Source organism: Burkholderia puraquae, from assembly GCF_002099195.1.
Lineage (GTDB): Bacteria > Pseudomonadota > Gammaproteobacteria > Burkholderiales > Burkholderiaceae > Burkholderia > Burkholderia puraquae.
Genome location: NZ_NBYX01000033.1, coordinates 1 through 55,345, shown reverse-complemented (window position 1 = coordinate 55,345; position 55,345 = coordinate 1). Strand labels below are relative to the sequence as shown.

The 55,345-nt window shown below is 68.3% G+C and carries 58 protein-coding genes and 1 pseudogene (1 of these 59 cut by a window edge); 20 read left to right on the top strand and 39 right to left on the bottom strand.

From position 1 onward, the window contains the following. From B7G54_RS35270 to B7G54_RS35240, 7 genes are all read right to left on the bottom strand, one after another. A protein-coding gene (locus B7G54_RS35270) for a CbrC family protein (protein ID WP_085043308.1) crosses the window boundary here: on the bottom strand, positions 1-531 show its 5' portion. Its footprint begins 12 nt before the window's first position; 531 of the gene's 543 nt are visible here — the first part of the coding sequence; its start codon is at positions 529-531; the stop codon falls past the left edge of the window. A gap of 78 nt (positions 532-609) precedes the next feature. Next, on the bottom strand, positions 610-1,221 hold the full coding sequence (locus tag B7G54_RS35265) for a hypothetical protein (protein ID WP_133059257.1): 612 nt from the start codon (positions 1,219-1,221) through the stop codon (positions 610-612). Positions 1,222-1,345: 124 nt separating this feature from the next. Beyond that, positions 1,346-2,116: a hypothetical protein gene (locus B7G54_RS35260; protein WP_085043306.1), complete on the bottom strand. Its 771-nt coding sequence runs from the start codon at positions 2,114-2,116 to the stop codon at positions 1,346-1,348. Positions 2,117-2,491: 375 nt separating this feature from the next. Then, positions 2,492-3,034 (bottom strand): hypothetical protein, encoded by a 543-nt coding sequence (locus tag B7G54_RS35255; protein ID WP_085043305.1) that lies wholly within the window; start codon positions 3,032-3,034, stop codon positions 2,492-2,494. Between the two features lie 309 nt (positions 3,035-3,343). Then, the gene (locus B7G54_RS35250; RefSeq protein WP_085043304.1) at positions 3,344-3,712 is read right to left on the bottom strand and encodes a hypothetical protein; all 369 of its coding nucleotides are present in this window, start codon (positions 3,710-3,712) and stop codon (positions 3,344-3,346) included. A gap of 79 nt (positions 3,713-3,791) precedes the next feature. Beyond that, on the bottom strand, positions 3,792-5,777 hold the full coding sequence (locus B7G54_RS35245; RefSeq protein ID WP_085043303.1) for a gamma-glutamyltransferase family protein: 1,986 nt from the start codon (positions 5,775-5,777) through the stop codon (positions 3,792-3,794). A 239-nt stretch (positions 5,778-6,016) separates the two neighbouring features. After that, positions 6,017-6,973 carry a LysR family transcriptional regulator gene (locus tag B7G54_RS35240; protein WP_085043302.1) on the bottom strand — a complete coding sequence of 319 codons (957 nt, stop codon included), beginning with the start codon at positions 6,971-6,973 and terminating at the stop codon, positions 6,017-6,019. Between the two features lie 102 nt (positions 6,974-7,075). Here B7G54_RS35240 and B7G54_RS35235 point away from each other — a divergent pair, with 102 nt between their 5' ends. Genes B7G54_RS35235 through B7G54_RS35220 form a run of 4 tightly spaced genes read left to right on the top strand, consistent with a single transcriptional unit; the run spans position 7,076 to position 10,906 of the window. Continuing rightward, positions 7,076-8,200 carry an aryl-sulfate sulfotransferase gene (locus tag B7G54_RS35235; RefSeq protein ID WP_085043301.1) on the top strand — a complete coding sequence of 375 codons (1,125 nt, stop codon included), beginning with the start codon at positions 7,076-7,078 and terminating at the stop codon, positions 8,198-8,200. A 58-nt stretch (positions 8,201-8,258) separates the two neighbouring features. Continuing rightward, positions 8,259-9,620 carry a uracil-xanthine permease family protein gene (locus B7G54_RS35230; RefSeq protein ID WP_085043300.1) on the top strand — a complete coding sequence of 454 codons (1,362 nt, stop codon included), beginning with the start codon at positions 8,259-8,261 and terminating at the stop codon, positions 9,618-9,620. Between the two features lie 25 nt (positions 9,621-9,645). Beyond that, positions 9,646-9,927: a hypothetical protein gene (locus B7G54_RS35225; RefSeq protein ID WP_085043299.1), complete on the top strand. Its 282-nt coding sequence runs from the start codon at positions 9,646-9,648 to the stop codon at positions 9,925-9,927. A 40-nt stretch (positions 9,928-9,967) separates the two neighbouring features. Next, positions 9,968-10,906, top strand: a complete 939-nt coding sequence (locus B7G54_RS35220) for a site-specific integrase (RefSeq protein ID WP_085043298.1) — start codon at positions 9,968-9,970, stop codon at positions 10,904-10,906. Positions 10,907-10,942: 36 nt separating this feature from the next. Here the strand turns inward: B7G54_RS35220 and B7G54_RS35215 are convergent, their stop codons facing one another. The 12 genes from B7G54_RS35215 to B7G54_RS35160 form a co-directional block, all read right to left on the bottom strand. After that, positions 10,943-11,422, bottom strand: coding sequence for an RES family NAD+ phosphorylase (locus B7G54_RS35215; RefSeq protein ID WP_085043297.1), 480 nt, complete (start codon positions 11,420-11,422; stop codon positions 10,943-10,945). Then, positions 11,419-11,874 (bottom strand): type II RES/Xre toxin-antitoxin system antitoxin, encoded by a 456-nt coding sequence (gene parS, locus B7G54_RS35210; protein ID WP_085043296.1) that lies wholly within the window; start codon positions 11,872-11,874, stop codon positions 11,419-11,421. Before parS ends, B7G54_RS35215 begins: the two co-directional genes overlap by 4 nt. Before the next feature lie 765 nt (positions 11,875-12,639). Beyond that, positions 12,640-14,460 (bottom strand): type III secretion system outer membrane ring subunit SctC, encoded by a 1,821-nt coding sequence (sctC, locus tag B7G54_RS35205; RefSeq protein WP_085043295.1) that lies wholly within the window; start codon positions 14,458-14,460, stop codon positions 12,640-12,642. Positions 14,461-14,577: 117 nt separating this feature from the next. Further along, positions 14,578-16,260, bottom strand: a complete 1,683-nt coding sequence (locus B7G54_RS35200) for a type II secretion system protein (RefSeq protein WP_085043294.1) — start codon at positions 16,258-16,260, stop codon at positions 14,578-14,580. Beyond that, positions 16,260-16,739, bottom strand: a complete 480-nt coding sequence (gene pilM / locus B7G54_RS35195; protein WP_085043293.1) for a type IV pilus biogenesis protein PilM — start codon at positions 16,737-16,739, stop codon at positions 16,260-16,262. The genes B7G54_RS35200 and pilM overlap by 1 nt, the downstream gene beginning before the upstream one ends. 36 nt (positions 16,740-16,775) lie before the next feature. Next, complete coding sequence (locus B7G54_RS35190) at positions 16,776-17,327, bottom strand: type 4 pilus major pilin (RefSeq protein ID WP_175130529.1); 552 nt, start codon at positions 17,325-17,327, stop codon at positions 16,776-16,778. 32 nt (positions 17,328-17,359) lie between these two features. Beyond that, a complete protein-coding gene (locus B7G54_RS35185) occupies positions 17,360-18,436 on the bottom strand; it encodes a type II secretion system F family protein (protein WP_085043291.1) in 1,077 nt (358 codons plus the stop codon). Further along, positions 18,426-20,024, bottom strand: a complete 1,599-nt coding sequence (locus B7G54_RS35180) for a GspE/PulE family protein (RefSeq protein ID WP_085043290.1) — start codon at positions 20,022-20,024, stop codon at positions 18,426-18,428. The genes B7G54_RS35185 and B7G54_RS35180 overlap by 11 nt, the downstream gene beginning before the upstream one ends. Further along, the gene (gene pilP / locus B7G54_RS35175) at positions 20,021-20,509 is read right to left on the bottom strand and encodes a type IV pilus biogenesis protein PilP (protein WP_085043289.1); all 489 of its coding nucleotides are present in this window, start codon (positions 20,507-20,509) and stop codon (positions 20,021-20,023) included. Before pilP ends, B7G54_RS35180 begins: the two co-directional genes overlap by 4 nt. A gap of 13 nt (positions 20,510-20,522) precedes the next feature. Beyond that, entirely contained in the window at positions 20,523-21,812 is a 1,290-nt protein-coding gene (gene pilO2 / locus B7G54_RS35170) for a type 4b pilus protein PilO2 (RefSeq protein WP_085043288.1), read from the bottom strand. An 11-nt stretch (positions 21,813-21,823) separates the two neighbouring features. Then, positions 21,824-23,569 carry a PilN family type IVB pilus formation outer membrane protein gene (pilN, locus tag B7G54_RS35165; RefSeq protein WP_085043287.1) on the bottom strand — a complete coding sequence of 582 codons (1,746 nt, stop codon included), beginning with the start codon at positions 23,567-23,569 and terminating at the stop codon, positions 21,824-21,826. After that, complete coding sequence (locus tag B7G54_RS35160) at positions 23,569-24,072, bottom strand: toxin co-regulated pilus biosynthesis Q family protein (protein WP_085043286.1); 504 nt, start codon at positions 24,070-24,072, stop codon at positions 23,569-23,571. The genes pilN and B7G54_RS35160 overlap by 1 nt, the downstream gene beginning before the upstream one ends. A gap of 311 nt (positions 24,073-24,383) precedes the next feature. On the opposite strand from B7G54_RS35160, the gene B7G54_RS35155 reads away from it, so the two are divergent. Further along, positions 24,384-25,487, top strand: a complete 1,104-nt coding sequence (locus B7G54_RS35155) for a type IV pilus twitching motility protein PilT (protein ID WP_085043285.1) — start codon at positions 24,384-24,386, stop codon at positions 25,485-25,487. Between the two features lie 167 nt (positions 25,488-25,654). Here the strand turns inward: B7G54_RS35155 and B7G54_RS35150 are convergent, their stop codons facing one another. The 4 genes from B7G54_RS35150 to B7G54_RS35135 form a co-directional block, all read right to left on the bottom strand. Next, on the bottom strand, positions 25,655-27,202 hold the full coding sequence (locus B7G54_RS35150; protein WP_085043284.1) for a secretion protein: 1,548 nt from the start codon (positions 27,200-27,202) through the stop codon (positions 25,655-25,657). Next, positions 27,199-27,948, bottom strand: a complete 750-nt coding sequence (locus B7G54_RS35145; RefSeq protein ID WP_085043283.1) for a response regulator transcription factor — start codon at positions 27,946-27,948, stop codon at positions 27,199-27,201. Before B7G54_RS35145 ends, B7G54_RS35150 begins: the two co-directional genes overlap by 4 nt. A gap of 45 nt (positions 27,949-27,993) precedes the next feature. Next, the gene (locus B7G54_RS35140) at positions 27,994-29,070 is read right to left on the bottom strand and encodes a sensor histidine kinase (RefSeq protein ID WP_085043315.1); all 1,077 of its coding nucleotides are present in this window, start codon (positions 29,068-29,070) and stop codon (positions 27,994-27,996) included. 133 nt (positions 29,071-29,203) lie between these two features. Continuing rightward, the gene (locus B7G54_RS35135; RefSeq protein WP_085043282.1) at positions 29,204-29,809 is read right to left on the bottom strand and encodes a hypothetical protein; all 606 of its coding nucleotides are present in this window, start codon (positions 29,807-29,809) and stop codon (positions 29,204-29,206) included. Between the two features lie 228 nt (positions 29,810-30,037). Here B7G54_RS35135 and B7G54_RS35130 point away from each other — a divergent pair, with 228 nt between their 5' ends. Beyond that, positions 30,038-30,523: an HrpB1 family type III secretion system apparatus protein gene (locus tag B7G54_RS35130; RefSeq protein WP_085043281.1), complete on the top strand. Its 486-nt coding sequence runs from the start codon at positions 30,038-30,040 to the stop codon at positions 30,521-30,523. A 303-nt stretch (positions 30,524-30,826) separates the two neighbouring features. Here B7G54_RS35130 and B7G54_RS35125 read toward each other — a convergent pair whose 3' ends face one another. Next, the gene (locus B7G54_RS35125) at positions 30,827-31,438 is read right to left on the bottom strand and encodes a GNAT family N-acetyltransferase (protein WP_085043280.1); all 612 of its coding nucleotides are present in this window, start codon (positions 31,436-31,438) and stop codon (positions 30,827-30,829) included. A gap of 263 nt (positions 31,439-31,701) precedes the next feature. On the opposite strand from B7G54_RS35125, the gene B7G54_RS39905 reads away from it, so the two are divergent. Then, on the top strand, positions 31,702-32,526 hold the full coding sequence (locus B7G54_RS39905) for a hypothetical protein (RefSeq protein WP_244289476.1): 825 nt from the start codon (positions 31,702-31,704) through the stop codon (positions 32,524-32,526). Positions 32,527-32,665: 139 nt separating this feature from the next. On the opposite strand, the gene B7G54_RS35115 is transcribed toward B7G54_RS39905, so the two are convergent. The 12 genes from B7G54_RS35115 to sctU form a co-directional block, all read right to left on the bottom strand. Then, positions 32,666-34,102: a helix-turn-helix transcriptional regulator gene (locus B7G54_RS35115; protein ID WP_085043279.1), complete on the bottom strand. Its 1,437-nt coding sequence runs from the start codon at positions 34,100-34,102 to the stop codon at positions 32,666-32,668. Between the two features lie 191 nt (positions 34,103-34,293). Further along, positions 34,294-34,749 (bottom strand): CesT family type III secretion system chaperone, encoded by a 456-nt coding sequence (locus tag B7G54_RS35110; RefSeq protein WP_085043278.1) that lies wholly within the window; start codon positions 34,747-34,749, stop codon positions 34,294-34,296. Between the two features lie 91 nt (positions 34,750-34,840). Further along, the gene (locus tag B7G54_RS39245; protein ID WP_006762820.1) at positions 34,841-35,017 is read right to left on the bottom strand and encodes a hypothetical protein; all 177 of its coding nucleotides are present in this window, start codon (positions 35,015-35,017) and stop codon (positions 34,841-34,843) included. Between the two features lie 167 nt (positions 35,018-35,184). After that, a complete protein-coding gene (locus tag B7G54_RS35100; protein ID WP_085043276.1) occupies positions 35,185-35,436 on the bottom strand; it encodes a type III secretion protein in 252 nt (83 codons plus the stop codon). A gap of 13 nt (positions 35,437-35,449) precedes the next feature. Beyond that, positions 35,450-36,448: an HrpD5 family protein gene (hrpD5, locus tag B7G54_RS35095; protein ID WP_085043275.1), complete on the bottom strand. Its 999-nt coding sequence runs from the start codon at positions 36,446-36,448 to the stop codon at positions 35,450-35,452. A gap of 186 nt (positions 36,449-36,634) precedes the next feature. Beyond that, complete coding sequence (locus tag B7G54_RS35085) at positions 36,635-37,507, bottom strand: type III secretion system protein (protein ID WP_085043273.1); 873 nt, start codon at positions 37,505-37,507, stop codon at positions 36,635-36,637. Then, positions 37,504-37,767 (bottom strand): type III secretion system export apparatus subunit SctS, encoded by a 264-nt coding sequence (sctS, locus tag B7G54_RS35080; RefSeq protein ID WP_038743708.1) that lies wholly within the window; start codon positions 37,765-37,767, stop codon positions 37,504-37,506. Before sctS ends, B7G54_RS35085 begins: the two co-directional genes overlap by 4 nt. A 44-nt stretch (positions 37,768-37,811) precedes the next feature. Further along, entirely contained in the window at positions 37,812-38,462 is a 651-nt protein-coding gene (gene sctR, locus B7G54_RS35075) for a type III secretion system export apparatus subunit SctR (protein WP_010109702.1), read from the bottom strand. After that, complete coding sequence (gene sctQ / locus B7G54_RS35070) at positions 38,449-39,591, bottom strand: type III secretion system cytoplasmic ring protein SctQ (RefSeq protein ID WP_085043272.1); 1,143 nt, start codon at positions 39,589-39,591, stop codon at positions 38,449-38,451. Before sctQ ends, sctR begins: the two co-directional genes overlap by 14 nt. A 34-nt stretch (positions 39,592-39,625) precedes the next feature. Continuing rightward, positions 39,626-40,234, bottom strand: coding sequence for a type III secretion system protein SctP (sctP, locus tag B7G54_RS35065; protein ID WP_085043271.1), 609 nt, complete (start codon positions 40,232-40,234; stop codon positions 39,626-39,628). Then, a complete protein-coding gene (sctV, locus tag B7G54_RS35060; RefSeq protein WP_085043270.1) occupies positions 40,231-42,303 on the bottom strand; it encodes a type III secretion system export apparatus subunit SctV in 2,073 nt (690 codons plus the stop codon). The genes sctP and sctV overlap by 4 nt, the downstream gene beginning before the upstream one ends. Continuing rightward, positions 42,300-43,382 (bottom strand): type III secretion system export apparatus subunit SctU, encoded by a 1,083-nt coding sequence (gene sctU / locus B7G54_RS35055; protein WP_085043269.1) that lies wholly within the window; start codon positions 43,380-43,382, stop codon positions 42,300-42,302. The genes sctV and sctU overlap by 4 nt, the downstream gene beginning before the upstream one ends. Positions 43,383-43,617: 235 nt before the next feature. On the opposite strand from sctU, the gene B7G54_RS35050 reads away from it, so the two are divergent. From B7G54_RS35050 to sctT, 8 genes and pseudogenes are all read left to right on the top strand, one after another. Beyond that, entirely contained in the window at positions 43,618-44,187 is a 570-nt protein-coding gene (locus B7G54_RS35050; protein WP_085043268.1) for an HrpB1 family type III secretion system apparatus protein, read from the top strand. 13 nt (positions 44,188-44,200) lie between these two features. Then, the gene (locus B7G54_RS35045) at positions 44,201-44,617 is read left to right on the top strand and encodes a type III secretion protein HrpB2 (RefSeq protein WP_072436863.1); all 417 of its coding nucleotides are present in this window, start codon (positions 44,201-44,203) and stop codon (positions 44,615-44,617) included. Positions 44,618-44,619: 2 nt separating this feature from the next. After that, positions 44,620-45,465 (top strand): type III secretion system inner membrane ring lipoprotein SctJ, encoded by an 846-nt coding sequence (gene sctJ, locus B7G54_RS35040; protein ID WP_085043267.1) that lies wholly within the window; start codon positions 44,620-44,622, stop codon positions 45,463-45,465. Further along, positions 45,462-46,136: a type III secretion protein HrpB4 gene (locus B7G54_RS35035; protein ID WP_085043266.1), complete on the top strand. Its 675-nt coding sequence runs from the start codon at positions 45,462-45,464 to the stop codon at positions 46,134-46,136. Before sctJ ends, B7G54_RS35035 begins: the two co-directional genes overlap by 4 nt. After that, positions 46,121-46,837 (top strand): type III secretion system stator protein SctL, encoded by a 717-nt coding sequence (gene sctL / locus B7G54_RS35030; protein WP_085043265.1) that lies wholly within the window; start codon positions 46,121-46,123, stop codon positions 46,835-46,837. The genes B7G54_RS35035 and sctL overlap by 16 nt, the downstream gene beginning before the upstream one ends. Then, positions 46,834-48,162, top strand: coding sequence for a type III secretion system ATPase SctN (sctN, locus tag B7G54_RS35025; RefSeq protein ID WP_085043264.1), 1,329 nt, complete (start codon positions 46,834-46,836; stop codon positions 48,160-48,162). Before sctL ends, sctN begins: the two co-directional genes overlap by 4 nt. After that, positions 48,159-48,665 carry a type III secretion protein HrpB7 gene (locus B7G54_RS35020; RefSeq protein WP_085043263.1) on the top strand — a complete coding sequence of 169 codons (507 nt, stop codon included), beginning with the start codon at positions 48,159-48,161 and terminating at the stop codon, positions 48,663-48,665. Before sctN ends, B7G54_RS35020 begins: the two co-directional genes overlap by 4 nt. 75 nt (positions 48,666-48,740) lie before the next feature. Beyond that, positions 48,741-49,538, top strand: a pseudogene (gene sctT, locus B7G54_RS35015) (type III secretion system export apparatus subunit SctT); the annotation flags it as partial. Positions 49,539-49,618: 80 nt separating this feature from the next. Here the strand turns inward: sctT and B7G54_RS35010 are convergent. Further along, positions 49,619-49,921 (bottom strand): hypothetical protein, encoded by a 303-nt coding sequence (locus tag B7G54_RS35010; protein WP_133059256.1) that lies wholly within the window; start codon positions 49,919-49,921, stop codon positions 49,619-49,621. Between the two features lie 163 nt (positions 49,922-50,084). On the opposite strand from B7G54_RS35010, the gene B7G54_RS35005 reads away from it, so the two are divergent. Together B7G54_RS35005 and B7G54_RS39435 are read left to right on the top strand one after the other, a co-directional pair. Continuing rightward, complete coding sequence (locus B7G54_RS35005; protein ID WP_244289474.1) at positions 50,085-50,489, top strand: hypothetical protein; 405 nt, start codon at positions 50,085-50,087, stop codon at positions 50,487-50,489. Further along, on the top strand, positions 50,486-50,812 hold the full coding sequence (locus B7G54_RS39435) for a type 2 periplasmic-binding domain-containing protein (RefSeq protein WP_208864979.1): 327 nt from the start codon (positions 50,486-50,488) through the stop codon (positions 50,810-50,812). The genes B7G54_RS35005 and B7G54_RS39435 overlap by 4 nt, the downstream gene beginning before the upstream one ends. 179 nt (positions 50,813-50,991) lie before the next feature. Here B7G54_RS39435 and B7G54_RS34995 read toward each other — a convergent pair whose 3' ends face one another. Further along, entirely contained in the window at positions 50,992-51,633 is a 642-nt protein-coding gene (locus tag B7G54_RS34995) for an HD domain-containing protein (protein WP_085043260.1), read from the bottom strand. A 214-nt stretch (positions 51,634-51,847) separates the two neighbouring features. On the opposite strand from B7G54_RS34995, the gene B7G54_RS34990 reads away from it, so the two are divergent. From B7G54_RS34990 to B7G54_RS34980, 3 genes are all read left to right on the top strand, one after another. Beyond that, positions 51,848-52,813: a GlxA family transcriptional regulator gene (locus B7G54_RS34990; RefSeq protein WP_085043259.1), complete on the top strand. Its 966-nt coding sequence runs from the start codon at positions 51,848-51,850 to the stop codon at positions 52,811-52,813. Between the two features lie 322 nt (positions 52,814-53,135). Next, positions 53,136-53,447: a DUF4148 domain-containing protein gene (locus tag B7G54_RS34985; protein ID WP_043185856.1), complete on the top strand. Its 312-nt coding sequence runs from the start codon at positions 53,136-53,138 to the stop codon at positions 53,445-53,447. 322 nt (positions 53,448-53,769) lie between these two features. After that, on the top strand, positions 53,770-54,483 hold the full coding sequence (locus tag B7G54_RS34980) for a dienelactone hydrolase family protein (RefSeq protein WP_085043312.1): 714 nt from the start codon (positions 53,770-53,772) through the stop codon (positions 54,481-54,483). Positions 54,484-54,615: 132 nt separating this feature from the next. Here the strand turns inward: B7G54_RS34980 and B7G54_RS34975 are convergent. Continuing rightward, the coding region (locus B7G54_RS34975) for an efflux transporter outer membrane subunit (protein ID WP_133059255.1) at positions 54,616-55,345 on the bottom strand (730 nt) is incomplete at its 5' end.

Genomic DNA, 55,345 nt, shown 5'->3' with positions numbered 1-55,345 from the left:
CTGGTAGCCGCCGAGTTCGCCGCAATGGATGCAGCGAAACATATACGCTGTCGGCGAGCTGTCCTTGTCGAGCGCGGCGAAGAAATGCTCCCACTCACCGCCCTCGTCGAGTCCGGTCGATTCCCGAATCGACGCGACGGCCTGCGGGCCGAGCGCGATCAGTTCACCGGCACCCGCACGGCCGATGAACTGCGCGCCATCGCCGCAATGCGTCCACCACCGTTCCTGTTGCCAACCCCGAAAGCCCGGCGTGCGGCAGGCGATTTCGTCGGCGACCGCGTCGGGCACTTCGTCCCATTCGCAGCCGCCGATGCCGTACGTATCGGTAAAGACTGCATCGAGCCGCGCGTGCGCCGAGCCGCCGGCGATGCACCACGGGCAGATGCATTGCTCATACTCGTCGAGCGCATACACGGGGCCGGCGTACACGTAACCGCGTGCATCGCCGCAACACACACAGCGCGCGTCCGAGCGGATCACGCTGCCCGTCGCCAGCGGGTCGGGATGGTACCTGAAAGCGGGTAACGACATGAGGCTCTCCGTCGATCCGGATGGTGGGGACGCACGCGATGCGATTTCGAACAGCCATCGTACCGCGGCGTGACCGTGTTACTGCGGAACCTCGGCCTCGACAAACGTGCCGTTCACGAAACGATAGACGCGATGCGTTGCACCGCCGCGTGCGAGATATTCCCATCGAATGTCGATGCCGGCCGGGTCGTCGCACCACGCGATCGCCAGGTAAGGCGATTGCGCTCCGCCATCGGTTTCGAGCGAGACGGAGTCGACGCAGCTTTGAACCGGCAGCATGAAACGCGGCACCGCGCGGGTGCCGTGCAGTTCCAGTACGTACAGCGTGCCCTCTTCGCCCGCGCCGCAATATCCGGTTGGACGGCTGTTCGACGCGCGGTTGACGACGACCAGCAGATAGTCGTTGCCGTCGATCTGCTTCGAACGGTTCGACGGAAACGCGACGCTCGAAGCATCGGCCAATGCACGGCGCAGTGCAGCCGGCACGTTCACTGCCGATTTCCTGTGGCGGGCGGCATCGACCTCGAACAACCTCGGGCTCGCCCATTCGATCTCGTGGCCGTTGGCGAGCCGCACTGATTCGGGCGTCGGCGTTTCAGCGAAGACAACCGCGGCATTCGACGCCAGCAGCGCCAGCGCCGCGAGCTTCAACGCAATCGATGATTTCGTCGGGTTGGTCCGTATCCGCATGAATCGCGCAGGAGGGTCGTGAAGTTCATCGTATACACAGGCATGCCGTTCGGGCAGCGCTGATTCAGGATCGCCCCGCGTGCATGGTTCGCTGCGACGCATGCGGCCGATCCACGACGTGCCGTCACTCGCCGCGCGGTACCGGCGGCGGTGCGTAGCCATTGTCATTGCCGGGGAACGGATTCGCGTTGCGGCGCAGCGCTTCCTCGTCGTTCCCCTTCTGCACGAACAGCGCGACGCCGATCACGCCCACGTTCGCGGCATCGCCGTACTTCGAGTTCGCGACATAGCTGTCGGGTACCGCCGCGAAGCGGAACGCGGCGACTTCGTCGCGGCTCTTGCGGAAGCCCTCGATCGTCAGCGTGCGGCCCGGGTACAGCACGTAGCCGCCGTTCGTATAGCTGCCCGGCCGCCCCGACAGCACGTCGAGCCCGTCGACACTCGACACGACCTCGAACGTGCGGCGCCCCTGGTTGCGCAGCACGATCATGTAGCGCGAACCTTCGACGCCCGCCATGTGCCAGCGGCCGTCGCTGCGCGCGAGACGCAGCGGCACGCCCTTTTCGTCCGTGAACGACAGCGCGATGTCGCCGTTGGCGAGCGCGACGCGGGTCGGCAACCGGCGAACCTGGGACACGGGCGGGTGCCCGGGCAACGCATCGTTGTAGTAGACCGACGCGAGATCCGTCGGCTTCGCCGGATCCGCGCGTTCGAAATCGACCTGGCGGGTTTCGGATCGCACCGACTCGCCCCATGCGGTGCCAAGCCCGCGGCGCTCGCTGGCGTCCGGCGCGGCGGCGGACGCGGCGGTGCTGGCGGACGGCGGGGGCGGCGCTGCACAGGCGGCCAGCCAGAGCGCGCAGGCGAGCGCGAGAAGACGGAACAGGATGGTCATGACGTGAGGCCTCGGAATGTTATCGGGCCGCGCCGGGCCGGCCGGAACGGCGTTTTGGTGTCGTCTGTCGTCACGATGTCGATCGGACATGCTGGCCCGTATCGGCCGGCGCCGCAATCGCGGCGGCTCGGCAACCGGGAGCCCCGCTATTTAAGCATGGCAGGCGGGCAATGGGCAGGGGGCGCGCACGCTGCCCGTTGCGGGCCCGTGCCGGTGGACATCAGGCAACGCGCCTGTGCGTGTCGCGTCGCTGGATCGGTGACGAACACCGACGCATCCCTGTATCCGGGACGGGATGAACGACGCGCCGCGCGCCGATAAAAAAAAGCCCGGCCCGCATCGAAGCGGGCCGGGCCGTGACGGGAAGCGTGACGCTTACAGCGCGCCGCCTTGCGCCGACGCCGAACCCTTCACGCCGACCGATGCGCCGCCCTGCACCGAGTTCGTCGCGCCTTCGAGCGCCTCACCAGCCTTCGCCTTTGCGCCGCCTGCGACGTCGCCTGCCGTCGACACCGCGCCCTGTGCGTGGCTCTTTGCCGTGCCCGCGACGTGCTTCACGTGCGATTTCGTCGAGTGGACGGCCGATGCGGCCGCGTCCTTCGCCGTGCCGGCTGCCGAACCGACCGCATGCGTCGCACCGCCGACCGCGTTGCCGGCCGCCGAGCCCACGCCGCCGACCGTCTTGCCGACACCGTTCAGCGCGCCGCCGACGACGTTGCCCGCACCCGAACCCGAGCCTGCCGCATTCGCGCCGGCGCCGGCCTGCACGCCCACGCCGCCGCCGAGCAGCGGCGTCTGAACCTGCGCGCCGACACCTGCGGAACCCTCGGCACCGGTCTGGGCCGTCTGTGCGAACGCAGCCGAAGTCGCCATCGCCGTCAGTGCAGCACCCACCAGAATCGTACGAATCTTGTTCATGGTCATTCTCCCCAAAGACGTTGTTGCTGCGGGCCGCGTTCGTGCGGCTGTCGCATGCCTTGCCGCGACGTGCGGCAGGTGGAGCTAATGTAGCGGCGCCGACGGGCAAAACGGTCGATTTGCGGGGACTGTTACTTCCGTTGCAAATGCTGACGATTGACTCACACTGTTTGACAATCGGGAGCGTGCAGCGGGATCGGGACGGTATGTGCCGACGGACGGAGTGAGCCTGGTGGCGTGCCGCGCGGAGCATTCCGCGACGGCGGCACGGCCGATCGCCACGGATCGGGAACCCGGCAGGCGAAACGGCTAGCAGGGAAGCCGGCCGTTTCCATAAGCATTCCAAAGGACGTGTGTCGGCCGGTCGTCGGTGCGGCCCGACAACCGGCTCCTCGCCATCAGTTCGATGTCGTCAGACACGCACGCTGCCAAGCCGGCGTTCCCCGATGCGCCGAACGCGAGCTTGAACGCCTTTTCCCTCGGTGCATCCATGGCCGGCCGGTCGACCGCGGTGCCCGGATCGCCGTCGATTTCGTCGAACGACGCCATCCACTGCGCATCGAACGGCTCCGCGTCGAGACTGTCCTGCGCGCGGTCGCAATCCAGGTCTCCAAGGAAAGCGAAAAAGCCCGGCAACGACAGGATTGCGTCCATTTCAGGCAGATGCGCGTTCGTCATTGCAATTGCTTCACGATGCACCGCCCCGACCGCCCGTGGGTAAATACTGGCAGATCGGGGCCGCGTGCGTTCCGCCCGGTTACGGCCGGAACGTATCGCCGAGCACGACGCCTTCGCGGCGCGGATCGGTGCCGCCCTGCAACGCGGGCGACTGGCCGACCGTCACGCGCATCACCGTGTTGACGCCGCTCGCCTGCGCGGACGTCGACACCTTGTGCCCGAGCGCGAGCAGCCCGGAGATCAGCGGATCGTTTGCCCCGTTGTTCGCCGTGTTGACGTTCGGATGCTCGCCGCCGATCGTGGTCGTCGGGCTGTTGCTCGCGCCGAAGTCGACGAGCCCCGCGGACTGTTGCGCATCGAGGCCCCAGTCGAGCGCGCCGACGAGCGTCTTGACCACGTATTGCGGAATCGTGCCGCCACCCGGCGAACCGGTCGCCATCACGAAATCGCCGCGCGAACCGTCCGCGGCCTGCCCGAACACGATCGTCGGCGCCATCGAGCTGCGCGGCCGCTTGCCTGGCTGCAGGCGGTTGGCCACCGGATTGCCCGCGCTGTCGACCGGGTTCGCGGAAAAATCGGTCAACTGGTTGTTCAGCAGGAAGCCGTTGGTCATGTGGAACGAGCCCATGCTCGACTCGACCGTCGTCGTCGCGCTCAGCACGTTGCCGTCGCCGTCGACGATCGTGAACTGGTTCGTGCCGTGCTCGATCAACGTCGTATCGACGCCAAGCGGCACCGCGCCGAGATTACCGGGCTGTGCGGTGCCCATGCTCTTGGTCGGGTCGATCAGCGCCGCGCGCGATTTCAGGTACGGCTTGTTCAGCAGCGTGTTCCACGTACCGCCCGGCAGCGGCACGAAATCCGTATCGGCCACGTACTTGTCGCGGTCGGCATACGCAAGCCGTTCGGCCTCGGTGATGAGGTGCACGCCCGCGACGGTCGGCTTGCCGCCTTCGAGATCGATCGCCGTCGGCTTCAGCGACTTCAGGTCGTAATTCTCGAGAATGCCGAGCGCCGACGCGACCGCGATGCCGCCCGACGACGGCGGCGGCATCCCGCATACCCAGTAGCTGCGATAGGTCGTGCACACGGGTTCGCGGCGCTTCGCCTGGTACGCGGCCAGATCCGCGACGGTCGTCTTGCCCGGCGTGAGCGTCGAGCCGTCCGCGCCCTTCGTCGTCGCGATCTTCGCGACGATGTCCTGCGCGATCTGCCCCGTGTACAGCGCGTTCGCGCCCGACTGCGCCATCAGCGTCAGCGTGTGTGCGTACGCGGGATTCTTCAGGACGGTGCCGAGCGTCTTCGGCGAACCGTCGGCGTTCAGGAAATACGCGGCGGCCTCAGGGTCGCGCTTCAGGTTCGCGGCGTTCGCCGCGATCGCGTCGGCAAGCCGGCCACCGATCGGGAAGCCGTTGGTCGCGAGCGTGATCGCATCGCCGAACAGGTTCTGCCACGGCAGCCGGCCGTGATCCTGCTGCAGCGCCTCGATGAGCCGCGGCACGCCGATCGTGCCGATCGAGCGGCCGCTCGCACGTGCGTTCGGCAACGGCGCGGACTGGTTGGTCGCGTCGTCGACGTAGCGCAGGTAGTTCTCCGTCGCGGCGGCCGGCGCGGTTTCCCGGCCGTCGTACGCCTGCAGCGTCTTGCCGCGTGCATCGTAGTAGAGCAGCACGCCGCCCGACCCGAGGCCCGTCGCTTCGGGCACGGTCAGGCCGAGCACGGCCTGCACGGCAACCGCCGCGTCGGCGGCGGTGCCGCCTTTCTTCAGCACCGCGCAACCGGCCGCGCTCGCGTACGCGTTCGACGTGGCCACCAGGTAGGTCTTCGCATAGACCGGCTTCATCCCGGTGCGATAGCCCGACGACGCTTCCGGCAGCGACGGGTCGCCCGGCTGGTTCGAGCCCACCACGACCGTCGCACCGCTGTTGTCGACCGCGAGGCAGCTCGCATCGGTTGAAGGTGTCGGCGTGCGGCTCGCGTCGTTCTCGACGTCGCCGCCGCATGCCGCCAACAGGGCGGCCGCGAGCAACGCGGACGCATACGGAAAAATCGCTGTTCTGTTCATTGTCTGCCGAGGTTCTTGTAGGTCGTTGCGATGGACATCACACTGCCTGCGACCCCCTCGGTGCGCCGGCAACGCGTTCGATAGTCCCATGAACAAAATTTTTTCCGCAACAAGGAAGTGACGTAATGCGACCGATCGTTGCGGGCGTACCGTCACCGATCTCGCATGCGGGCCTGCATGTTGCACTGCATCGGAGTGCGATGTGCTCGCGCGGCCGATGTCGTTACGTCGCGCCGCCGTTACCTTGCTGCCCGACGGCGCTTGCCGGCGGCCCGGCCGTCGCGCGCGAAATCGCTCTCCATCGCTTCGATCGCCTCGGAGAAGAATTCGAGGAACATCGTCATCGCGACGGTCGCGCTCATGTCCGCCCGCTGGTAGATGCAGCTGAACGAGCGCGCGCCCGCATCGGCAAGCGGCGTCCACGCGAGCCGGCCGGCGGCCACGTCGTCCGCGACGTTCTCGGCGATCAGGAAGCCGACGCCCGCGCCTTCGGCCGCAAGGCGCCGCACCATCGCCACCGAGCCCGTCTCGACCAGCGGCCGCACGTTGCGCGGCTGCCGCGCATCGATCTGGTCGAACATCGCCCGCAGTTCCGTGTCGGGTGTCATCAGGATCAGCGGATGCGCGAAGCAGTCGCGCATCCGCACCTTGCCGCCGGACGCCGCGAGCGGATGGCCCGGCGCCGTGACAACACCCAGCGGCTGAGCGAACGCGCGCACCTCGACGATGGCCGCCGACGTGCGCCGGCGCAGCGCATAGCCGATGTCGGCCTCGCCCGTCTCGACCCAGCGCACGATGCTCTCGCCGTTTCCCGACCGCACGCTGTACGTGACGCCCGGATAGCGCTGCATCGCGGCGAGGATCGCGTCGGGCACGAGCTTTTCCGCGGTCGAGGCGGGCACCGCCAGGTTCACGTGCCCGCGCCGCAGCGCGCGCAGGTCCTCGACCTGCGTGAGCGCGTTGTCGAAGTCGCGCTGGCCGCGCCGCACGGCCGCGATCACGATCTCGCCGGCCAGCGTCAACTGCATGCCGCGCGGCAGCCGGTCGAACAGCGGCACGCCGACCTGCTCCTCGAGATTGCGGATCTGCTGGTGCACCGCCGCAGCGGTCAGGTGCAGCGCGTCGGCTGCCTTGCGAATCGAGCCGCGTCTCGCGACTTCGTCGAAACAGCGGAATGTCTGCGAAATCGAACGCATGAAAGGTCCGTTAGATTTTTCCGAACAGGCCGTCAAGAATAATCCGATTTTACTGACCATCCGGATCGTCTAGATTCCGCTGCATCCCCGTGCCCGATTCGAATGGAGACCGCAGTGACAACCGTCGACCAGATTACCCAGCGCCGCCGTGGCGTCGGCCTCATCGCCCACGATCCGGCACTGTCCGCGGGCGGCTATACGCTCATCGCGCCGCAGACAGCCGACGGCAACGTCTATCTCGTCGGCATCGACGGCGAAGTCGCCCATCAGTGGAAGATGCCCGTGCGCCCCGGCCGCCATGCGGTCATCCTCGCGAACGGCAACCTCGGCTACAACGGCAATCATCCGCAATCCGAATCGCGCTATGCACCGTGGTCGATGTGGCACGGCGGCGACTTCTACGAAGTCACGCCGCAAGGCGAAACCGTGTGGCGCTACGAGGATCCCGCGCACCACCACGATGCGCAGTGGCTGCCGAACGGCAACCTGCTCTATGCCGCATGCGAACCGGTCGATGCCGCGTTCGCGCAGCGCGTGCCGGGCGGGACGCCGCACGGCGACGACGAGATGATGGTTGCGGACGTGATCCGCGAAGTGAACCGGGCCGGGCAGATCGTCTGGGAATGGCATGCGCGCGACCATCTGCGGCCCGAGGATTTCCCGATCGCGGCCGGCTTCGGGCGCTATCACTGGCCGCTCGTCAACGGCCTCGCGGTCGACGCGAACGGCCGCGTGCTGATGAGCCTGCGTACGACGTCGGGCATCATCGGCGTGAACCGCGAAACCGGCCACGTCGACCTGCGGATCGGGCCCGACGTCGTCTCGCACCAGCATGCGCCGGTGCCGCTCGCAAACGGCAACATCCTCGCATTCGACAACGGCAATTTCCGCCACGGCGCACACGTCGCGTTCTCGCGCGTCGTCGAGATCGATCCTGCGACGCAGCGCGTCGTGTGGTCGTATGCGGACGACGTCGTGAACCTGTTCTACACGCCGTTCATGGGCAACGCGCAGCGCTTGCCGAACGGCAACACGCACATCACCGAATCGTCGACGGGCCGGCTGTTCGAAGTGACGCCCGCCGGCGAGGTCGTCTGGGAATACGTGATTCCGTGGTTCGCCGAATACCCGGACGAAGCCGCGCGCAAGACCGGCCCCGGGCTGCTCAACAGCGTGTTCAAGACGTTCCGCTACAGCGCCGCGCAACTGCCCTGGCTGCGGGCCTGACGTTCCGTTCACCGCCGGTTTCCGGCGCTCGTCGCCGTTCGCTTCGAAGGGGCCCGCCGTGTCGCACGATCCGATCTCAACGCCCGTCGACGCACGGCTGCCTTCATGGCAGCTCGTGCTGTTCGGGCTGCAGCACGTGTTGTCGATGGCCGCGTCCCCGATCACGGCCGTGTTCCTGATCGCAAAAGTGCTCGCGCTGCCGGCGGACCTGACGGTCCAGCTGATCGGCGCGACATTCTTCGCGTGCGGGATCGGCACGCTGGTGCAATCACTCGGAGCTGGCCCGATCGGCGCGCGCATGCCGTTCGTGATGGTGCCCGGCGGCGCACCGACGATGCTGTTCGCCGGCATCGCCGCGCAATCAGGCCTGCCGACCGCAGCCGGCGCGGCGCTGCTCGCCAGCGCGTTCTACTGGGTGTTGCTGCCCGTCTTCACGCGCTGCCTGCGGCTCTTTCCGCGCATCGTCGTCGGCGCGATGCTGCTGCTCGTGTCGGTCAACCTGATCCGGATCTACGCGACGATCGTCGTCGGCCAGCCCGGTTCGGCCGACTTCGCACAGCCGCGCGCACTCGGTCTCGCGCTGGCGACGATCGTCGCCACGGTCGTCGTGGCGGGTGCGTTCCGCGGCACGCTCGGGCGCCTCGCGGTGCTGATCGGCCTGATGGCCGGCGCGACGCTCGGCTGGGCGCTCGATGCGATGCCGGCGCTTGCCGACGTGTGGCGCGGCCCGCTGTTCACGCATCCGGTATGGCTGCCGTTCGGGATGCCGCGCTTCGACGTACTGGCCGCGCTGCCGCTGCTGATCTTCACCGCGATCTCGATGGCCGAGGCCACCGCGCAGACGGTCGCCGTCGGCGAAACGTGCGGCAAGCCGATCTCGCTGTCACGCGACGTGCCGAAGACGATACGCGGCGATGCGCTGGCGTCGCTGGCCGGCGCACTGTTCGGCACGCCGCTGATCGTGACCAGCGCCGAGAATATCGGTGTCGTGCAGACGACCGGGGTGCGCTCGCGCTACGTGACGGCTGCTGCCGGTACGATCCTGATCGTCATCGCGTTGTTCGCGCCGCTCGCGCGGCTCGCGTATGCGATTCCGGCCGCCGTGGTCGGCGGCACCGCGCTGGTCGTGTTCGCGATGATCGGCGTGATGGGCATCCGGCTGCTTGCCAGCGTCGACCTGCACGCGCGCGCCAGCCAGTACACGCTCGCGGCCGCGCTCGTCGTCGGCCTTGCACCGATCCTGGTGCCGAACCTGTATCGTCATTTCGGTGCGCCGGTGCAGATCGTGCTCGGCAACGGCATGGCGGCCGGCACGCTCGCAGCCATCGCGACGCAGCTGGCGTTCGCTGCATTTGCACGGTTGAGCGGGCAGATGAGCACGACCGGGGTTGCAGCTTCTTCGCCTTCGCGCGACGCGTGATGGCGACGGCCGGCAACGTTGCGCGTTGCCGCGTGCCAGCGACATCGAGCCGTGCGCACCCGGTTCGGTCGTGATCTCCGGCTTGACGCTCGGCTTCCTCACGCAGCGGGTCGGGCTCATGTCGGTCAATCACGGATGGCTCGAAGTGCCGATGTCGATGCAACGCAATGGTGTGCCGGACGCGTTTCGTTTCGTCATCGCGCGGCTGCCCGCTTACCTGACGATGCGCAACGCCGGCATCGACGACACGCATGCCGCGCACCGACGCACCGGTTGGGTCGGGCCAGTCAGCCCGCTGGCCATCTGAACGATTGCGGGAGCCTCCGCATTCCGGCTATAAATCGTGCATGGACACGAATCGCTGGATTCACGACCCCGCCGGCGCCTTCCACGAGTGGCAGAAAACTGCCGCGACCGGCGCCGATCGCCAGCCGTTCGCGCCGCGATCGGTCGTGCAGCACGTCGCGATGTTCGAACGGTTCCTGCGCCATCTGATCGCACACCGCGCGTCGCTGGCCACGTTCGGCCCTGACCACGTCGCGGCCTTCCTGGCGGAACTCGAGCGCACCTGCGCGCCCGGCACGTCGACCCGCGTGCGCTACGCGAAGCTGATCGACCGGCTGGGCCGGCATCTGGTCGAAGCCGGCGTGCGCACGATCCATCCTGCGGGCCGGACGATGTGCGATCTCGCCTGGCCGGACGGCGAGCCCGAACCGTGCTACCTGCCGCCCGATGCCGACGCCGCGCTGCAGCGCCACGTGCAGCCGCGACCGGGCGACACGCCGGCCGACTGCCGGAATCGCGCGATCGTCGCGCTGCTGCTCGCAAGCGGCATCACGTCGGCCGAGATACGCGCGACGACACACGACGCGCCCGATCTCGACGCGCGGCCGCCTGCGCTATCCGTGCCGCGCGATCGGGCACGGCCGGCGCGCCGGATCGCGCTCGCCGAATTTGCGCTGGCGCCGCTCGCCGCATGGCGCGCGCGCTCGGCAGACGCGCCGGCATTCGTGTTGCTGTTTCCCGCGCCGCGGGGCGGTGGCGCGATGAACGACATGTTCCTGCTGCTCGTGGTGCGCGACGCGCTGACCGCGATCGGCTTCCACGCGGCGGACATGAGCCCGCGCGTGCTGCGCAATACGTATGCGCGCCGCCAGCTACTTGCCGGCCACGCGCATGCCGACGTCAGTGCGATGCTCGGTCTCGTCAGCACGCGCACGGTCACGCGCATCCGGCAGACGCTGCCGCCCGATGCGGCCGCTGATCGCGCCGCACACGAGCGCTGATCCCGCCCCCGGCGCAAGCCCGTGCTGTCCGGCTCCCTATTCGCCCGGCTCCGACTGGATCAGCCGCAGAATCCGGGTGTCGTACGGCGATTGCATGACTTCCGCGATACGGGCCTCGGAAGCGGCCGGATGCAGCGGATTCAGCAGGAAGTTGTGCGCGTGCGGCACGACGACGCTCGGCACGCGCAGCAGCGCGCTCGGCTGTGTGTGCAACCACTCGGTGCCGGCGCTGCGGGTCCAGTCGACGTTGGTTCGCCAGTCGTCCGGCGCGTCGCCCTCGACGATTTCGGCAATATCGACCGAATCGGCCACTTCGATGCGCAGCAACTGATATCCGCTCGGCAATTGCGCGACCGTGGCGATTTCGAAATGAACGAGCGTCTCGAGCAGCGCGAGCGCCGGATGCTCGGCGAGATACACGACGGGCTGCCCGGCAAAATGCCAGCGCCCGCCGGCGCGCAACCCGCCGATGCCTTTCAGGTCGGCGAAATTGCTGATCCGCCACAGCGTCGTCAAGCGAAGTACCCCTCGTCGATCTGCGTGAGGACTTCCTCGACGAGCCGCGCGCCGTGCTCGGTGCTCGCCATGTCGAGCGACGTGCGGCCGCCGAAGCGCTGGAGCCCGTTGCGCAGCCACGCCATCGCCTTGTCCTGGTCGCCGAACGTAGCCGTCGCCTGCGCGACGATGCGCGCGAGACGGATCGCCTTGTCGGATTCCTCCGGCGACAGGCGTTCGTGCGCCTGGCGACGATGGCTCAGCGTGCGGCGCGGAATGATGAAGGCCAGTTCGTCCGATTTCAGCCCGCGCTCGGACAGCCGGTCGATCACCGAGACGTCGACGCGTGCGCTCGCCAGCTCGGCAAGATCGGCCCCCGATCGGACGCGGACCGCCAGCAGCTGCTCGAGAATCGTGAATTCGGCCTGGCGCGGATGCGCGACGCCCGAAGGATGAAAAGCAATGGTGCTCATGACCTCTCCCGGCAATTTGCCCAATCATTATAGGCGTTTTGCCGGGAACGTGTGGGAGGTGGATGGCGGGCCGTCAGGGTGCCTGCGACGGCGGGTGCGGTCGTGACCCGCCCGTCTGCAGGCACGTTGCTGTGGTCGCGAATCGAAGATTCGCCCGGGTGATGGGAAGCAATCGTTCAGTATATAAAGTCCAGAAGAGCGTCGTACGGTTGTCACGTAACAACTTTTTTACTGGAACACTCCGACGGAAAAGTGGGTCCGAACTGTCTCCGTAGTCACGCGATGATTCGCGAAATAGCAAAATCGACCGGCTGCGCCGATTTCAGCACGATTTCGCGTGACTCCGTTCGCCGGCACCATTACAGAAATCTTCGTGTCCCGCGATGGTCATCCAGAATGGTCTTCTTGGCCGCACTCGGAATCGCCCACCTGAATCAGACCCTATTTATGTGGAGATTGGGCCGGACGAACCTCGCGCGTGCTCGCAAGGTACCGCGCCCATTCCTCTCACTAGGAAGCACTCGGCTCGCCGTGCCCCCTCTCTTGCACCGGCCTTTTTTGAATATTGGCAGACGTTTCCCGCAATTTTTGGTCCACAAGTGACTTCAGAGCGACTTCTATTTGATGGACGGCCGACATTAGAAAGGCGTGAGGGCCTACCAATCGCCTGTCGCGTTCGCGCAGCGCCTCTATCTGAATCAGATCGCTGCTTAACCCGTTGGCCTCCACGAACTCCGGCCGGCCTCACACCCGGCCGCCGCCCGTTCAAGGCTCGATCACACGCGGCGTCACGAGAAAGAGCCGCTCACTATGTCCGTCCTGTCTGTCGGTCGCGCGGAACAGCGCGCCGACGAGCGGCAGCTTCGACAGCAGCGGTATGCCCGATTGCGTGCTCGAGCGCGCATCCACCTTGTAGCCGGCGATCAGCAACGCCTGCCCCTGCTCGATGAACGCCTGCGTGTTGATCTCGTTCGATTCGATCACCGGAATGTTGTCGACCGTTTGCCGCGACAGCTCGCCGTCGACGATCCGCACGTCGAGCTTGATCTGCGTGCGCCCGCCCTCCTCGACGACCATCGGCAGCACGCGCAGCGACACGCCCGTTGAGATGCTGTACAGGTCGGCCGACGTGTAGCCCGCGACGCGCACGAAGAACTGCTTCTTGTTGTCCATCACCGCTTCGACGTTGTCGAGCGTCGTGACTTTCGGGCTCGCGTCGGTGCGCGCCTGGTTCGACGATTCGAGCGCGTTGATGCGCGCGAGCAGATAGCGGCCCGCGTCGCCGAGCACGGCCGTCAGCGACAAACCGAGCGGGCTCGCCGGCAGGCCAACCGAATCGTTGCCTGGCAGCGTGATCGAACCGAATGTCGGATTCAGCGAACCGTTCGCATACGAGTTCTGCGACGTGAGCCCCGTGCCCGTCTGCAGATCGATATGGCTGTTGTGCGCGCGCCAGTCGACGCCGAGCTGCTTGAGCGCGCCTTCGTCGATCTGGATGATGCGCGCCTCGATCTCGATCAAACGCGGCTTGACGTCGAGGAGCGCGATCAGGTCCGGATACTGCGTCATGTGTTCCGGCACGTCGCGCACGAGAATCGAGTTCGTGCGCGGATCGGCCTGGATCACCGGCAGGTCGGTCGAATCGCTCGCGCCCACCGGTACGCCGTTCGCACCGCCGCTCGCGTCGGGCCAGCCGGCGCCCGACACGCGCGCCGCGCCCGGATTGGCGATCGCGGCGGCAACCATGCCGCTCGGACGCGGATCGCCGCCCTGACCGCCGAGGCCGCCGGCCGGCATGCCCGCGCCATCGCCCGACTGCGCGCCCTGCATGTACGGCGGCAGCGGCGGCAATTGCGGCACGCCGCCGCGCCCGCCGCCGAGATCCGTCATCGGTGCGGCGCGGCTGATCGGCCTGCCGACGGTCGTCTGCGACGCGCGCTTGCCGTCGCCCGGGTGATACATCCGGTTCAGCAGCGACGCGACGCCCGGCATCGTCACCGTCGTGCCGTCGACGTTGACGTCGCGGTCGGCGGCCCACGCGTGCTTCAGCGAGAACACGCGGATCGTCGTGCCGCCCGTGCGCGCGGAATTCTCGTCGAGCCGCGCGGCGACGCTCGTCACGAGCTCGACATAGCGCGGCGGCCCCGCGACGAGCGCGGTGCGCTGCTGCGCGTTGTAGGTGACCGGATAGCGCGGATCGGCGACCTTCATCTGCTCGAGCAGGTCCCGCAGGTCGCCCATGTTCGCGTGATCGAGCTTGACGAGCGTGCTCTTCATGTCGCTCGCGGGCGTCACGTACAGCACGGTGCCGTCGTAGTACCAGACGAATCCGAACGACGCGGAGAGCGTGTCGAGGAAGCGCTGCGGCGACATCTTCATCTTGCCGCTGACGGCGCCGCTCACGCCGGGCGCGACGTTCGCCGCGATGTTCTGGCTCGCGGAGAGGTCGCGCAGGACGTCCTTCACGTCCTTGCCTTCCGCCGCGTACTGGATTTCGGTGCTGCGCCAGCGGATCGGCGCGGCATCGACGGAAAGGCTCGCAAGCGAGCACATCAGGGACAGAAAAATGGAAATCTTGGCCTTCATGGGTCCGTCCGGTGAGGACGCGCGGCCGTCGGTCGGACAGGCGCGCGCCGCGAATGGGAGACCCGTGCAGTTAACCGCATCCGGGCGCGGCGGCGGCCGCGCGCGGCGAAGGTCCGTTCAATAGAACGAATTGATGGTCCAGCCGGTTGCGAGCGGCGTCTGAAGGAAGGTCTGGCCGCCGCCGCAATAGGAGGACGTCCACGGCGTCTTCGCGTAGCCGTCATACGTCGCCCATTTGCTCGAAAGCCTGACCGTGTATCCGCTGCGCGGCTCGGCGGCCACGTTCAGCGTGACGTTGATCGTCGCGGCGTCTTCGCGCAATTTCGACGACTGCGCCTCGTTGTGCGCAATCACCTTGTCGCCCCGACGGTCGATGACTTCGACGACCAGGCGCATCTGCCCTTCCCGCCCCTTCTGGTCGCAGGTCGCATAGCTCATGTGCATGTATGCGCTCACCGCAATCAGCCCATTGTTGTCGAGCTTCACCGGCCGGTCGATCGTGTACGTGTACGTGCCGTCCCGTTCGTAGGTGATGAGCGGCGGATTCGGATACCCGCCACGGTAGGTGAACCCGCACGAAAAATCACTCGCGCCAGGCGTCTCCATCAGGATCGCGCATGCCGTGTCGGTGCCGCCGATCTTGATCCCTGACTGCGGCAGCCACTTGCCGTCCTGGCATGACAGCACTTGTCCGTCCTGGCCCATCGATACGAGGCCGGCAGTTGGACGATTTTTGTCGGGCGCGCACGGCGTGTTGACGACGACACGCCCGGTGATCTCGTACTGGTTCGCGGAAACGACGCCGGGCACGATCAGGTTGTCGTTCTGATCGACCGCGAGCGCCTGCCAGGCGGCGCCCGTCCACGCGTAGGCGCGGAATTTGTCGAGCGTGAGGCGCACGTCGCCTTTCTCGTTCGATGCATCGGTGGGCAGATCGTCGGTCTTTTCGACAGGATCCTTCCAGTGGCCGCCAGCGCCGCGCCACACGCCACTCTTGCAGCTCAGCAGATTGCCGAGTGCGTCCGCGCCAAGCTTGCCGTTCGTGAAGTTGCCGGCCGTTCCGCAGTTCGCCGCGTCGGGGTTGCCGTCCGTGAACGTGTGCGTGAGCCAGATCGGCACCTGCATCGCGTTCGCCTCCGGATGGCCGCCGACGCCAACGCGGTACAGGTAATCGCTGTTGATCTGCTGGCCGGGGCCGTTGAAGAAGATCTCGTTCGCGAGGTGACCCACATTCGGCGGCGTGGCGCCGTTCGGATCGCAGGTTGGCGAGCTGCCGCCGAGAAACGTGCCGAGCGGCATCCGCCACGCGTCGAATGCGCCGCGCACTTCATTCGGAAACGCCCTGCTGATCGAACCGCCGCCCGGCCCCGCACTCGCGGCGACGAGCCCGAGTTCCTGGTCGCCGATCGTCTCGCCGCCGGTCGTCACGACCAGCGCGTCGAGCCCGGTGCCGAGTGCGCTCCGCTTGACGAGTACGCACGTGTTCTGGCCGTATGCATTCGTTGGCCGAAGTGCTGCAGGCAGATCATTCGTCGCCTGCAGATCGGCAAGCTTCATCACGATGGGCGTTTGTTTGTTCGCGCGCTGCAGCCAGGTATCGTAATCGCGCTTCAACGCCCGCGTGGCGGCGGCCGTCACCTGCACCTGGTATTGCGCAGCCTGCTCCGCACGCACGTCGTCCAGCGACGAATCCATCATCATCGCGATGCCGGCGAGCATCACTGCAGCGATCGCCAGCGCGCCGAGCACCTCGATCAGCGCGATGCCGCGCGCGCGTCGACGGGAAGACTTGAAATGCATCAGTACGCTTGCCCCATCCAGACCGGCATGCCGTTCGCAATCTTCAACCCGGCTGGCAGCGGCACGCCGCTCACCGGCGCGTTCGGATTCGCGTTGCCGGGGCGCACGACCGCATTGCGATACGCGACGCCCGCGAACAGCGAACCGTCGGCGAGCGTCGTGATTTCGCCGATGATATTGACGGACGGCGCTGCCGACGCATACGCGACGACAGTGCCGTCCATGACGTAGTTGCGCCATAGCGGGTCCGCGCCCGGATACCACGTCGGAAACGGCAGCCGCGTATTTGGCACCGCGCCACGTGTGCCGGGATGCACGCGCGCGTAGTCGAGCGTCGCCTGCCGGTAGATGGCGAGGTTTTCGGCGAGCGCCTGCGCGGTGCGCGCCGGTTGCAGCGCGGGAATGGCGGACGGGTCATGCAGCGTCGCATAGACAGCGGCGATCGACGCGAAGGCCAGGGCGGCGGCGAGGGCGTACATAAGTGACGTGGCCGATGGCGAATGAGTCTGGTGGTGTCAGTTCGACGTCCAGACGATGGTGGCGCTATCGGTGCAAGCGCCCGTCGCAACGCTCGGCGAGACCGGATAATCGACGGACTTATCGCTAATCTTCGCCGATTTCCAGCTTCCGCCGGCCGTCAACGTATTGACGCAGACTTCTCTCGGCACCTTCGTGTAAGTGACTGTGAAAGTCTGCGTCGCACCGGTCACGGTCACAGTCCCTCCCCACGTATTCGAAACACCGCCTTTGTCGTCCTGTGTCAGCGTCCCCGGAAACACCTTCGCCGCACTCAAATTCGCGTTCATCGAATCCGTGCCGTAGTTGTTCACCTGCCCCATGTAAAGCTTTTTTGTGCCCGTCTGAATCGCATTCAGATCCTCAGTCAGCCGATTCGTATTCGCGCTCGAGAACGCCGACCCGAGCAGCGCGATCGCGCCGACGATCACGATCGCCGCGACGCCCAGGTACGCGATGCTCTCGAGCAGCGACGCACCGCGTTCCTTGCGGTGCCTCCGGCAGAACGCCGGTGTGTGTCGATAGGCGGGAGGGTTGGTAAGTGGTTTCATAATGTGTTCTCCAGAATTGAAAATGCGCGACGTCAATGCATCGCGCGCGTCATCGCGGCGATTTCCTGCTGGATGCCGAAGAAGCCCGTCACGAGCCAGCCGATCACCATCGCGAGCGCGACGATCGCGACGCCGTTAAGCACGCGCATCTGCGCGGTAATCCGCGCGACGCCCTCTTCGAGCCATTCGTCGGCGAGCATCTTGAGTGCCGCGTCGAAGCCGCGGTATTCGGCGTAGATGCACAAATCCTCGACGATCTCGCGCGACGGAAACTGATAACCGGCGTTGCGCAGCGCCTCGCCGGCATTGAGGCCCGACTTCACGCCGACCAGCGTGTCGTCGATCCGCTCGCGCAGCCACGGCTCCGCGACCGCGCCGATCTTGAGCAGCGCCCTCTCGACCGTGACGCCCGACGCCTGCAGCACCGAGAACGCGATCAGGAAGCCGCTGCCCGTGACAAGCCGGTAGATCGAATAAGGCGGCACGCGATCCGCGTAGATGCGCAGCGGCCCGCGCCAGCGCGGCAGCGACCACGCGAGCGCGGCGAGCACCGCGACGAGCGCCGCGACGACGACGGGCATCCACCCCTGCACGAACAACGACATCAGGTACAGCGAGCGCGCAGCGCCGCGCCAGTGCGTCGGATCGGCGATCAGCGCGAACTTCGGGATCACGTGCGTGCCGAACAGGTACAGATAGCCGATCACCATCACGCCGAGCCCGACCGGATACGCGACGCCGCCCGTGACCGCGCGGCGGATCTTGCGGCTCGACTGCACGATGTCGGCAACCGACACGAGCGCGTCCTCGATGTGCCCCGCCTGCTCGCCGGCCGCGACGATCATCTGCTCCGTCGCGGGTACCCATGCCTCCATCGCCTCCGACAGCATCCGGCCGTTCTGCACGGCGAGCCGCCAGTCGGACAGCACGATCGCGAGCGGCTCGCGCAGCTTGCGCCCTTCGCTCGACGCGCGCCATTCGAGTTCCTCCAGCACCTTGAGGAGCGGCACCCCGTTGCCGAGCATCTTCGCGATCTTCCGATAGACGCGCAGCCGCTCGTCGGCATTCAGGCAGAACTTCGCCCAGCGGCGATTCAGCTCAAGTGCCATAGCTGAATCCGACGAGCGACAGTTGCTGTCGCGCTTCGCCCGCAACCGGCGCGAGCGTGCCGACGACGCGCTCGACGCCGCGCGGATCGACGAGCCCCGCCGCGACCTTGCGAAGCGCGTGCTCGCCAAGCGTCATCCCGCCGCGCGTGGTGGTCCAGTACTCGAGCGCGCCGACCTTGTCGCCGTCGCGCAGGAATTCGAACAGCCGCGCATCGGGCAGGATCACTTCGGCGACGACGGTGCGGCCGATCGTGCCGACCGTGCGGCAGTGCTCGCAGCCATCGCCTGCGATGCACACGTCGTGCATCCGGCTGTCGAGCGCGAGCCGCAGCCGCGCGAACAGGCCCGGCTCGATCCGGTCCGGATGATCGACGAGCCGCAGCTTGCAATGCGGACACAGCAGCTTCACGAGACGCTGGCTGATGAGCCCCGAGATCACCGTGTGATCAGTGACCATCCGCGCGTGCAGGCCGAGATCGATCAGGCGGTCGGCGATCGCGAGCGCGCTGTTCGCGTGCACCGTCGTCCACACCTGGTGGCCCGTCATCGACGCGCGCAGCGCCGTCTGCCCGGACGCGCGGTCGCGGACCTCGCCGATCATGATCGTGTCCGGATCGAGCCGCATCGCGTTCGTGATCGCCGCCGCGAACGCGAGCGCGCGCGCGTCCTCGGTCGGCGCGTTCGCGACGGGCGTCTGCACCGCGCCGTCGATCGGATATTCGATCGGGTCCTCGACCGTGATCACGTGCAGGCTGCCGCGCGACTCGTCGATCTGAGCGGCGAGCATCCGCTGCAGCGTCGTCGATTTGCCGGAACCCGTCGGGCCGCTAATGATGTTCATCCCGTGAGGCTGTGCGCGCAGCGCACGGAACGCCGCGACGTGCTCGGGCGCGAAGCCGAGCGCCGCGAGATCGGTCGCGTCGCCCGCATCGTTGTACAGGAGCCGCAGCACCATCAGGCTGCCTTCGTTGGTCGGCGTCGTCGCGATCCGCACGCCGTACAGATCGTCCGGCAGCTTGTCGCGGTCGCCAATGCTCGCGTCCTGACGTTCGCTCGGCCGGTAGCTGTTGTCCGACACTGTCGTCATCGCGCCGTACAGCGTCGCGAGCAGCCGCTCGCCGTGCTCGCGCGTGTGCTCGTTCACGCGCATGAGCTCGTTGTGGATCCGGAAGTAGACCTCGGTGCTGAAGCGGCGCACGCGGATGTGGATGTCCGATGCGCGCTCGCGGCACGCGCGGCCGATCAGTTCCTTCGCGAGCACCTGCATCACCGTGTGATCGAGCCGCTCGCCGCCGCCCGCGGCGTTCTGCCGGTATGCCTCGCGCACCTGCATCAGCGTCGCGGGCGTCGGCCGGTACGGCCGGCCCATCCGGTCAAGCCGCGCGCGATACGACAGCACGAACGGATTCATCTCATGGCCGTCGGCAATCAGGAGACACTCGTCGTCGAGCAAGCAGACGAACTTGCGCTCCTCGACGCTCGCGGCGAAGTCGCCCGCTTCGCTGACGGCACGCGGGCCGCGCGGCGGCGCGGCATCGCCCGCCGCGCGCACTGGCGGCGCGTCGGGTCGTTGCGCGGCGTGGCTCATGATCCGCTCGCCGGCAGTGCGGGCAGCGTCGGCGGCGGCGCGGCCGGGTCGGCCGGCAGCGGCGGATTGCCCGCGTACGGCGGCGACGCCGTCGACAGCCTCGTGGTGCGCCCGCGATTCGACACGACAACCGCACGCGGCTCGATCGCGACGACACGTCCACCGTCCGGCAGCACGTCGCCGCGCTGCACTTCGAATTCGGCGCCGCCGTTCATCCGCAGCGTCGCGAACGCGCGCTTGCCGACCCCTTCGATCGCCACCACCGCGAATTGCGCGGCCGGCGCGCCGCCGCGCACGCGCGCGAGCTGTGCGGATCGCTCGGCGACCTGTTGCTCGGTCTCGAGCTTCTTCAACTGCGCCTGCAGCAGCACCGTCTCGCTTTGCAACTGCGTGAGCCGCGCGGCGGTCGCGCCGTCGTCGTCGGACGACACGGGCGCCGCCGCGCGCACGGCGCCGGCGAGCACCGCCAGGCCAAGTGAGCACATCCATCGGACGCGACTATTTCGCATAGAGCACTCCTTCGAGAGTCCACTGATTGTTCTGGTAAGCGAGGCGCTGCACGCGCAGCCCCGGCACGTCGATCGCGCGCACGAACTCGGGCGGCGCAACGCCGCCGAGGCTCGCGTTCAGCCGGTACGCGCGCCACCCGACCGCGGCGGCCGCCTGTTGCGCGAGATTCGCGAGCGGGGCGCGCGCCGCCTGATCGGGAAGCAGCGGGTCCAGTTTAGCCACGGCATCGAGCCATTGGAGACGCGCCAGAAGTTGCGTCCTGACAACCGAATCGTCGACGAGCGGCGTGTCGCCCGCCGTCGGCGCGGCGAGCGGTACCTCGAGCGTCGCGCGTTCGCCGTCGATGTCGACGATCGCGTCGGGCTCCGCGGCGAGCAGGTAGCGCACGTTCGAGCCGTTGCGCGCCCACGTGTAATGCGCCGCGTCCGGCGTGCATTCGTAGCGATCGAGCCGCCAGCCGCCCGGCGCGAGCCGGCCGAAGCGCGTCGCGCACGCGCGCGCGAACCCGACCGCGTCGGGCAGCGCCGCCCAGGGCGGAACGACGGGGCCGCTCTTCGCCTGTCGCGCAGCGAGCTCCGCGCGCACGCGTTCGAGCGCCGCCTCGCGTTGCTCGTCCTCGACCTTCGCGCGATGATGCCAATAGGCGAACGCGCCGCCGCCCGCGATGCACACGACCGCCGCGGCGACCAGCGCGGCGCGCGGCGACAAGCGCCGCTCGATGGGCCGCAACGCCCACCAGCGCTCGGTACGCGGCCGGCCGCCACGGCGCGGCAGCAGATCGTCGAGCCGCTTCGGCTGAAAATTCTGGAAGCCCTGCTTCTCGAGCTCCAGCTCGCCGATCACGACGTTCCAGCCGCCCCACGCGTAATCGGTATGAAGCCGTTCCAACGCTTCTTCGCGCGTGCCGACCCAGTCGCCGTTCGGCATGAACGCGTGATCGCGCACCGCGAAGTACGCCCAGCGCCCGTCGGGCAGCGCGAACGCGCCGAGCCAGTTCGGCGCGGGCTGCCGGCGTCCGTTGTAGAACGCGCCTTCGAGCGCGATCGCGCGCGACACCATCGCGCCGAGCGACAGATGCCCGGGCGCGAAGCCGTCGCGCGTGTTCGCATAGCCCGCCGCCGCGCCGCCGCGATCGATCCGCAGCACCATCAGGTCGAACTTCAGCTTCTTCGCGAGCTCGACTGCTTCGGCGCGCAGTTCGTTGCGCCTCGACAGCGACTGCCAGAACAAGCCGCCGACGAAGCGCTGACGGCCGATTTGAATCACCTGCGCGCTCATTGCCGGCTCCGTCAGGCGCCGCCGCGCTGCGTGACGGGCGTGATCAGGATCACGATTACCTCGCGTGAGCGCTGCGCCTCGTAGCCGCCGCCGAGCGCGATCATCTTCGGCGTGCCGATGCCGCGCTCGTCGAGCGAATCGTTCGCGCCTTCGTAGCCGCTGATGACGAGCGTCTCGCCCGACTTCATCGCGACCCGCTGCAGGAAATTGCGCATGTCGACGTCGGGCGTCTGGATCCGCGTCGCGCCGCTGCCCGTGCTGCTCGACACTTCCTTCAGCTGGAGCAGCGACGAAATGTTCGTCGAGAACTGCAGCATCACGGTGCCGTCGTCGAGCACATGCGGCAGCAGCGTCATGTTGAAACCCGTCGTTACGGTGCCCGGCGTGAGCGCGGTCGACGAGCCGACGTTCGCGGTGTTCGTCGTCGACACCGACGCGAGATAGCCCGTCTGCGTCGCGACCTGCACGGGCACCGGCTGGTTGTTGAGCGTCGTGACCGCCGCCGACGTCTTGCGCCGCACCGTCCCCTGCTGCGACAACGCGCGAATCAGCAGCTTGGTGCCGTTGAAGCGGCTCGTCGGGCTGAGCACCGTCGCGGACAGGTCGCCGGGCGTCACCGCGGCCGGCGTGAACGGGTTGGAGATCCCGAATTGCGCCGACACCGTCTTGTAGACGAGGCTCCAGTCGATCCCGTATGCGTCGCCCGCCTTCAGCGACACGCTGAGCACCGTCACGTTGAGCATCACCTGCCGCGACAGCGAGCGGTTCTGCTGCGTCATGAACGCGGCGACGCGCTCGATCACGTCGGGCGTGTCGGTCACCGAGATCGAGCCGGTCGCGGGCGATGCGACCGAGCTACCGTAGCGCGACAGCATCGACAGGATCGCGCTCTGCAGCCCGTTGAACACGGACAGCTGCGAATTCACCGCGGTGTTCGCCGTATTGTTCGCGGTGAGGCCCGTCGTGCCGGAGCCCGAGCCGCTCGCGCCGCCGCCCGAGCCGCCGGACTGCGAGCCGCCCGACGTGCCATCGCTCGTCGCGCCACTCACCACCGACGCGTTCAGCGACGAGTCGCCCGGAATCGCGTTGACCTGGAACGTGCGGGTATCGGTGAAGAAGAAGCGGATCGTCCCCTGCTCGTATTTCCAGAAGACGCCGAAGCGCGCGCATGCCGCGTCGAGCAGGCCGCGCAGCGTGCCGCCCGTGTACAGGATGCGCGCCGGCGCGAACGACGTGCCGCCGCCGCCGTCCGCGCCGCTGCCCGCCTTGCCGCCGCTGGACGACCCGCCGCCCGGCATGCCGGGCGGCAGCGGCGGCACCGAGCGCCCGCCCGCCGCGTCGAGGAACGCGGGTGCGCCGCGCGCGACGCCGTCCGCGCCGCCGCCTTGCTGCGAACGCGCGGCCGCCTGCTGCGCGCTCGCGGCGACCTGCGTCGGCACCTGCGTGAGCCGCGTGATCTGCTCGGCGAATTCGGATAACGAAGAGACCGCGCGGTCGAACGACGCCGGCTCGTCGAATAGTGCGGGGAGCTGTTCGCGGTTCTGCAGCTTCACGGCGCCCGCCGACACCCACAGCCCGTTGTCGACGACGACGGGCGGCAGCGCGTGCACGCTGTTGTCGCCGTCGGCGGCGCGCTTGAGGAGCGCGCCGGATTCGTCCGAATCGCGTCGCACGTCCCGCTCGATGCCGCTGCGCAGCCCGGTGCAGCCGCTCAGCAGCGCGGCGGCCAGTAACGAAAGAACGAAAAAAACGCGCATCAGCCCGCTCCCTGCGCGACGACGCGCAACACGTGATTGCCTTGATAGAGAATCGCCTGGATCGGCGTCGCCGTGCGGCCGAGACTCGCGACGAGCACTTGCAGCGCATCCTCGAACGAGCCGCGCAGCGTCGCCTGCGCGTCGATGCTGAAATCGACCGGCGCATCCCAGACGAGCTGCCAGCCCGCCGTGCGCGCCCATCGCAACAAGACGCCGCGGATCGTGCCGTCGGACGCGCGCACGTCCCAGACGGGTGCGTCCGCAACGGGCAGCGACGCGGGCCGCGCGGCCGTGGCCAGCGCGGCCCCGGCTGACGCCGATGGCGATATCGCGCGCAAGACGTCGACGCGCGTGGCCGTCAGCGGGGCGTGATCGAAGCGCTCGACAAATGGGCCGCCCATCGCCGGATCGGTGCCGGCGGGCGGGCCGCTCGCCGCGCAATCGGTTGCAAAAAGCGCGGCCGCGATGAACGCGGTCGCGGCGACCGTAGCGCCGTGCATCATGGTTGTCCTCGTTACTCGACTGCTGCCGTGCGCCGCGGGCCCCCGCGCTTTGCTGCTCGATGATCCCGGATGCCGCGTCCGACGCCTCGGACCGCCTGCGCGGCCCGAAATGGCTTTCCGAACATGGGATTACGCAGCGCCACATAATAGGTCTACACACGCAGTCGCATTATTGAAGTGATTATTGCGCGGCAAATATACCCCGAACGGTTTGACAAAAGCTATTCTGCATGCAAAATTAAATAGACCATTCAATTTCCTCTTTCATTGCGGGAAATGCACCGCCCAATCCCTTCATTCGAACTACCAAGATGAACCAGCATGCCGCCGCCCCGCTGCGCGATCTCGCGGGCGAAGTGCTCGGCCTGATCGACCTGAAGCAGATGTTCACCGACATCCACATCGAGCAGGACCGCCCCGTCACGATCAAGACCCCGCGCGGCTGGGTCGAGACGAGCGACGAACCGGTGCTCCTCGACGACATGCGGCCGCTGCTCGACGCGATCGACGAGCATTGGGAAGCCGCGCTGCGTCAAGGCACGCTCGACCGCCCGTTCGTCCTCACGCGCTGCCGGCTGCGCTGCCACGTGTACCGCGCGGGCGGCGGCCGCAAGATCGTGATCTCGATGCGCCGGCTGCCGCTCAAGCCGCTGCCGCTCGAGGAACTCGGCCTGCCCGTCTACGTGCGCTCGATGCTCGACAACACGAAGGGCATCATCCTCGTCACGGGCCCGACGGGCTCGGGCAAGACGACGACGATCGCGTCGCTGCTCGAGCACATCAACACGACGCGCAACACGCATATCGTCACGATCGAGGAGCCGATCGAATACTATCTGGAGCGCCGCCAGTCAATCATCTCGCAACGCGAAGTGCCGACCGACACGCCGAATTTCCCGCACGGGCTGCGCGAGGCGCTGCGGCAAAGGCCGGACGTCGTGATGGTCGGCGAGGTGCGCGACGCGCAGACAGCCGACACGCTGCTGCAAGCGGGCGAATCGGGGCACCTCGTGCTCGCGACGATGCACACGGGCAGCGCGGTCAGCGCGCTCAACAAGCTGCTGTCGTTCTTTCCGGTCGAGCAGCGCGACCGGCACGCGGTCGCGCTCGCCGAATCGCTGATCGGCATCGTCTGCCAAAGCCTCGTGCCGAGCGCGGACGGCGAAAGCCTCGTGCTCGCGAGCGAACTGCTGTTCAACAACAACAACCAGGTCGCGAAGCTGATCGCGGAGCCGACGAAGCTGCACCTCGTCAACGAGTTCCTGCGGCGCCGCGAGGACAACATGTCGCGCTCCCTGAACGACGACCTCGCCGCGCTCGCGGCCCGCAACCGGATCTCGACGAAGGACGCGTTACGGGCGACTTACAATCGGATCGAGCTGAATGAAATGATGCAATCGATTGTTAATCGTTAGGCGCGCATCCGATCCGGTATTTTTCATGCCGATCTAAAATCGAAAAAAAATCGTATAAACACGCCGAATCTCGTGTTAATCGACTGGTGGAATTAATTTCAAAAATCGATTGTCGTCGCGCGTCGAAATCATGCCAGACCGTCGTTTAATAATGCGTGGAGTTTGCATCAATTGCCGAGCAGGCGCGTCTGCGTGCTGAGGCCGAGGCCGTCCGGCGGCGTCGCCGACGAATGCGCGCGTAACGTCGCGCGCTTCGCGGTTTCGGGGAGGCTGGCGATTGCGCTTGCCGGGGCCGGCGCGCGTCGCGCCTGCGCGGTCGGCGATGCCGGTGGCGGCCGGCGCACGGGATCGGCGGACGTTGCGCGCGGCGTCACCAGCACGAGCTGCTGCGCCTCATGTCCGGCGGAAAGCGGCAGCGCGAGCGCCACGCATTCCCCTGCCGAGATCGTCACGCCAGCCACGGTTTCGCGCGACGACGATGCGCCGGCCGAGCGGCTGTCGCCGTCCGCCCGGCGCTCGACGATCCGCACGTCGAGCGCATAACGGCCCGCCTGCGCGGTCTCGCGCGGCGTAACCCGCATCGCGAATCCGTTCCGCTGCGCGTCGAGCGATCGCGCATCGCCGTCGCCCGACGTGACGAACACCTGCCGCAGACGGCTGAAATCCGCGCTGTCGTCGGGGAGCGTCAGCGTCGAGCTGTCGGCGTCGATCGATGCGTCGCCGTGCGCGGCAAGCTCGGCGATGCGCGCGCGCATCGGCGCGCAGCCGTCCGGCGCGGGCGCGATCGCCACGCGCGGGGCGGCTGTGCCGGAGGATACGGACGCCTGCGTGTCGTCGCGCCACCGCAACCCGAGTGCATCGATCTGCGCGCGCGCGAGCGTCGCGCCGAACGCATCGATCCGAATCGACGTGCTCAGCGTATCGAGCTGCGCGACAAGCCGTGCATCGCGCGCCAGCCGTGCGGGCACGTCGCGAATCAGCACGGTGTTCGAGCGTGCATCCGCATCGACGATCGGCAGCGACGCCGTGAATTCGCGCACGCCGGGCACCGCGCGCGACGCGACGCCGTCCTGCTCGAGCCGGCGGCGCAGCCGCGTCGCGAGCCCCGGCAGCGACGCATCGCCCGCGTCGCCGCGCACGGCGCGGTCAGCCGCCGCGCGCGCATGCAGCCTGAACGCGCGCGTCTCGGTCCGCACGCGCGCCTGCGCGGCTTCGTCGAGCGCGCGCGCGGCGGCGAGCACGAGCGCGACATAGCGCGGCGGGCCGGCGACCCGCACGATCCGCGCCGCGTCGTCGTAGCCGGGCCGCCAGCGCTCGTCGACGATCCGCTGCCGTGCGAGCGTCGCGCGCAGCTCGGCCAGCGTCGCGTAATTGAGCCGCACCGCCGCACGCTCAAACGCATCGGGCGCGACGAGCTGCAGCACCGCGCCGTCGTAGTACGCCGCAAGTCCGCACGTGCGCGCAACCCAGTCGACGAAACGCAGCGGCGGCAGCGCCTCGCGCACGTCCAGCCGGCACGACGCGCCTGCGTCCGCGTCGATCGCGACGCCCGAGCGGCGGCTCAGTTCGCTCAACGCGGCGGCGGCGCTCACCGGCCCGACGCGATAGTCGAAGCGCGCGAGCGGCCACGCGAGCGGCACCGCGTGCAGCGCCGGCGTATGGCTCGCGAGCGCGAGCGCGATGGCGGCAGCCGACGTGGCCGCGCGCCGCGTCACGATGCGCGATTCGCCGGCTCGACGTCCGCGCCCAGGTTCAGGCGGTAGCCTGTCGCGTACGCCGCATGCACGGTCCAGCCGAGGCCCGCCGCTTTCAGCCGGCTGCGCAGTCGGCTCACGTACATGTCGACCGTACGGGTCTGCGCGGACGCTTCCGCGCCCCACACGAGCCGCAACAGATCCTGCCGCTGCACGACGGTGCCGGGATGCTCGGCCAGATGCCAGAGAATGTCGAACTCCTTCGCGCTGAACGCGTGCGACGCGCTGCCGTCGGACACGGTCAGCGTCGCGCGCGACAACACGCAGCCGCCGAGCTGCATGCGCCCGCTGTCGACCGACAGCGCCGCGAAGCGCCGCAACAACGCGCGCACGCGTGCGAGCAGCGTCTGCTTCTCGAGCGGCTTGATCAGGAAATCGTCCGCGCCGGCGTCGAGAATCTTCACGATGTCTTCTTCGTCCGAATGCACGGTCTGGAAGATCACCGGGACGATCGAGCGCGCGCGGCTACGCACCCACCCGAGCAGCCGCTCACCCGTCATCCCGGGCAGGTCCCAGTCGAGCACCAGCAGATCGGCCCAGCTGTCGCCGAGGAAGCGACGCGCGTCGAGCCCGTCGCCGAACGCCTCGACGCGGTAGCCCTCGGCCTTGAGCCAGGTGACGAGCAGCGTGCGCTGCACCGGATCGTCCTCGACGACGACGATCTGCTTGGGCTGCTGCACGATGCGCTGCATGTTCGGTTCGGACATCGCTGAAATAGGGTTCGTCAAGCGAAAAGGAAAGGATGCCGGCGCTCAGCCGTCGGGCGTGACGCTCGCACGCCAGCGCGCGATGCCGTCCGGCACGGCCGAAGCTGCCGCGCCTGCCGGCGTGGGCATCGGCAGGCGCATCACGAACGCCGTGCCGACGCCGCGATTCGATTCGGCGTACAGCGTGCCCGCATGCGCGGCGGCGACCTGCGCGGCGAGCTGCAGCCCGAGGCCGAAGCCCATCGAGCCACGCTTCGCGAGCGGCGCGAAATCGGTGATGCGCCCATCCGTGGCGAGGCCCGGCAGGCCGCCGGCCCAATCGCGGATCGTCACTTCCGCGTGCGCGTCACGCACGTGCAGCCGGATCTCGACGCGCGCGCCCTGCCGCGACGCCTGCACCGCATTGTCGATCAGGTTCTGCAGCGCGCGGGCGACGAATACGCGCGCGCCGCGCAACCACAGCGGTACGGCGTCGTCGAGCCAGAGCTGCAACGCGACGCCGCGATAGACGGCGCCCACTTCGAGCTTCGGCACGAGCTCGCGCAGCATCGTGCGCAGGTCGAAGCGCATGAAATGGCGCTGGCGGAGATCGTCCGCCGCCGACGCGACGAGGTAGTCCTGGCCGAGCAGCAACGCGTGCCGCGCGAGTTGCGCGATCCGTTCGAGGCCGCCGCACGCGGCGAACGCTTCGGGATCGGCGTCGTGCAACTGGGTCAGCGCGAGTATCGAATTCTGCGGCGAACGCAGGTCGTGCGCCAGAAAGCGCAGCGACGCGACGCGCTCGTCGAGCGCGCGGCGCAGCGGCGTGATGTCGGCGACCGTGACCGTCGCCGCGATCGCCGGATCGTGCTCGACCGGCTGCAGCGTCAGCCACAGGATCGCGTCGTCGGTTTCGAATTCGAATCCTTGTTCTAGCGTGTCGAACAGCGCGGCGGGATCCGCGCCCGCCGCGTCGCCGAGCAGCGTGTGCAGCGGCAGCCCGGCGACGAGCGTGCGGCCTAGCAGCGCATGCGCGCGCTCGGTGGCCGCGACGATCGCGCCGTCGCGGTCGAGCGCGAGCGTGCCCCACGCCTGCCGGCCCTGCATCACCTCGAGGATTCGGGCGTCGGCCCGTTGCGACACGATCAAGTTCGACTCCGGCGGACGTCGCGGTCCGCGAATGATTGGACGGGCCGCGACGCGGCGGCGCGAGCGCGCAGTGTGCACCGATTCGAAAGCGCGTGTCCAGTGCCGCCCCGCCGCGCCGCCCGCGCGGTCAGAAGTCGTTCTTCTGGTCGACGTCGCCCGCGCTCACCGTCACTTCGTCCGGCGTGAACTCCATGTTGCCGCCGGCGCCGCGCTTGCCGACGTTCGCGTTCATGAACGGATTGCCGCCCGTCTCGAGGCGCTCCAGCTCCTTCGTCGCACCGGAGTTCAGCTTCACGTTGCCGTCCTTGTCGACGACGCCGACCGAATTGCCGCTGCCGTTGTACAGGTTGCCCTGCGAGTCCATCTTCAGGTGCAGCGCTTCGCCGCCCGCCTTCGTGTTCAGCTTGACGTCGCGCATGTCTTCGCCGGGCTTGTCGTCCGTCGACGGCTTCACGTGGTTCGTCGGGGTGTTGTTGCCGGTCGGCGTGTTGCCGCTCGAATCGCCACCGATGTCCGTGTCGTCGCCGTCTCCCGAATCGTCCTGCATCAGCAACGCTTCGATTTCGTGGAGCAGCTTGTCGATCTTCTGATCGCGGCTGCTCGACGACGTCGACGAGGAGTTGAACTGCGACGGGTTGATGGTCGTCGATGTAATGCCGTTAACGCTCATGATCGTCTCGCTATGAATGTGAATCGACTGAAGGAAAGGGAACAGAACGCGCACGGCACTCATGCGCCTGCGGTTCGACGACAAGCTTAGGCAGCGCGTCCGCGCGCGCCGTGAACCGCACGAAGCGACGTCGCGGCGACCGAAACGATCGGTCGCGCATCGTGCGCCGCCACCGCAACGCGCGCATCGCTTCGCCGCACACGATGTCGCTTCGCACGCGCCGGCCACTCTCCGCGCGTACGACGGCGATCATCGCCGACGGATCATCTCTTCTCGACGCATCGCACCGACATGGCGATCAAATCGTGCAACAAAGCCGCATTGCGCGCGCTGCTCTCGGCCTTTTCGGTCGGGCTGCGCGCGAGCGCACACGCGGACCTCGACGAACTGCTGATCGCGCTGCGCGTCCTGCAGCCGCGCAACGCCGCAGTCGACCTGTGCGACGTGCGGCTGCGGATCAGCCGGCGCGACTGGATCGGCGCGCTGCACATTCTGCGCACGCTCGAAGACCAGGCGCGCGGCACGCCGCTGTGCACGGCGCTGCAGAGCTGGTGCCTGTACGCGCTGCAAGACGACGATTGGCGGCGCTATGCGCAGACCGTGGTGCTGTCGGGGGATCGGGCGTCGACGGTGCTCGTCGGCCGGTTCCTCAAAGTGGATGAGCTCGCGGAGGGCGCCGGCGCGCACGACGGCGACGTCGCCGCGCGCATCTCGCAACTGCTGAGGCTCGACCGGTATCAATGGGCGCGGCATGTGCATGCGAGCGGGATGGGGTGAAGGTCGCGCGGGTTTGTGGTTTGCGGCGATCGTGGCAAGCCGCACATCGATCGTCACCGTGTCACGCGAACCCGAATGCCGAGAGCCCGGATACGCGCGACGTCCGACCCGGCGAACCCGCATCTCCGCCGCGACTTCCGTCATGGGTCGGACGCGCCGGCGAAAGTCAGCGAGACCGCACGAAATCCGCGATGCGCGCCGCGACGAATCGGACGCAGGCAATCGATGGCCGGCGCGAGCGTAGGCGCGGATCGTCGCGGCCACCCCGCCGCCTTGGCGCCCCCGTGCAAGCTCCTCGCCGGTTCATGCAGCCTGGCGCGCCGACGCCTGCGCGTCGCGGGTCGCGACGGCCTCGCCCAGCGGCCCCGGCGCCCTGGTGATCGCGAACAGATAGCTGTCGCCCGCGCTCATCCCGCGATTCGGACGCGCCTCGTAGTTGCGCACGACGCCCTCGCTGACGAAACCCAGCTTCGGCATGAACGGCGCGGCGCGGCCCGTCACCGAGCAGAACGCCTCGATCCGGTATACGCCCGGCTGCGCGATCAGCCAGTCGAGAAACCTGCGCAGCATCTCCGACCATGCGCGGGTCCGCACACGCCCCGGCGCGAAGCTCGTCACGAGCCCGATCTCGACGCGCGGCAGGCGGCCGTGCATCTCGAGGGTGCCGATCAGACGGCCGTCGCGCTTCTCGAACAGTCCCCAGCTGAAAAACGCGCCGCTGCGCCAGCCTTCGGCGAGACGACCGATGCACGCGCGCGTTTCGTCGACGCTGCGATGAATCGGCCACGGCAGGTCGAGCGTCGTCGCCGGATCGCCGAACAGCGCGTCGAAGGCCTCACACGCATCGTCGGCGGTGAGCGGGCGCAGATGAAGGCGCTCGGTTTCGATCAGTTCGGGTGGGCGGATGGCGTTCATCGGCGGCTCCGGTTCAGGGAATGGACACGCCGATTGTCGGGCGCCGACGCGCGAGCGTGCCCCATGCGCGCGAAGCCGCGGCGGCGTATGCGAATCGCGATCGCGCGAGCCGCGTCGCTTCGGCGACGTTCGCGCGCGGGTGTATCGCTTCGCACCGCGGCAGGCTGCGGCGCGCATGTCGACGTACAGTGGCGCCGCGTCGCCCGGTGCGCCCATTGCGCGGCACTCGGGCGCCAAGGTCTACCTTCTTCAGGAGCCGGATTGTGCAGCCAGTATCGATCAAATCCCCCATTCAGACCGGGGGCTCGACTCCGCCTTCGCAGAACCCGCCGTCGATCGGCGCGCCCCTGTCCGGTGCCGCGGCCCCTCAACCGAAGCCGTCAGGCGTGCTGGGAGGCTTGCGACCGCAAGGCGCGTCGACGTCTCGACCCGAGGCCCGTCCGCTGAACGCGTCGGCACTGAAGCGCACCGCCGTCAAGCCGGAAGCGACTGGAAACAACGCGTCGCTACTCGAAGCCACGCCCGCCGAATTGCAGACGGTGGCACATCATCCGGTCCTGCAACCGGCCGTGCTTCATTCCGCACACCCGCACGAAGGCAACCTCATTGACCTGAGCGACCCGCCCTCCACGACGAAGCCCACCGGTACGCCATCGTCGCTGCTCGAGGCAACGCCCGACGAATTGCAGACTGTCGCGCATCATCCGGTCCTGCAACCGGCCGTGCTTCATTCCGCACATGTACCGGAAGGCGATCTCATCGATTTGAGCGATCCGCCGCCGGCACCGCAAGCCGCGCACGGGCAACCGTCGCCGCTCGGGGCCGAGCACGCTCAATCACAGGCTGCGGGCACCCCGCCGTCGAAACCCGCATCCGCCGCCGAGCATGAAGCACACGGCGCCCACGATGCACGGACGCCTGCCGCAGCCGGGATGCCGAGTATCCAGCAGATCCATCACGAGACCGCGCAGACGATCAGGATGCAGCGTGCAATCGGGTTCGCGAACCAGCTGCTCGCTGTGGCGGAGATGATCAACAGCTTCCAGATGAAACTGATCGACATGATCAAGAAGGCGGTGTCGCGATAATCATGCGTCGACGCGACATCGAAGCAACGCGGTGGGGCATTGGCGCGGCGAGCCCGCGCGCCGGCTTGGCCCAGCCGGAACGATCGCCCGGTGTGCAACAGCCGACCGGCGGCGACGCGCTGTGCGTCGCCCCGCGTCGTCACCGGTCGAAGGTCTGCGAAGGCGCCTCGTCGAACATCCGCCGATAGCCGTTGACCAGCGTCGACCGATGCTGGATCCCCCAGCGGTTCGCGATCTCGAGCACGCTCGCCGCGCGCGGCCCTTCCGACAGCAGCTCGCCGCGAATCCGCTCCATCCGCTGCCGTCGGATCAGCTGGCTCGGCGACAACCCGAGAAACGTCTTGAATGCCGCCTGCAATGCGCGCTCGGTCACGTCGATGTGCGCGGCGATTTCCCGCACCGACAGGTCGCGCTGGTCGAGCCGCTCCATCAAATAGCGATACGCGCGCCGGTACTTGCCGGGCAGCCGCGCGCTGACGTCGTCGCTCGGCGCCGCCGCGTGCGTGCCGCACCGCGCAATCGCGAGGGAGGGCGCGAGTGCCGCGCCGTCCGAGCGTACGTGCCGCACCGAGGCGAGCGCATAGCGCGCATACAGCGACGACGATTCGCGAATCCGCCCCTGCTGCTCGCAAACCTTCGCTGCGCAATACAGATAGTCGAGGGTCCAGCGCACGTGCGAGCCGCAGCGCCCGACCGCGTCGCGATACGGCGCGATCATCGCGTTGGCGACATTCGGCGCGTGCCCCGCGAGCGCCGCCAGCGCGACTTCAAGGCACACGCTGCGCTGGTAGTCGACGAGGCCCGTCTTCGCGCACCAGCTCACATGCGCATCGATCCGCGCGAGCGCCGCATGGTCGCCGGCGGCGAGCGCGCATGCCTGGCGCATGTAGTCGACGCGCTTCCGCAGCAGCGGCAGCGCATCGGCATCGGCCGCCGGCACGCCCGTTTCCGCGAACGCCGACAACGGCAGATCGGCCAGCGCGGAGCGCCAGTAGACGTGATCGCCAAGCGCGTCGGCGCGACCGATCCGGTATTGCAGCAGCAAGTCCGCACGCAGCGCGCCGGCGAGCTGCCGCCAGCGCGGATCGGCATCGCGAGCGGCTGCGTCGAGCCCGTCGAGCGCCGCCATCGCGTCCTCGGCGCGGCCGAGATGATGCATGACGACGCACGCGCCAACGAGACTCTCGAGCTTCTGCCCGACGCTCGCCGCGCGATCGTCGGCGATCCGTCGGAAGCCCGCCTGCGCGACGCCGAAACGGTTCTGGAAGAACGCCTGCCAGCTCGCGTTGCGGCAGGTCATCACGCGCGTCTGGTCGCGCGAATCGCGCAGCAGCTTCAGCGCGCGGCGGAACATGTCCTCGGCCTCCTCGAAGCGGCCGAGCACGAGCTGGATGTCCGCGTACGCGCTGACGTCGCGCACATAGTTGGCCGGGTCGCCCGGGTCGGCTTCGCAGCGCGAGGCGACGAGCGCGGCCGCTTCGGCGAAGCGGCCGTCGAACACGCGCGCTGCGTAGGCGTCGGTCGACGCCGGATTGGCAAGCGCGGCGGCGGCGGCGAAATAGAGTGTCGAAAACATGGTGGATCCTCTCGGCAAGCGGGTTCGAATACGAAGTTCGGGCTCGATCCGCGCGCCGCGCCGCCGCTCGTCGCGGGGCGCAGCGCATGGATGCGTGCCGCTATCGTCTCGTTCGCGCCGGATCCGCGCAGCAATTTGTGACGTTCCGTTACGATTGGCCCGCCGGTTGCGCGTGCCGCCGTCGGGCCGCGCTACACCCGCAGCCAGAAATATTCGCCGGACGCGATACCGCTGAACATCTCGTCGCCCGATTCGATGATGTTCTGCCGCCAGTAGCGGCCGTGCTCCGCATAGTGCGCGAACAGATCCGCGAGCGTCTCGCCCCTGACATCCGGCGTGAGCGGCAATCGCATCAGCAGCACGATGCTGCCGGTGTCCGCGTCGATCCCGAGTTGCGCCTGGTCCTGCGCGTAGATCAGCAGGTTCGCCTCGAGCAACAGCCGGTACACCGCGAGCGTGCGGCCCGCGCTGACGATGCCGTAATGGAAATTCACGTACATCGACTCCGGATCCTCGTCGAAGTACTCGATGCGCACGTCGAAGCCCTCGACGTCGATCGCGCGCGTCTCGAGCACGTAATCGACGTCCGTCAAGCCGACAACCGCGCATACCTCCGCGACGACCTGTGCGTAACGTTCCCAACTCATGACAGTTTCACCCCGGTATCCGGCGTCCCCAAAAAAATACAGCCGGCGCTCGCGCGCCGGCCGCCCAACACGATGCCGAACGGCAGCCGGCTTACTGCGCCGGCTTCGACGCGTCGCTGACCATCTTCGTGGCCTGCTTCTTCACGTCGTTCTCCGCCTTCGTCATCTCTTGCATCTGCTGCAGTTTTGTTGCCGCCTTCGAAAATGCGATGCCTGCCATCGTGTCCTTCGTCATTTCGCCCAGTGCACCACCTACCAATGCCGACATGATTACTCTCCAGAAAGTGCGTGATTCGATCACGCGTTGACAAAGTTCCGGCGCCGCCGCTTCATGTCGCGACCCGCCGCTTTTTTGCCGCGCAACGTGCGGCATCGTCGGGAACGGCTCGCGCCGCTCCGTCCGCCGCCGCACGTTGCGCGGCGAAACCCGGGCCGCTATGCGGCCGTCACGTTCGCCTCGTGCAACGTCGCGACAATCCGCTGCGCCGCCAGCAAGCCGCGATAGATCTTTTGCATCGCGTCGCGGTCGTAGTCGCTCGCCGCCTGCGCGGTGGCCGCGCTCACCCGCTCGGCCGTCTCGCCGAGCGCCTCGCGGAGCACGCCGATCCGTACCGCCGCGTCAGGCGCCCCGAGCGCCTGCTCGAGCGGTCCGCATTCATCCGCTGCCCGTTCCAATGCTTCGTACATGCCGTTTCTCCCGTCAGTTGAGGTCCGGTGCGCCGTTCGCCGACGCGCCCGCAAACACGTGCTTCACGCCGTCCGGCGTCTCGATGTAGCGCACGTCGCCGATCTCGAGCATCCCCGAGTACGCGACGGGCACCGGTGCGTCGCCGGACTGGCGTGCATCGACGTCGATCGCGCGCACGTTCGGCCCGACGTCGGCGCGCACGCGCTCGACCGCCGCGCGTAGCTGCGCGATGTCCTGCACGACGCCCGACACCCGAAAGCGCCCCTGCCCCGCATACGCGACCGTCGCCCCCGGCACGCCGAGCGATTCGCCGATGCTCTGCGCATTGTCCTGTGCGACGTCGTACTGGCGCTCGACGCGGTGTGCAGCGAGCCGGTCCAGCAGCCTGCGCGCGGCGAGGTCGTCGGCCGGCGTCGCGACCATCCCGGTGACCGCGATCATCGTGCCGCGCGGCGCCGTGTGCAGCTCCGCATAGCCCGCGCGCCGCAGCTCCGTGCCGATGCGCGTCGCGAGCGCGTCGGTACGCTCGACCGGGGGCGGCACGCGCGGATGGGCGCTCGCCAGCATGGCCCCCATCGCAAGCAGGCCGGCGACCAGCGCGCCGCCTGCCGCCGCGCACGCGGCGAGCTTGCGTTGCGCGCCCCGCCGCGCCGCATCGGCGCCAGGCGGCGGCGCCCACAAGGTCGCGAGCAGCTCGAGATCGCTCGGCCACTCGCCGTTCGCGGGCCCGACGCAAAGCGCGGTCTCGCCGAACGGCACCGGCACGAAGTCGAGCATCAGGAGCGGCGAACCATCCGCGTCGAACGCATCGGCGCTCGCCTCGGCCGGCACGGGCGCCGCACGTCGTGCGCGGGTTGCGCCCAGCGCATCGATCGACAGCAGCAGATCGCCGTCGCGCCAGTCGGTGATGCGAATCTCCGCGTCGTCACCCGCGCCGATCCGGTGCTCGCCGGCATCGAGCGCGATTTCCGCACCGGCATGCAGGCCGGTCAGGATCCGCAGCAGCTTCATCGGTTGCTCCTTATGCGTGCGTCGTGTGTTTCATTTGCGTCGCTCGAATCGGTCGCGATCGGTGCACCCGTTCGATCGCGTCGCATCGTTCGTCCATGCAGCCAGAATAGTTCGACGCGGCATCGGTGTTCGTCCGTCGCGCGAATTCGCCGCCGCATTTGCGAAGCGCCGCGTGCGCCGCGACGTTCACGACCGCTGAGCGGCCAACACGCCCTTGTGCAACGTCTCGACGCTTGCATACGCGCGTGCGAGCTGCGCGTTCGTCGACGGACGCTCCGCGTTGAACACGATGAGCGGCAGCAGAAAATAATGCGTGCTCGCACGCTCGCTACGCGTGGTCGACGCGTCGCGCGGCGCACCACCCGCGCTTTGCATCGCATCGAGCAGCAACTGCTTCACGCCGCTCCAGCCGATGGGCGTCCACGGCCCGGTGCGCAAGCGGGCGGCGAGCAGGTCGGCGTTGTGATTCAGCAGCGCGGCCGTGATGCGCGCGCCGGGTTCGGTATCGACACGCCGGCCGAGCTGAAGCAGTGTGTCGGCCCACAGATGCCGCAACGCATGCTCGCGCTCCATCGGGTCCGCGAGCGTATGCGCGACGTCGCGCAGCGCGCGTTGAGCGGGCACGGGCGCCGGACGCGCGCGCGACGCACGCACGCGCGGCAGCGCGGCGACGTTCGCCGAATCGCCGTCGCGTTCGTCCTGCTCGCGCTGCTCCCGGCCGCCGCCCTGCCCGCCCGAATGCCGGTCGTGCTCGTCGTGCGGCGCGACGTGGGCGTGCGGCACCGTCGATTCCTCTCCCGCATCGGACGCTTCGCCCTGGCTGTCGGCGCGCCGGCGCCGCCGCGACCCCGCGGCACCCGCCTTCGGACGCGGCTTCAGCTTCGCGAGCATCTGGTTGCGCGCCGCGAGCGCGGCCGCCTGATTGCCGTTCGAATACGTGAAGCGCGTACCGTATTTTCCGTAGGTCGTCGCGGTGCGCGCGCGCACCGGCCGGCGTCGTCGCGGATCCGGCTTCGCCGCGTGGATGGTCTGCGCGATCGCGCGCGTGATGCGGCTCATGACGGCACTGCCGCCGACAGCAACTGCTGCGCGAAATGCAGGATCTCGGCGGCCGCCCACGGCCCGGCGATCGCGACGGTAACCGTCACCGCAACCAGTTTCACGCCGTACGAGATGCTCTGCTCCTGCAGCGACGTGATCGCCTGCAGGAACGAGATCGCGAGCCCGGATGCGGCCGCGACGAGCACGACGGGCAGCGAGATGTAAAGACACAGCATCATGCCTTGCGAGGTGAGCCGGATCAGGTCATCGATTTCCATCGGACAACCTCCTTGGAATCGGGATTGGAATCGGGATCGGGACATCAGGAATAGGTCAGCACGAGGCCGTGCACGAGCGTCGACCAGCCGTCCATCACGACGAACAGCATCAGCTTGAACGGGATCGCGACGTTGGTCGGCTGCACCTGGTTCATCCCCATCGACATCAGCACGTTCGCGATCACCAGATCGACGATGATGAACGCGATATAGAGGATGAAGCCGATGCGGAACGCGTCGGTCATCTGCGCGAGCGTGAACGCGGGCGCGAGTACGATCAGGTCGTCCTCGCGCAGTTGCGCGGCCGCGGCCTTCGGCCAGATCACCGACGCGGAGCGCAGGAAGAAGCGCTTCTCGCGCTCGCGCGAGTGCGCGGCGAGGAACTGGCGGAACGGCTCCTTCGCCGCGCCGAACGCCTGCAGCATCGCCTGCGTCGGCTGCGGCGACAGCGCCTGCCCCTGTAGCTGCTGCTGCGCGGCGAAACCGATCGGCGCCATGATGTACAGCGACACGAGGATCGCGATGCCGTTCAGCACCATGTTCGGTGGCACCTGCTGCACGCCGAGCGCGTTGCGCAGCAGGCCGAGCACGACGACGATCTTCGCGTACGACGTAACGACCATCGCGATGAACGGCACCATGCTCATCACAAGCACGGCGATCAGCAGGCCGGTGATGTCGTTAAACTGAACCATCGTCGCCCGCCATCCGATCGATCCGCACGCCGAGATGCGCGCCCACCGCGACGAGCCTGCCGCCGCCGATCGCCTGGCCGTATGCGACGAGCCGCACCGGCACGTCGCGCGCGGCGAGCGGCAGCTCGAGCACGTAGCCGGGCCGCAGCGCGGCCAGCTCGGCGATCGACAGCGACAGCGTGTCGATCTCGACGTGCACGGGCAGGTCGACGTCGCCGAGCGCGGCCGGCTCGGGCGCCGCGAGCGGCGCGCCCTCGTCCGGCGCGGCGGCCGGCAGGTCGCCCGCGACGATCGGCTCGTCGAGATCGTCGGCGGTGTCTGGTGTTTCGGTCATCGTCATCGTGGTTCCCTCGATCAGAACGGTTGCATGCCATTGCGTCGCGCGCCGCGCGCCCCACCACGCGTGCAGCGGGCCCGCCCGCGCGGCGCCGAGCGCGGCCGGCACCATGTCCAGCAGCACGTCGCCCGGCCGCAGGCTGCGCAGCACCGACAGCGGCAGCGCGCGCGAGCCGAGCCGCACGCGACCGGGCAGGCGAATGCATGCGAGCAGGCGCGCCGTATCGCCCGTCCGCTCGCGTCGCAGCCGGGCCGCGAGCGCGTCGAGCCATGGCGTCCGAGCGTCGAGCAGCGCACAGCGCATCGGCGCGCCGTCGAGCGCGAACGACAGCACGCAGCGCGTCGCGTCGAGCGCCGCCGGATGCACGGCGCGCAGCCCGCCGATCGTCACGTCGTCGAGCCCCGCCGCCGCGAACGCGGCGACGAGCGGCGCCAGCAGCGTGGACGCGAGCGCCGTGCGCAGCGACACGCTCGCGTCGCCGGGCGCGTCGGGCGTCGTCGCGGCGACGACGTCGAGCGCCGGAAACGCCGCGAGGTCGATCGCGACGCGCGCGGTCGCGCCGTTCAGTCGCAGGTCGAGCACGCCGGGGCGCTCGAAACGCGGCGGCTCGCCCGGCGCCGCGCGCCAGTCGGACAACGCCGGGAAGCGCGCGAGCCACGCGGCGAGCCGCGCATCGGCGACGATGCGTGAGAGCGCCGCGTCGAACGCGTTGCACGCGAGCAGCGGCAGCACGGCGTCGATGCCGCGCGGCACGGCGGCGGCGAGTTCCAGTTCGATTGTCTCGGGTTCCATCGTCGCGGTCGGTCGGGTTCGGTTGTACGGGCGCTCAGCCGACGTCGATCTCGATCAGGCGCGGCGCGCCGCGATGGGCGAGCAGCGTGTCGAGTCGCGCGTGCAGCGTTGCGCCATGCGTGCAGAGTAAGTGCCGCGTCGCCGCGTCCGGCGTCTCGAACCGAAGCCGCAAGTCGAAACGCGAAAGAACGAGGTGCAGCACCGTGTCCGGCAGCAGCGCGGCGTCGAGCGGCAGGCTGATCTCCCAGTGGCCCGACGCGTCGTCGCCGCACAGCGCCGCAATCTCGGCCACGAGCGCCTCGGCGACGCGCACCATCCGCTCGCGTTGCGCGAACACCTGATTGACGAACGCATTGGAGCCTGCGCACGCGCGCGCCATTGCTTCGCGCCCGGCCGCGTCCGGCGGCGCGGCCGGATCGCGTTCGAACGACGGCATCGCGCCGTCGTGCCAGGGCATCGACGCGTCGTGTCGCCACTCGTCGTCGGCCGCGCCGCGCTCGCCGGCCGGCGCAACGCGCACGCGCCGCATCAGTTGCGCATAGTCGAAGCCGCGCCGCGCCGTGCGTGACGCGCACGCGCCGTCCGGCACGGCGGCAGGCTCGCCCGCAATGATTCGCACGGGCCTCAGATCGGCGGCGCTCATGCGTGAGCCGCAGCCGGCATCGTCACACGGCCGGCCGGCTTCAATTCGACCTGGTCGCCGAGCTCCTGATACGAGTAGACGGGCAGCCAGCCGAGCCGCGCCTCGATCATCCGTCGCGTGTAGCGGCGCACGTCCATCGACGTGACGAGCACGACGTCGTCGCGCGGTGTCTCGCCGACGAACGACGCGACGCTGTCAACGAGATAGCGGACCTGCTCGGGCGGCAGCGCGAGGAAGTTGCCCGCGGGCGTCTGCTTGATCGATTGCCGGATATGCTGCTCGACCGGCAGATCAAGCAGCACGGCCGGCAGTTGCCGCGCGCCGCGCGCCGCGCGATACGCGAGATAGCGCGACAGGTCGCCGCGCACGTATTCGGCAAGCATCAGCATGTCCTTCTCCTTCGGCCCCCACGCGACGAGGCTCTCCATGATGTCGCGCGCGTTGCGGATCGGGATGTGCTCTTCGAGCAGGCGACGCAGCACGTCGGCGATCCGCTGCGTCGGCAGCGCCTTCTGCACTTCGGCGACGAGCCCCGGATAGTCGGTTCCGAGCTGGTCGAGTATCCATTGGGTTTCCTGGATGCCGAGGAACAGATGCGCGTTGCGTCGCAACAGCGCGATCGTCTCCTGCGCGATCACCTGCTCGGCACGCCATGCGCGCGCGCCGGCCGGCACCGCCTTGTCGTCGATCCAGTAGCTCTCGGCGAGCCCGCCCGCCGGGCCGCGCTTCGTGCAGCGGCCGGCGAGCGCCGGGTCCGACGCCGCGTCGGGCAGCATCGTCTGGTCGGCCGGCAATTCGAGCCGCGTCTGCGGCACGTCGCGCATCAGGATCTCGCACGTCGCTTCGGGCAGCGCGTCGCTGGTCCACAGCGTGATGCCGGGAAACGGCAGCCCCTGCTCTTCCTGCAGCTTCGCTCGCTCCTCGTCGAACGCGCGATCGAGCGCGGCGGGCGCGAGCCGCGCGACGAGATCCGGCGACACCCGCACGCCGATCGCGCACGTGAAGAGCGGCGCGCGCGGCAGGATCGACGGCGTGCTGCCTTTCGCACCCGCGCGCTGCAGCGCGATCACCGGCTCGCCGCGCGCGGTCGTGCGGCGCGCGCCCTTCTGCAGCCGGTAGCCGGAAAACGCGAGAATCGCCGACAGCAGCACGAACAGCGCCGCCGGAAAGCCCGGCACCGCCGCGAAGCCGATCAGCAGCACCGACGCGAAGTACAGCGCGCGAAAGCTGCCGCCGAGCTGCTTCGCGATCTCGGAGCCAAGCGACGTGCCTTCGCCTTCGTCGTGATCGTCCGCGACGCGCGTGATCATCACGCCGGCCGCGACCGAGATCAGCAGCGACGGAATCTGCGACACCATCGCGTCGCCGACCGACAGGATCGAGAAGCGGTTCGCCGCTTCGCCGGCCGTCATCCCGTGATACATCACGCCGATCGCGATGCCTGCGACGATGTTGACGAGCGTGATGATGAGCCCCGCGATCGCGTCGCCCTTGACGAACTTCATCGCCCCGTCCATCCCGCCGTGCAACTGGCTCTCCTTCGCGAGCGTCGCGCGCTTGCGGCGCGCCTCGTCGGGCGTCAGGATGTTCGCGCGCAGGTCCGCGTCGATGCTCATCTGCTTGCCGGGCATCGCGTCGAGCGTGAAGCGCGCGCCGACTTCGGCAACGCGCTCCGAGCCCTTCGCGATCACGATGAACTGCACGGTCGTGATGATCAGGAACACGACGAGGCCGACGACGAGATTGCCGCCGACGACGAGCTCGCCGAAGCTCTCGATGATGTCGCCCGCGTTCGCGTGCAGCAGGATCGACTTCGTCGACGCGATGTTCAGCGACAGCCGGTACAGCGTCGTGAACAGCAGGACCGACGGAAACACCGACAGCGACACGATGCTGCCGACGTACATCGTCACCATCAGCAGCGTGACGCTGATCGCGATGTTGATGCCGAGCAGCACGTCGATCACCTCGGGTGGCAGCGGCAGGATCATCAGCGAGACGATCGCGACGACCAGCGCCGTGATGCCGACCTCGCCGCCGGCGGGGAGTTTGAGGGTTTTCAGCGTCATGACGACCTCTCGGAGGGAACGGCGGCGTCGGTGCGCGCGCCCGCGACCGACTCGACCCAGCGCAGGATCGCGGCCACCGTTTCAAACAGTTCTTCGGGAATCGCCGCGTCGCGCTCGACGCGATACAGTGCGCGCGCGACGGGCGGATTGCCGACGATCGGCACGCCGAGCGCGTGCGCGTGGCGGCGCAGCGCGAGCGCGCCGTCGTCGACGGCTTTCTCTATCACCCGCGGCAGCGGATACTCGTCGGGCGCATAGCGGATCGCAATTGCGTAATGCGTCGGGTTGACGACGAGCACGTTCGCCTGACCGACCTTCTGCCGCGCCGGTGCGCTGGTCGCGATCTCGCGCGCGAGCCGGCGGCGCTCGCCCTTCGTGTGCGGATCGCCCTCGCTCTCCTTGTTCTCGCGCTTCGCCTCTTCCTTCGTCATCCGGTTGTCGCGCATGAACATCATGCGCGCGATCTTGTAGTCGGCCGCCGCGAACACCGTGACGACGAGCGCGACGACGCCGAGCAGCTTCATCAGCACGGTCCACAGCACGCGCGACAACTGCGGCGTCGCCTCGTACACGCTCGCGACGACCAGCGGAAACAGCGACATCATCATCTTCCAGATCACGCACGCGAGCACGACCGCCTTGACGATCATCTTCACGAGCTCGAGCAGCGACTTCATCGAGAAGATCTTCTTGATGCCCGCCATCGGATTGATCGCATCGAACTTCGGCATCACGGGCTCGAGCGTGATCATGAAACCCGCCTGCGGCGCCTGCGACACGATGCCCGCGACGATCGCGGCGACGACGAACGGCAGCATCGTCAGCGCGGCGCTCGCGGCGAGGTCGTGCAGCGCGGACAGCGTCGCCTGCGGCGTGCGTTCGCCATTCACGAAATCGAGTGCGGTGCGGATCGTGCGCGACAGGCCGCCGGTTAGCATCGATTCACCCGCCGTCAGCACGCCGATCGCGGCGGCCAGCGTCACCGCGTCCGCTACGTCCTTGCTCTTTGCGACCTGGCCCTTCTCGCGGACCTTCTTCAGCTTCCGTTCGGAGGGTTCTTCGGTTTTCTCTTCGGCCATCGCCGCCGTTCCTGTCGAGAGTCGGACATGGCGCGTACGTTAGCGGCACGCGGCGGCGGCGGCGCGCGCCGACCCGAAGCGGCGCCGTCCCGCGCGAAGCGCGTGTGGCGCTTCGCCTCGCGCGCGCGCACTTCGCATCGGCGGCCGGGCGGGCGCGGCGCGCTGCTACCTTGCGCTCCATACGCCATTTCCTCAACGACATGCGCCGCTCGCGCGGCGACACGGAGCGCACACCATGGACGAATCCCGGCCGACCTATCTGCGATGCAACCAAGCGGCGCTGAACGAACTGATCGACGCCGCGAGCCTCGCGCTCGGCGGCGCGCTCGACGGCCCGGCCGCCGATCCCTACGACATGGGCCTACTGATCGACGCGCTGCGCGTGCTCGCGCCGCAACTGCCCGCCGCCGACATGTTCGACGGCATGCTGCACGTCGCGCTCGGCAACTTCGACGACGCGGTGCGCGTGTTCGCGGAGATCGCGAACGGCACGACGAACACGATCTACGGCAAGGCGCTGCTCGCGTTCGCGCTGCAACTGAAGCGCGATCCGGAATGGCGGATCGCCGCCGACGAGGTGCTCGCGGCCGGCAGCCCCGCGCAGGCGGTCGCGCTCGTGCGCGCGCTCGAGCGGCAGCACGACGTGATCCTCGCGAAGGAACACGCGGATCGCACGGGTGTCTGGGAGCTTCCTGAATCGGCCGCGGCGGCCAACGGCGACACGCCCGATGCTCAGGCCGCGAACCCGGCCGGCGGCTTCGATGCGCAGGCCGCGTTCGCGCATCAGCAATATCTGCGTCTTTGACGAGGAGGCCCGCATGAATGCCCCGCTTTCCCCGGTCGACCTGACCCGCGCGCTCGACGTCGCGTTCTCCGACGCGGCGGCGGCGCCAGCCGGCGCGACCGCCGCGCCGACGCCCGACGTCCCGGCCGACGTCGCCAGCCGTTTCCAGGCGCTGATGTCGAACGCCACGCCGACGCCGCCCGTCGCGCATTCGCGCGAAGCAAGCGCCGTGTCGAAGCTCGTCGAGACGTCGGACGCCGCGATCAAGCAGGTGCTCGACAACTCTGCCTACCTGAGCCAGCACGCGGACGAACTGTCGATGAACCAGATGTTCGCGGCGTCGATCCAGGCGTCGGCCGAGGCGACCGCGATGCAGATCGACCTGCAGGCGAAGATGGGCGTCGTCACGTCGACGAAAGACGCGATCGGCTCCCTGATGAAGAACCAGTGACCATGGAACGACTCCTCTCCCCGATCGCCGCCGGCGGCGGCCGCCGCGCGGCCCGGCTTGCCGCGCTGCTCGCGTGCGTGGCGCTCGTCGCCGGCTGCCAGCAGGAGCTGTACGGCGGCCTCGCCGAGCGCGACTGCAACGAGATGATGGCCGCGCTGCTCCAGAACGGTGTCGACGCGCAGAAGAAGACGCCCGACGGCGGCAAGACGTGGACGCTCGCCGTCGACGACAAGCAGATCGTCAAGGCGATGGAAGTGCTGCGCGCGCGCGGGCTGCCCGCAACGCGCTACGACGATCTCGGCGCGCTGTTCAAGAAGGACGGCCTCGTGTCGACGCCGACCGAGGAGCGCGTGCGATTCATCTATGGCGTGTCGCAGGAGCTGTCGGACACGCTGTCGAAAATTGACGGGGTCGTCGTCGCGCGCGTGCACATCGTGCTGCCGAACAACGATCCGCTCGCACAGGTCGCGAAGCCGTCGTCGGCGTCGGTGTTCATCAAGTATCGGCCGAACGCGAATCTCGCGACGCTGACGCCGCAGATCAAGAACCTCGTCGTCCATAGCGTCGAAGGGCTGACGTACGACGAAGTGAGCGTCACGTCGGTCGCCGCCGATCCGGTCGATCTCGTGTCGGCCGCGCAGCCGAGCGCGCAGAAGTCCGGCGGTGCGACGCTCGTCGGCCTCCTGATCGCCCTCCTCGTGTGCGTCGCGCTCGCGGCCGCGGGCGGCGTGCTGTGGTGGCGCGCGCGCAAGCACGGCGGCGCGGACGGGGGCGGGCTGGCTGCACGGCTGCGCGGCGGCAACGACGCGCAGGCCGCGGCCGCGCCTCAACAGGCCGGCGCGCGATGAGCGGCGGTACGCCGATCGCAAGCGTCACGGCACGGGCCGCGTGGCTCGCCGGCTACGACGCGAACGCGCGACGCGCGGCCGACTGGGTTCACGCGAGCTGGCATGGCGCGCTCGCACCGCTCGTCGCGACGACGCGCGCGCATGCGCCCGCGCTGCGCGCCGCGTGCTCGCTGCTGCTGTTGCGCACGCTTGGGGCGACGTCGCCGTCGCTCGACGGTTTCGATGCGCGTGCTGACCGGCTCGCCGCGCTGCCGGTCGCCGACACGCTGCGGCTGCTGCGCGTGCGTGCGCTGCTGTGCCGGCGCACCGAGCTGCGCCACTGGATCGACCGTGCGAGCCGCGAGCGGCTCGCCGGCTGGGTCGGCGCCGACGGCTGCAAAGCGCTCGCGGCGTTGCCCGACGCGCCGCTCGCGCGCGATCTCGATCGCCGCGAACCGGTCGTGCCGCTCGCGCAACTGTCCGGCGACGACATCGCGTGGGAAGGCTGGTGCCTGTTCGAACGCGAACGTGCCTGGGCGCCGGCGGGGCCGATGCGCATCGTGCGCCACGCGTTGCCGCGCGACACCGCGCGCCCGCCGTGGATCGAACGCGCGGCGGCGGACGCGGGCGGCGCGACGCTGCTCGCGCGCCTGCCGTCGCTGTTTCCGGAGTGGTCATGGCTTTTTGGCTGAAAAACCGGCAGATTCCGCTCGCCGAGGATCTCTGCTTCGATGTGCCGCACGGCGTGCTGCGACGCGACGCGTTCGAGACGGTTCAGGCGCTCGACGCCGCGCTCGACGCGCTCGCGGCCGAACGCGACGCCGTGCTGCACGCGGCCCGCGACGAAGCCGAACGGATCGGCGCCGACGCGCGTGCGCAGGCCGGCGCGCTCGTCGAAGCCGCGCGGCGCGAGCACGACGGCGCATATGCGCGCGGCTACGACACGGGCCGCGCGCAGGCGATCGCCGACTGGCACGCGAAGGCGGCCGACTCGTTCGAGCAGGAGCGGCGCGTGCGCGACAAAATGCGCGAACGGCTCGCGGATCTCGTCGCCGCGGCCGTCCAGCAGATGGTGCGCGCGGAGGACGCGCGGGGTCTGTTCGCGCGCGCGGCGGAAACGGTCGAGCGTGTCGTCTCCGGCGCAAGCTATCTGACGGTGCGCGTGTGCGACGCCGATTACGACATCGCGCGCGAGCAGTTCGGGCTGCTTGCCGATGCATGGCGCCGGCAAGGACGCAACGTGCCGGTCGAGGTCGTCGTCGAGCCGCGCGTCGCGCGCGGCACCTGCGTGTGCGAATCCGACTTCGGCACCGTCGACGCGAGCCTCGACACGCAACTGAACGCGATCCGCGCGGCGCTCGGCCGCGCACTCGACGACGCGAGCCGCCCATGAACGCACTGACCGATTTGTCCCGCGTCGCCGACGCGATGGCCGCGCGGCTTGCGATCGAGCCTGCCGTCGGCATGACGGGCAAGGTGCTCGAGGTGATCGGCACGCTCGTGCGCGTCGTCGGCCTCGAAGCGACGCTCGGCGAGCTGTGCGAGCTGCGCAGCGCGTCGGGCGCGCTGCTCCAGCATGCGGAAGTCGTCGGCTTCACGCGCAACGTCGCACTGCTGTCGCCGTTCGGCACGCTCGGCGAGATCAATCGCGGCACGCGCGTGATCGGCTTGCGGCGGCCGCTGTCGGTGAAGGTCGGCAACGGCATCCTCGGCCGCGTGATTGACAGCTTCGGCGAGCCGATCGACGGGCGCGGCCCGCTCGACTACGACGCGCTGCGCCCCGTGCTCGCACCGCCGCCGAACCCGATGTCGCGGCGGATGGTGGACGCGTCGCTCGCGACCGGCGTGCGGATCGTCGACGGCCTGATCACGCTCGGCGAAGGCCAGCGGATGGGGATCTTCGCGCCAGCCGGCGTCGGCAAGAGCACGCTGCTCGGGATGTTCGCGCGCGGCGCGTCGTGCGACATCAACGTGATCGCGCTGATCGGCGAGCGCGGCCGCGAAGTGCGCGAGTTCGTCGAACTGATCATGGGCGAGGACGGCATGGCGCGCTCGGTGGTCGTGTGCGCGACGTCCGACCGCTCGTCGATCGAGCGCGCGAAGGCCGCGTACGCGGCGACCGCGATCGCCGAGTATTTCCGCGACCAGGGCAAGCGCGTGCTGCTGATGATGGATTCGCTGACGCGCTTCGCGCGCGCCGGGCGCGAGATCGGCCTCGCGGCCGGCGAGCCGCCCGCGCGACGCGGCTTCCCGCCTTCCGTGTTCGCCGAGCTGCCGCGCCTGCTCGAGCGCACCGGGATGGGCGAGCAAGGCTCGATCACCGCGCTCTACACGGTGCTCGCCGAAGACGATTCGGGCAGCGACCCGATCGCCGAGGAAGTGCGCGGGATTCTCGACGGCCACATCATCCTGTCGCGCGAGATCGCCGCGCGCAACCAGTATCCGGCAATCGACGTGCTCGGCAGCCTGTCACGGATCATGCCGCAGATCGCGACGCGCGAGCACGTCGGCGCGGCCGGCCGGCTGCGCCAGTTGCTCGCGAAGCACCGCGAGATCGAAACGCTGCTGCAGCTCGGCGAATACCAGGCGGGCAGCGACGCGGCAGCCGACGAAGCGGTCGCGAAGATCGACCGGATCCGCACGTTCCTCAACCAGCGCACCGACGAGTACGCGCCGCCCGACGCGACACTCACCGCGCTGCACGCGCTCGTTCAATGAGGAACCCGAAACAGCGCGCCTTCGAGATGCTGCTTGCGCGGCGCGAACAGCGCGGCGCGAAGCTGCGTACCGAGCAGGCCGCGCAGCGCGCCGAACGCGACGCGGCAGCGGCCGAGCTCGCGCAGGGCGAAGCGCACGCGCACGCGAAGCTCGATGCGGCGAATCGCTATGCGGCGCGCGTCGACGCGATGGCGGCCGGCCATGCGGCGTTTGCGATCGGCGATTATGCGGCGTGTCGCCGCTATCGCGACGTGCTGCTCGACGAACACACGCTCGCGAGCGCGCAGTGCGCTCGCCTGCATGCGGCGCTGCAGGCCAAGATCGAGCAGCTCGCCGCGACCGCACGCCGGATCGCGCGCAACGACGCGCAGATCGGCGTCGTGCGCGAGCGGATCCGGCGGCTCGCGTGCGCGGCCGAGGCAGCCGCCGAAGACGTACAGGACGAGGAGATCGAGGAAGGCGTGCTCGCACGCCGGCTCGCGGCCGTGCGCGCCTCAACCTGAATCCTGTTCCCGCCAATGACGGCCGGCCCTGCGAATGCATTCTCGACCTCTCAGGAACGTGCCCTGGACATGCGCATGACGACCTACGACATCTTTCCGCTGCAGCACCTGGGCGACGAATTCATCGGCTTCATCGTGCTGCTCGCGCTGTCGAGCGAGCGGCTTCTCGTGATCATGACGATCCTGCCCGCGACCGCCGACAACGTGCTGAAAGGCCCGCTGCGCAGCGGCGCGGCCGCGATCTGGTGCCTCTTCGTCGCATGTGGACAGCAGGTGCTGATCCCGCAGCTCCGCGGCGCGTTCCTCGTGATCGCTTGCGCGAGGGAAGCCGTGATCGGGGTCGTGCTCGGCATCGCGGCCTCCACAGTGTTCTGGGCCGCGGAGGCGATCGGCACCTACGTCGACGATGTCGCCGGCTTCAACAACGTGCAGATGCAGAACCCGAGCTCGGGCACGCAGACGTCGCTGATGGCGACGCTGCTCGGGCAACTGACGATCGCGTCGTTCTGGATGCTGGGCGGCATGACGTTCCTGCTCGGCGCGCTGTACGAATCGTATGCGTGGTGGCCGCTCGGTTCATTCAACCCGGTTCCCGCGCCACTGCTCGAAATGTTCGCGCAGGCGCGGCTCGACATGCTGATGAACATGGTCGCGCGGATCGCGACACCGATGATGGCGATGCTGCTGCTCGTCGATCTGGGCCTCGCGTTCGTCTCGCGCTCGGCGCAGAAGCTCGATCTGATGTCGGTCAGCCAGCCGCTCAAGGGCGTGATCGCAGTGCTGATCGTCGCGGTGCTGGCGGGGAGTTTCGTGAGCGAGATGCGCGGGCAGATTTCGCTGGCGGGGCTCGCGCAGCAGGTGAAGCAACTGGCCGGCAGATAGGCGGGGCAACTGCTTTCGCACGGCGAGCACCATCGAGATAGCGGACGTTCGGGGCGGTTCCACGCGGGCATTCATGCGAAGGATGCGTCGACGTCGTGGAAGAAGCGCGCGCTGCGCGACGCGATCGACTCGCGCCCACCAGATTCCGATCCACGCACTCGACGTTTCGCTTTCGCGCCGCTCGCTTCGCGTATCCAGCCGTCACGCCCGCCGCGACGCGCATCATCCCTCCGTCGATCGGCAGTTGCCGTCATGCGATTCCGACGGCGGAGCGGCCCGTCGATTTCGCCGTCGAGCGCCACGGCGCCCGACGCGCTCTCCTCCTCTTGATAAAAGGTACCGACCATGACAAAAATCACCGGCAGCAGCACCACGTCTCTCGACAATCAAACCACAACCACTTCGTCGAGCAACGATTCGCAATCGACCCGGCGTTCGAGCGATCGACCGACGGGCGGCGCGACGCTGAGCGGACTGAGCAATCTGTCGACGCCGCATACACGCCGCAACGACGTAACGCAACAGGCGGCCAGCCATATGGAGAAACCGGACGCGACGTACTATTCGGCGGCCGTGTTTGGGGTCAGCTCGGTGCTGCAGCACGGCCAGTACGGCATCACGGAAGGCTCGCACAATAGCGTGGTGGGCAATCTCAACGGCCTCGCGCAAGGCACGCAGTCGCATACGGGCGCGCACATGGAGGAAAGCAAGTCGTTCGGCAAAGACGCGGTCGAGCATTTGCAGCGCGGAGAGTATCGCGACGCCGCGATCACCGCGGCCGGTTCGGCGATCAACGCCGTGGCTTCGATGACCGTCGGGCCCGCGCGCGATTTCGAGACGGCCCGGAAAAATCCGGATCCGAAAATCTCCGTGGCCGCGTCGGCGAGCCTGCATCAGGAATTCGCGACGCTGCCTTCTCCGACGCGCACGACGCACGAATGACGCATTCGATGCGTCACGCGGCGCGCCGCCTCGCCGCCCCGTCCCGCGGGGCCGAGGCGCTGGTGTTGAAGTTCGTGGAAAACGGCCGTCCTTTCGACGTCGCAGTCGAGCCGCAACTGACGACGAGCGATTTGCGCCTGATGCTGCGTCTCGCGCTGGCCGGCGCCGGCATCACGTTCGCGCCCGATGACAGCCTGCGCTCGCATTCCGACGAGATAACGCAGAACCGCGCAACAGTGCTATGCAAACCGATGTGCGATCACCGGCACGAAGGCACGACGACGCCACCCATCCCCGCCGAATTCGACTGCGTAGTCGAGTAGCCGACCGCGATAAGTGGCTGGGTCGCGTCGTGGCCCACGACAACCGATTGAACGGGTACCTTTTCGCCGTCGATGCGACCGATGCCGTACCGCCATCCTGAACAATTGAGGAACCACGATTCACATTGCGCGCACGATCTCCGCGCAGTACCCGGTATCGTGCGCCGTACCGCGGGCAATCAGCCCGCCCACGCGGACGACCGGATCACGCTGCAGAAATTTCCGGCGCGAAAATGCGGATCCTTGTCTGCAAGCACGTCAGCCTTCACGTTGCCGAACGTCGTGTCGGGCTTGTGCTTGATCCCGTCGTAGAACGCCTGAATGATGTCTTCCTTGAAGTGCGGCGTACGCGGATGCGCGCGAACGACGGCCTCGCGCTCGACGTCGCTGTATTCCGGGTACGTCAGGCCCAGCACGTCCATCTCGACGCCCGCGGTAACGAGCGCGATCACCGGATGCATGTGCTGCGGGATACCCGGCGTAGTATGCAGTGCGATCGAAGTCCATACGACATCGATATCCTGCTGCGGGATACCCTTGCCCGTCAGGAAATCGCGGGCGGCGTTGGCACCGTCCACCTCGAAACGCTCGCACGCGCTGCTGTGTTTGTGCGTGAGCCCCATGTCATGGAACATGCAACCGCAGTAGAGCAGTTCGGGATCGTATTCGAGCCCGTGCCGCTGGCCCGCGAGCGCCGCGAAATAGAAGACTCGGCTGGAATGATGGAACAGCAGCGAAGACGCGGTATCGCGAACGAGCTCGGTGATCTCGCGCGTCAGTTGGCTATCGGGAATGGTGATGCCTGCAACGTTCTCAGTCATGATCGACCTCCATTGAAAACACCCCTGATTCTCCGGAGTCCGATAGCTGGCTTCAATAGACGTGCTACGTCAAATCCTGCCATTTTTCGCGACGGACGGACACGGTGCCCGCGCGGCAAAACGAACGCCGAAAACAGGGTCTGCCGCCCGCGCCTTGCACGGCTGGCACCTCTATACTGCTATCCGTCACGTTCGACACAACACGCAATCGATCATGCCGAAGGTCGTGGGAATTTTCGCCGTTCCCGGCGTTCAACTGCTCGATGTATCCGCACCGCTCGACGTCTTCGCGCAAGCGAACGCCGAATGCGGGAAGCCGTTCTATACGTTGCGGATCATTGCGAGCGAGTCCGGCCCGATCCGCAGTTCGTCCGGTGCGCAATTGCTGCCCGACTGGATCGTTCCCGACATTCCCGAGCGCATCGACACGTTGCTGGTCGCCGGTGCGCCAAGCGCCGGCCGGATCGCATTGCGCACCGACGTCCTCGCGTGGCTGCGAGCGGCGGCCGTGCAGAGCAAGCGCTACGGCTCGATCTGCACCGGCGCGTTCATCCTCGCGGCCACCGGCCTGCTGAAAGGGCGTCACCTGACCACGCACTGGGCTGCCGCCGATGCGCTTGCCGAAGCCTATCCGTCGCTCGCCGTCGACGCGGACGCGCTGTACGTGCGCGACGGCAAGCTGCGCACCGGCGCCGGCGTCACGGCCGGGCTCGATCTCGCGCTCGCACTGGTCGAGGAAGATCTCGGCCGCGAGATCGCGCGGCGCGTCGCCGCGCAACTGGTCATGTTCTTCAAGCGCCCGGGCGGGCAACTCCAGTTCAGCCGCAAGGGCGAGGCGCGCCCCGCCGGGCGTTCGGTGCTGCAGGAGGTCCAGCGCTGGATCGCGGCGAATCCGGAACTCGAGCATTCGGTAGCGGAGATGGCGAAGCATGCGGGCATGAGCCCGCGCCACTTCGCACGGCTGTTCCGCGCGGAAGTCGGCATGACACCGGCCGCATGGGTCGAGGCGACCCGCATTTCGGCAGCCCGCCACTTGCTCGAGAACGGCCACGACACGCCGAAGCAGGTCGCTGCGAAATGCGGCTTCGCAAATGTCGATACGCTCAGGCGGTCATTCACCCGGCACGTCGGAATCACGCCGGCCGAATACCGGAAACGGCAGGCGGTCCTGGCCGAGTGACACGGCAGTGCGCGCGATACGGCACGGACGACGTCAACCGCCCCGCTCAAATACTTCGGAACACGATCTAACCCATCGTTGCGCGGACGCTGGCCAATCGGCGACTTCGCCCGACCGGTAGCCTCATCCGAACGAAGTCGCTGTCAAGCGCGGGACAGACTCGCAATCATCAGACAAAACGCCCACCTGCGTATATCGTTTACTCAGTTGCAACAATTATTCGCTGGAACGCGTATTTCCGACCGGTAACGTGATCGCTACGATGCAATCAACCGCTGAACGCAACACGCGAAGCGCGAAATCAATGAAACCGGAGGTCATCATGAAGTCGTTCATCTACGCTGTCGTCGCCGCAACCGCCCTGTCCGCCTCGTACGGCGCATTCGCACAATCGAACCCGTCGGGCCAGCTGACGCGTGCCCAGGTGCGCGCGGAACTCGTCCAGCTGGAGCAGGCCGGCTACAAGCCCGAAGTCTCCGATCAGTACTACCCGCGCGCGCTGCAAACCGCACAGGCTCGCGTGACGAACGCCGATGAAACCGGCTACGGCGCGCAAGCCGCGGCCGGCGTGCGCGCCGGCCGCGCGATCGCGGTCAAGCAGGAAGGCCGCGACTCCGTGTATTTCGGCCAGTAAGCCAGGCACGCGCCCGCGTATGCCGATACGCGGGCGGCAAACGGAACACCCCGCTCCCGTTCATCGGGGCGGGGTGTTTGCTTTCCGGTCGTCCGCTCCCGGAACGGATCGCGCGCCTCGATCGATGCGATCTTGCGGATCACATGGCGCACGGCGCCGTTCACGCCGGCCGCCGGTATTTGCGCATAGAATGGCCGCGTGGTCGGCGCCGGCCGAAACGAACGCGAGCGGAACCACGACGCCCGGCTTGCCCGATCGTCGCCGCGCCCGCACGCCGGCTCCGATGCCGCATGCATCGCATTTTTCGAAAAGGAGCGGTTTCATGTCTCAAACATCCGGTTCCATGATCACGTTTCGACGCCCGGACGGCCAGGAACTGCAGGGCTATCTCGCCACGCCGGCCAGGACCGAAGGCGCGCCCGCGGTCGTCGTCATCCAGGAATGGTGGGGGCTGAACGACCAGATCCGCGGCGTCGCGGATCGCCTCGCACGCTGCGGCTACTTCGCGCTCGTGCCCGACCTGTATCGCGGCAAGTCGACGGTCGAGGAAGAGGAAGCGCACCACCTGATGACCGGGCTCGATTTCGGCGACGCGGCCTCGCAGGACATTCCTGGTGCGGTGACATATCTGAAGACGCTTGCCTCGCGTGTCGGCGTGACGGGTTACTGCATGGGCGGCGCACTCACGCTGCTGTCGCTGCAGTTCGCCGATGCGGACGCGGGCGTCACGTGGTACGGCCTGCCGCCGCTCGACTACATCGAGCCGGCGAAACTCAAGGTGCCGCTGATGGGCCACTGGAGCACGCAGGACGCTTTCTTTACGATCGACCAGGTCGATGCGCTCGAGAAGAAGCTGGCCGATGCGAAGGTCGGTTTCGAATTCCATCGCTATCTCGCGCATCATGCGTTCGCGAACGAAACGGCCGTCGGCCCCGGCCGCATTGCCGGCACGCAGTTCGATCCGGTGTGGTCGCAAATCGCATGGGATCGCACGCTGACGTTCTTCGGCCGCACGCTTTGGGACAAGCAGGGGTAACGTAGCGCCGCTTCCAACGCGGGCGGCTGCGTAAAAGGAAACGCCACGGATTCTCGTCCGTGGCGTTTTCGTTTTCGCGTAGCGCAGGCTATGCGAACAGGGGTAATGGCTTGCGCCGGCCCTTTGTCGTGCTTACCCGTTCGTCGCCGCTGCCGACGCGGAAGCCGGCGCGGCCGCCTTGTCGTAGTCGACCGGTGCATCCGACGCGCGCGGCGTTTCGCCCGCGCGCTGGATCCAGCCGCCACCCAGTGCACGGTACAGCGTGACCAGGTTGGTCCAGCGTGCCAGGCGTGCGCTGATCAGCGTCTGCTGCGCCGAGTACAGGTCCGTCTGCGCGGTCAGCACCGACAGGTAGCTGTCCACGCCGTTCTTGTAGCGCAGGTCCGACAGGTCGAAGCGTCGCTGCTGCGCGTGCTCGTTGCGCTCCAGCGCCGCGATCTGCTGGTCGTACGTGCCGCGTGCGGCAAGGCCGTCCGACACTTCGCGGAACGCCGACTGGATCGCCTTCTCGTAGTTGGCGATCTCGATACGCTTCTGCACGTGCGCAAGGTTCAGGTTCGCGATGTTCTGGCCGCCCTCGAAGATCGGCATCGTGATCTGCGGCGCAAACGACCACGCCGCCGTACCGGCCTTGAACAGGCCGCCGAGCGTCGGGCTTCCGGTGCCGAACGCGCCCGTCAGCGAAATCTTCGGGAAGAACGCCGCCCGTGCCGCACCGATGTTCGCATTCGCAGCCAGCAGCGTCTGCTCGGCCTGCATCACGTCGGGGCGACGCGTCAGCAGGTCCGACGGAAGGCCTGCCGGCACATCCGTCAGCAGGTTCTGCGCGTCGAGCGGCATGCCCGCCGGCAGATCGTCCGGC

Coding starts and splice junctions, on each gene's coding strand:
- B7G54_RS35265 (WP_133059257.1), bottom strand. CDS start 1,221: ATGCGGATACGGACCAACCCGACGAAATCATCGATTGCGTTGAAGCTC.
- B7G54_RS35260 (WP_085043306.1), bottom strand. CDS start 2,116: ATGACCATCCTGTTCCGTCTTCTCGCGCTCGCCTGCGCGCTCTGGCTG.
- B7G54_RS35255 (WP_085043305.1), bottom strand. CDS start 3,034: ATGAACAAGATTCGTACGATTCTGGTGGGTGCTGCACTGACGGCGATG.
- B7G54_RS35250 (WP_085043304.1), bottom strand. CDS start 3,712: ATGACGAACGCGCATCTGCCTGAAATGGACGCAATCCTGTCGTTGCCG.
- B7G54_RS35245 (WP_085043303.1), bottom strand. CDS start 5,777: ATGAACAGAACAGCGATTTTTCCGTATGCGTCCGCGTTGCTCGCGGCC.
- B7G54_RS35240 (WP_085043302.1), bottom strand. CDS start 6,973: ATGCGTTCGATTTCGCAGACATTCCGCTGTTTCGACGAAGTCGCGAGA.
- B7G54_RS35235 (WP_085043301.1), top strand. CDS start 7,076: ATGGAGACCGCAGTGACAACCGTCGACCAGATTACCCAGCGCCGCCGT.
- B7G54_RS35220 (WP_085043298.1), top strand. CDS start 9,968: ATGGACACGAATCGCTGGATTCACGACCCCGCCGGCGCCTTCCACGAG.
- parS (WP_085043296.1), bottom strand. CDS start 11,874: ATGAGCACCATTGCTTTTCATCCTTCGGGCGTCGCGCATCCGCGCCAG.
- sctC (WP_085043295.1), bottom strand. CDS start 14,460: ATGAAGGCCAAGATTTCCATTTTTCTGTCCCTGATGTGCTCGCTTGCG.
- B7G54_RS35200 (WP_085043294.1), bottom strand. CDS start 16,260: ATGCATTTCAAGTCTTCCCGTCGACGCGCGCGCGGCATCGCGCTGATC.
- pilM (WP_085043293.1), bottom strand. CDS start 16,739: ATGTACGCCCTCGCCGCCGCCCTGGCCTTCGCGTCGATCGCCGCTGTC.
- B7G54_RS35190 (WP_175130529.1), bottom strand. CDS start 17,327: ATGAAACCACTTACCAACCCTCCCGCCTATCGACACACACCGGCGTTC.
- B7G54_RS35185 (WP_085043291.1), bottom strand. CDS start 18,436: ATGGCACTTGAGCTGAATCGCCGCTGGGCGAAGTTCTGCCTGAATGCC.
- B7G54_RS35180 (WP_085043290.1), bottom strand. CDS start 20,024: ATGAGCCACGCCGCGCAACGACCCGACGCGCCGCCAGTGCGCGCGGCG.
- pilP (WP_085043289.1), bottom strand. CDS start 20,509: ATGTGCTCACTTGGCCTGGCGGTGCTCGCCGGCGCCGTGCGCGCGGCG.
- pilO2 (WP_085043288.1), bottom strand. CDS start 21,812: ATGAGCGCGCAGGTGATTCAAATCGGCCGTCAGCGCTTCGTCGGCGGC.
- pilN (WP_085043287.1), bottom strand. CDS start 23,569: ATGCGCGTTTTTTTCGTTCTTTCGTTACTGGCCGCCGCGCTGCTGAGC.
- B7G54_RS35160 (WP_085043286.1), bottom strand. CDS start 24,072: ATGATGCACGGCGCTACGGTCGCCGCGACCGCGTTCATCGCGGCCGCG.
- B7G54_RS35155 (WP_085043285.1), top strand. CDS start 24,384: ATGAACCAGCATGCCGCCGCCCCGCTGCGCGATCTCGCGGGCGAAGTG.
- B7G54_RS35145 (WP_085043283.1), bottom strand. CDS start 27,948: ATGTCCGAACCGAACATGCAGCGCATCGTGCAGCAGCCCAAGCAGATC.
- B7G54_RS35135 (WP_085043282.1), bottom strand. CDS start 29,809: ATGAGTGCCGTGCGCGTTCTGTTCCCTTTCCTTCAGTCGATTCACATT.
- B7G54_RS35130 (WP_085043281.1), top strand. CDS start 30,038: ATGGCGATCAAATCGTGCAACAAAGCCGCATTGCGCGCGCTGCTCTCG.
- B7G54_RS35125 (WP_085043280.1), bottom strand. CDS start 31,438: ATGAACGCCATCCGCCCACCCGAACTGATCGAAACCGAGCGCCTTCAT.
- B7G54_RS35115 (WP_085043279.1), bottom strand. CDS start 34,102: ATGTTTTCGACACTCTATTTCGCCGCCGCCGCCGCGCTTGCCAATCCG.
- B7G54_RS35110 (WP_085043278.1), bottom strand. CDS start 34,749: ATGAGTTGGGAACGTTACGCACAGGTCGTCGCGGAGGTATGCGCGGTT.
- B7G54_RS39245 (WP_006762820.1), bottom strand. CDS start 35,017: ATGTCGGCATTGGTAGGTGGTGCACTGGGCGAAATGACGAAGGACACG.
- B7G54_RS35100 (WP_085043276.1), bottom strand. CDS start 35,436: ATGTACGAAGCATTGGAACGGGCAGCGGATGAATGCGGACCGCTCGAG.
- hrpD5 (WP_085043275.1), bottom strand. CDS start 36,448: ATGAAGCTGCTGCGGATCCTGACCGGCCTGCATGCCGGTGCGGAAATC.
- B7G54_RS35085 (WP_085043273.1), bottom strand. CDS start 37,507: ATGAGCCGCATCACGCGCGCGATCGCGCAGACCATCCACGCGGCGAAG.
- sctS (WP_038743708.1), bottom strand. CDS start 37,767: ATGGAAATCGATGACCTGATCCGGCTCACCTCGCAAGGCATGATGCTG.
- sctR (WP_010109702.1), bottom strand. CDS start 38,462: ATGGTTCAGTTTAACGACATCACCGGCCTGCTGATCGCCGTGCTTGTG.
- sctQ (WP_085043272.1), bottom strand. CDS start 39,591: ATGGAACCCGAGACAATCGAACTGGAACTCGCCGCCGCCGTGCCGCGC.
- sctP (WP_085043271.1), bottom strand. CDS start 40,234: ATGAGCGCCGCCGATCTGAGGCCCGTGCGAATCATTGCGGGCGAGCCT.
- sctV (WP_085043270.1), bottom strand. CDS start 42,303: ATGACGCTGAAAACCCTCAAACTCCCCGCCGGCGGCGAGGTCGGCATC.
- sctU (WP_085043269.1), bottom strand. CDS start 43,382: ATGGCCGAAGAGAAAACCGAAGAACCCTCCGAACGGAAGCTGAAGAAG.
- B7G54_RS35050 (WP_085043268.1), top strand. CDS start 43,618: ATGGACGAATCCCGGCCGACCTATCTGCGATGCAACCAAGCGGCGCTG.
- B7G54_RS35045 (WP_072436863.1), top strand. CDS start 44,201: ATGAATGCCCCGCTTTCCCCGGTCGACCTGACCCGCGCGCTCGACGTC.
- sctJ (WP_085043267.1), top strand. CDS start 44,620: ATGGAACGACTCCTCTCCCCGATCGCCGCCGGCGGCGGCCGCCGCGCG.
- B7G54_RS35035 (WP_085043266.1), top strand. CDS start 45,462: ATGAGCGGCGGTACGCCGATCGCAAGCGTCACGGCACGGGCCGCGTGG.
- sctL (WP_085043265.1), top strand. CDS start 46,121: ATGGCTTTTTGGCTGAAAAACCGGCAGATTCCGCTCGCCGAGGATCTC.
- sctN (WP_085043264.1), top strand. CDS start 46,834: ATGAACGCACTGACCGATTTGTCCCGCGTCGCCGACGCGATGGCCGCG.
- B7G54_RS35020 (WP_085043263.1), top strand. CDS start 48,159: ATGAGGAACCCGAAACAGCGCGCCTTCGAGATGCTGCTTGCGCGGCGC.
- B7G54_RS35005 (WP_244289474.1), top strand. CDS start 50,085: ATGGAGAAACCGGACGCGACGTACTATTCGGCGGCCGTGTTTGGGGTC.
- B7G54_RS39435 (WP_208864979.1), top strand. CDS start 50,486: ATGACGCATTCGATGCGTCACGCGGCGCGCCGCCTCGCCGCCCCGTCC.
- B7G54_RS34995 (WP_085043260.1), bottom strand. CDS start 51,633: ATGACTGAGAACGTTGCAGGCATCACCATTCCCGATAGCCAACTGACG.
- B7G54_RS34990 (WP_085043259.1), top strand. CDS start 51,848: ATGCCGAAGGTCGTGGGAATTTTCGCCGTTCCCGGCGTTCAACTGCTC.
- B7G54_RS34985 (WP_043185856.1), top strand. CDS start 53,136: ATGAAGTCGTTCATCTACGCTGTCGTCGCCGCAACCGCCCTGTCCGCC.
- B7G54_RS34980 (WP_085043312.1), top strand. CDS start 53,770: ATGTCTCAAACATCCGGTTCCATGATCACGTTTCGACGCCCGGACGGC.